Origin of the sequence: Methanolobus bombayensis (assembly GCF_017873415.1) — an archaeon.
GTDB classification, from domain to species: Archaea; Halobacteriota; Methanosarcinia; order Methanosarcinales; family Methanosarcinaceae; genus Methanolobus; species Methanolobus bombayensis.
In genome coordinates this window covers 115343-173013 of the sequence record NZ_JAGGKD010000004.1, presented here as the reverse complement: position 1 = coordinate 173013, position 57671 = coordinate 115343, and the positions used below count along the sequence as shown (strand labels likewise).

Here is a 57671-nt window from a genome sequence, read left to right as displayed (position 1 = left end):
ACGTCAGACTTGATACAAATGGACACGCTGCACTCATGAATCCCGAAATGAATGTCGTAGAGAAGTTGAAGGCATCCGGGCTTGATTCTGTTTCAGTTAGTCTGAATGCAGAATCTGAAGAAAAATATAACAAACTTTGCAAACCCAGGTATGAAGGAGCATACAAGGCAGTCCTTGATTTTGCAAAAGAAGCAGTAAAAACAGGAATTAAGACCCGTATGACAGTTGTTGGTCAGGAAGGAATTGACATCGACAGGTGTAAAAAAATAGCAACTGACATCGGTGCCACATTCAAGGTAAGATAAATTCACAAAATAAGCGAGTCTGTTCAGAAATACTTGAACAGATCATCCCTCTTTTCATTATGTAACCTCTGCCTGATAAGTGATTTCAGAGCTTTCAGGTCACCTTTCTTTGCACTTATCGGAGCAACAGTATCGATCCACTGTTTCCATGGTGGCAGCATGTTCAGCTTATCACATATATAATCCAGGGTCGCATCTATCTCTTTATTCTTGATCTTATCAGTTTTGTTCACGGCCAGAATTATATCAAAACCCAGTTCCTGGAAAAGCTCAAACATCTCAATATCTATTGGGATTTCGCCACGATCTTCCCAGCGCTGTATGATATCAATAAAAGAAGCTCCATCAATGACAAGAACAGCAATATTGACCCTGTCAGTATTTTTCTCGATGTATCGCACGATCTGATCTTTCACAATATCCTGCTTGCGATCCTTCACACCGCTCATGAAACCAAATCCAGGCAGATCGGTAAGAAGCAGATCGGAATATCTTATATGAGTGGGCTTAAGTGTCACACCAGGACGCTTTCCAACTTTAACATTCTTTCCTGTAAGCTGTTTTATGATGGAGGACTTTCCTACATTGGATCTTCCGGAAAAAAGTATCTCAAAATTAATACCCTCAAGGTCATCATTCTTTTTTGCCATTTATATCGCCGTTTTTATATCTCGTTAAATTTTGCAACCCTGTGTTTCTGAACCCCTATAGCCTTATCGAGCTCTCTGAGGAACGCATTAAATGAATCTTTCGGAATTCTCGCACCGGCTGCAGCAGCATGTCCGCCACCACTTCCACCAAACAAAGGAGCTATTCTGCGCAATAAGAGGTTCAGGTCTACAGATTCAGAATTTCTGGAACGCAGACTCATATCATAAGCATTTCTCTTGTGCCTGAACTCGGCAGATATGCCCACATCCCGCTGCCCGTATGAAGCAGCATATATTGCAGATTTTGACATATAACCATTGGGATCCACCACATAAGCCAGATTATTAAGAGCTTTAACTTCATGTTTTACGTGTATCCGGAGTTTTTCTTCAAGAGAAGCACCTTCTTTTGCATACTTGAGCACATTGGGTATCTCTGTAGGAATCTTATCATGGGACAAAGGCACAATGAGCTTTCTTTTAAAATCATAGTTCCTTCCTGAATAGATAAGGGCCTGAATAAGTGTACCTGCCTGGAAAAATAAACTTCTCTTATCCCAGTCACGAAGCCATTCCTTCACAGACGGACTGCTGTCATAATAATCACCAATTGCGCCATATATCGCTACTCTGCGCATATCTCTGCTTAATCTATCCTCAAGTACCTTGTATGTGAGCTCTGATGCACAGATACCCCGATCGTGATGTAACCAGTTTGCAGTAACACACCTGTCCGGCAAAGGATGATGATCAATGTATGTCAGATCAGCAACTGATGCAATCTCATCAAGTCTTTTAAACAGATCCATGCAGTGCTTTTCATCAATAGCAATATCACTTATGATCACATTCCTGTAACCATCTGCAATGTTCAGGTCATCAATGACCCCTACTGGAGACGTAAAGTATACATCAGCCTCAGGATAAGCACTTTTTGCAATGGCTCCTGCACATACTCCGTCCGAATCCCCGTGAGTCAGGATAAGGGTCGATTTGTCCTCATGTTTTCTGGATTTTGTCATGGAAACATTCCTGGTTTAATAATAGAAAAATCTCATTGGACTATTCTCAAAAAGAGAATGACATCATAGTATTTTTTCTTTGGTATTATTCAGGAATTCAGTTATCCTATCCAGAATATCATACAGGACCTGTAATTTGCCATGGTCCTCTTCAGTTTCAGCGAAATTCTGAGAACTTTGTTCCGGGCTTGCATCGCTTTGAACTGTTTCTTCAATATGAGTTTCGTCAGTTATCTCTTTATTTCCGGAACTGGAAGCCACGACAACATCAGGATCAATAACCTGAAGAATGGATCTTTTTGAATATGCAGTTCCCGAATACTCATTCGAATCGACAAATTTGGCCGTTGCTGAAGGAATGACTATGTCACCTACTTTATCCATACGCACAGAATATTCGACCAAAAATGTATTATCCGGATGTAAAACAAGACTGCCACCCATTACACCGGAAATTACTTTTCCACCTATAGGGGGTTGATCGGAAAGACTCACATAAGCTGCTCTGTCACCTTCGTTTACCACTTCAACAGATATATTTACATTATTATTCAAGCTGACATTATCCGAACTTAGTGTCTTAGTAACTACTATATAAGGACCATGAACAACAAGAGTTGAAGAATTCATTTCTTTAGAATAAGTCTTCTCTCCCAGGTTCATTTCAATCTGAGTTCCATTAATCTCATAAGTGCCTGGTTTTAAAGCTTTAACCGAGTACTCCAGAGTCCTTATATTATTTGGCTTAAAAGAATAATTCCAGACACCATCAGAATCCGGATCAAAAACAATTCCATCCGGCATCTCTGTTTCAATCATTAAAGATCCCGGAGAATCTCCCATCAGATATCTCATTTCAAGACTATAATAAGCCCTTTCCCCCATGTAAACCTCATCGCTGAAATCTTCATCAAATTCAAATGTAGCGTCCATTCTTGTTATTGTTTTAGGGATAGATTCGGTAGAATTAGAAATTGCCACACTAAGAACAGTATAAGGTGAAGCAATATCATTGCCAGTTACGATTTCAAGAGCAGTAATATTAAGCCTGTCATCAAAAGCAGTGTTATTGGAAAGACCTCCTGTATTGTTACTCAGTATAGCTCCCCATGAATCGTCATACATACTTGTTATAGTAAGCATTACATAGTCATTTTCATCATCACTCGGTCCGGCAGATGAAAAATCCTCTGCTTTGATCAGATAGCCACTGTGATTGACCTCATCTCCCCAATATAGTGTATACTCTTCAGCCTCCAGCCATTCAACATCATCTGACTGTGCACTTGCAACAATACAGAGAGAGAATAACAGCACAGTCAGTCCTATTAAAAGGAACAATTGCTGTTTCATATAATTATGACCTTTCTCTACGTTTTGATACAAGGTAAACTGCAAACAGGGCAAGTATCATAAAGCTGGCTTCAAATCCAGGTTGAACTCTGGTATCATCTTCCTGATAAATGTAGTCTTCACTGTTGCTAACTGAACTGCTTTGCTGAGCATTTGACGACGAAGAACTTGAAGAAGAAGAGGAAGAACTTTCTGTAGTTTCTTCTGAAGGATCGATAACTGTGATTACAGGACTATTAGAGATTCTTTCACCCTTGTATTCTTCAAAATCAATGAATGTAGCAGTTGTTTCAGGAACTCTAAGATCCTCTGTACTTTCAACTTTGATTTTATATGAATAAGTATAACTTTTTCCGTGTACTGCAACATCATGGAAACTCAGATCACCGCTTACATAGCTTGCAGCCTCAGGCATTGTTTCTGTTGTGGTTACACTGGCATCCTTGGTTCCCTGATTTTTCACAGTAACCTTAACAGTAGCTTCATCATCGGGGTTTACTGACTCCGGACTTACAGTTTTAGTAAGAACAATATCCGGACCATCGATTTTAATTTTTGATTTGTCAGACTTAAAGGTATGGGTTTTTCCTTCCGGATCAGTGAAAGTAGCAGTTGCAACAGGAATGTTATAGGTCCCGGTCTTTGTTGGTTTTAAAGTATATTCCATAATCTTTGCCTGTGTTTCTTTAGAACCAATAGACAGGGTTACTTCATTCTCAACATTATCCTGAATTTCAAGATCACTGGTCTGCGGGTTTTCCAGAGTCACAGAACTCAGGCCATATATACCATTATTCCAGACACTCACTGAAACATGCGCAGTTTCATCCATGTAGATCTCTTCAGTTACTGTTTTAGAGACAATTAGCTCTACCACTGGTTTAATGGTAATTGTCTTCTTTTCACTATCTTCATGGATCTCACCATTGATATCCTCTGATCTCGTAGTTACTGTAATATCAACATCAGTCTCATCCCAGTATTCAGGAATCTCAAGTTCGATCTCTATTTGATCAAGCACTTCATCCTCTTCAATGGATGTAAAATGATATGAGTCCTTACCATCAATAAGCTCCATGCCATCGGTATCAACTTCCACAGTAAGGTCTTCTGCTTCTGCATCACCTTCATTGTCTATATCTATGGTTGCAACAATTGACTGGTAAGCCACAGTACGCGGATCATATTCATCATCTTCAGTCTTGATAGTAATTCCCATTTCAGGAATTCCTCTTTCATAAACCTCAATGGCAGCGGTCGGATTGTCCATATTTCCTGTCCATTCATCGAGATTCAGAGTTACTTTCTTAACATAGATACGAAGATCATCACCGTATTCTGTATCACGGAACTCAAAACCTTCACCGGCACGTGCAGGAGATTTCTTTTGGAGCTCACCGTCACGATAGATGCCTATACTAACAAAACCATCTTCATTGAAGTCTTCAACTTTTATTGTATAATCATCTAATTTAAGAGTGCCTCCCCATTTCAGAGTACCACTCTTGGAAGCGCTGTCAGTCCACTCTATGTCATCAAGTGTATATGCCATTACAGGTGAACTCAATAAAATAATGAATAGCAGACAGAAAAGTAGTTTGCGAATCATAAAAATCCCTTTTTGTTTTTTTTAGGCTATATTTTCGGATATAAAGGTTTAAATCCCCTGAGCTGTGATGGTCTGTCAATAACCTTTGTTCTGGAAGTAGATTCAGGCATGTTCATAAGAGACGGCTGCAAGATCATTCCTGCAATGGATTTATCCTTTACAAGTGAACTTCCGTATCCAGAATCAATATGCCCGTTATTAGGATGCAATACATTTGTATCATATGCTACCTTTGATTCCTGACGATCTTTTTCAGATTCTTTTTTAGAGAGACCGGCATGCATATCCCGTTCCTTGGCTTTGTGACCTTCGTCCTTGCCCAACGTATATTTTTCCTTGACCAATGTGGGAAATCCAGCAGCTCTGGCAAGATCTTCAAGCATGGAATAACGTTCGCTAACCCAGCCAAGCTCCGAATGCTTATGATAACCTACTTCAAAGCCAAGATCATAGGCATTTTTTGAAAGTTCATTAACCTCAGCATCAGTAAGCTGGGTTTTTTCTTCCTTTTTGGAAAAGAATCTTACCATCTGGATACACCATCATTCAAGAAGACCATTGATCACAAGTCCCTTGTCACCGAAATTTACTGCCCGCATGTTACAATCATGTTTTGTACCACGCATTTTGATGATCTGCAATGCACGGGTCATTGTTTTATCATAAAGGAAATTATGCATGAATACTACTCCATGTGCAGCGAACTGTTCTGTGGAATAAGCACTTGGATCGGTCATCTCGGATATAAGTATGGTTGTGCAGCCAAGTTTCTTAAGATTCCGTATGAAGCGACTCATTTCTTTTTCCTGCAACGAAAGATCCCTTGTAGTGAACCTTATTGCTGAGACGGAATCTATCACAAGCCTCTTTACATCATACTCTGAAACGTAAGCTGCAATCTCCTTGAAAACTATTGCAGGCGATGGAGCCTCATGTTCTCCTGCTGATGCTGAGACCTCATATTCCGGAGTTATGTACTCGCTCATTTCATCCATAAAACCGTATTCCATCCTCGGTCCGAGATCTGCAAAAAGCAGTTTTTTCATCTTGATAAGAGTGAGCACGTTCATGGAGTAATTGGACATGTCATCGATGATATTTTGCGGACTTTCAAGTAAGGTTACATAAAGTCCGGTTTCACCGAGAGCTGCGCCATGCGCCAGATACTGCACACAAAAAGTCGTTTTGCCACTGCCAGGTGGACCACTCACAAGATAAACACGATCTGAAAGCAGACCTCCCTGCACCAGCTCGTCAAAACCTTCTATTCCTGTCTTTATTCTCATGAACTATCCTCGAATAACCACTAATTGATCTATATATAATGCGTATTTATAATTATACTGTGCATCTATTTGAATGCTTCGATTGTATTCACATCTATAAAATAATAGTAAACATATAATTTTGTGCAACATTTGATTATTAATTTGCGATAGTTTAAAGTCAATTAGAATCAATCATTCTTTTATGCAACTAACAGACGTAATCAGTGTTCTGGAAGATATCGCTCCACCTGAACTGGCCGAAGATTTCGATATTGGAAGAGTGGGTCTTAATTTAAACCTTGAAAATGATGTTCAGAAAATTGCTGTGGCACTTGACCCCACAGAATATGTACTTAACAGAGCTGCCATGATTGAGGCGGACTTGCTTGTTACGCATCATACACTGATATTCCATGCTGTTCACTGCATTAGTAAAGAACTTGCAGACAGCCTGAAGATTGCACTGGATAATGAAATTTCACTGTACTCAATGCACACTAATTTTGATAAAGCAAAAGGCGGCATCAACGATGCACTTGCAAACAGACTGGGTCTTTCAGATATAAAGGAAATTCCAATTGGTCGTATTGGGAGTATAAGTCCGTGTTCAGTAGAGACTTTTGTAAACCATGTTTCAAAAAGTCTTGGAACACACATTCAGTTTGCAGGGAATGTAGATGAGATAAGAAAAGTAATGGTATTCGGAGGAAGCGGTTTCAGGTCAGAGTACATCGACACAGCCAGAAACTATGGCGCTGATGCCTATGTATCATCAGAATTGAAACATGACATTATCCGATCTTACAGTGACATGCTGCTTGTGGATGCAACACATTATGCCACCGAAAATCCGGGAATGCAGGATCTTTGCCCGGTGCTTGCTGAAAGACTTGGAATTGATGTGGAATTCATTGACCATGATCCACTGATAAAAACTATTTAATCTCCGTGATAGCATGCCGGAAAAAGAAAATAGAAATGCTGATGAGATCGATGAAGATGAACTGGATGAGCTCTTTGAGCAAAACATAAAAAAAAGACGGGAACCAAAGCACCGCGGATACGGAAATTACGAAAGAAGAAGAATATACAAAGGACCTTCCGTAAAAAAAGAATAGATAACATTCCTAAATATTCTTATTCTCTTCTGTCTATCACTTTTTTTCCGCATTTCTCAGGAACTATTGTCAATTCCCCACCTTCAAAATCCATTCTCAGGGGATCGGTTCCTGCTATACGATCTAAAGTTACTGCCACAGCAGCAACTTCCGAATGAGGTTGGTTGCCAACTGCAACATTCCAGTCCGCCATCTCATATATCTCAAAGGGAACCTTTTCAGCACCTACTACGATCATGAGCTTTTTGCATTCTTTAATTTCAGGAACTGCATCAGGAAGGTTGATTCCGTACATTGACAGATGACATACTTTTCCACCTTCTTCCTTCCATTTTCTGATCTCAGCTTTCCAGCTAACATCATTCTTAACATAGAAATCACCGCCAAAACGGTTGCAAACATCAGCAATGTTGCCTGAAAGCTTTTTATCATCTGATGCCAGAAGCATACCCTCGGCACCGAAGGCACGTGCTGTAAGACCAACATGGGTGGTAATCCTCTTATCCCGCTGCGGACGGTGTCCAAGCCTTAATATTACTATTTTATCAGGCATGTTTATCGTTTCAGAGTTCTGTTATATCAGCAACTTTCTCAAGAAGCATTCCTTCTACAACAATTGGAAGGTCTTCCCTTGCGTTTTTGATGGCATCTGCAAGTTTATCTTCCTTTTCAGCGTAGATAGTAAGTACAGGCTGACCTGCTTCAACTGCCTCACCGCGCTTCTTGTGTATCCTTACACCTGCTCCCTTGTCATTGGGAGCACCTGCAAGCCTTGCGATCTGTACAATGCGCTTGTTGTGGAATTCAAGGACATAACCATTTGTAGGAGCTTTTAGTTCTGCTGTATACTGACCCACCTTAATGTCCCTGTAAGTTACAGTAGGGTCTCCACCCTGTATCTCGATGATCTCTTTTAGTTTAGCAAATGCCTTACCATTCTTCAAGGTTTCTATAGCAAGACTGTGACCCTGACCCTTTGCAGCAACTCCACCCATCTCAAGGAGCATACCTGCAAGCACTGCACTCTTTTCAATAAGACTGTTCGGACCTTCCATTGTTTCAAGAACTTTCAGTGCCTCAATAACCTCAAGTGCAGGACCAATTGTTCTTCCTACAGGGGAAGCACCGTATGTCAGTGCACAATCAACATCCATTCCAAGGCGATCCCCAAGATTGATAAGATCCCTTGCAAGCTTTCTTCCGGTCTTTACATCAGGTATTTTTGTACCAGCGCCGGTAGGAATGTCCATAACAACCTTCTGGGCACCGACTGCACCTTTTTTTGCCATGATCGAAGCCAGAAGCTGACAGTGCGGATCAATTGAAAGCGGATACTCGATCCTGATAAGTTTGTCATCCGCAGGTGCGATGTTAGTTGCACCACCCCAGACGATCACACCGCCGACCTTTTCGGTCATTTCCTTAATCTGCTGTGCGGTGAATTCTACCGGAGCCAGAATTTCCATGAGATCTGCTGTCCCGCCTGCCCCTGTTATTGCACGGGAACTTGTCTTAGGAATAAGTAAACCATTGGCTGCAACAATAGGAACTATCAGAAGAGATATCTTGTTTCCCGGGACTCCGCCAATTGAGTGTTTGTCCATGATAGGTGTTGTGGCGAACTCTATGCGTTCACCTGTATCGATCATAGCCTTGGTGAGCCATTCAGTTTCGTCCTCGGTCATGTCTTTAATGTAAGTAGCAGTGAGGAAAGCAGCCAGTTCAATATCATTCAGATTTTCTTCTACGATATCCTTTACAAGTTCGTATATCTCGTCCCTATCCAGACTTTTGCCGTCCATAACCTTTCTGATAATACGTGCAGATTTAGGTTTCTCAGCAGGTTCAACGTCAACGGTTTCTGTCCATTCTTTCTGAAGTTGTTCATGAACTTCATGATACAGCCCAATCATTCCGGGAGCTATCATATCCTCTGTGAAATCAACAATAGCTGTCAGGACCTTATGATCCTTGATCCTTACCCTATCGCCTTCATTTACTCCCATTTCCTTGGCATCGATGGTATTCAGTACTACCTTATATTTGCCGACCTTGATATCAATAGGCTGAACTTTTAGCTGCATTATTTCACCTTTTATAATATAACAGGGAAATACCCGAAGGAATAAATAGCTTTATGGTTAGCCGGAAAAAATAAGGCCAGAATATCTGGGAAATGATGAAAATAAAGACAATACCAGATATTCCATATTGAAATGTTAAATGGATTTAATCTTCAACAGGATACGCTGCTTCGCACTTTGAAGTAAGAACGCTCTTTCCGGTCACTAAATTCTTTGTTGTGCAGGCCATCCATTTCCAGTGTAATACCAGATGTATAACTGAGAATGCAACCATCAGGAGTCCTATCAGCTCATGCATATGGAGTAATTCTCTGCTGTTAAATCCCAGAAAACTTGTTCCATGGTTTCCAAACATAAGGACAACTCCTGTAACGCTTACTATAAATGACTGTACTAATAGTGGGATGTCCACCATATAATTCAGCGTATTTCTCTTCATTTTTCGCTCCTTTTGTATGCTCAATCTTTTTGTTCTTATTGTTCTCTTTGTTTTCTGTTGTTTTTATTGTGGATAGTTACTGTGTACGATATGAAATTGTGATTGGAAAAAAGACCACATGTTATGATGGTGTACGATATGTATGGTGGTACATTGGTGGTTGGTGATGATGGTTGTTGGTAGTACGTTAACATGTGATCTTACAATTCCTGGATTCGCAAATTCAAATATAAACATACTTACAACTAAAAAGATGGAATAAAGCTTTAATTTTGATTTAAAAGAAAATAAAGTTTTGAAAATCATTTAAAGCTATATTAAATGACTTTTCCACTAACAGATAGCCCATAAAGTTTTATTTTGAAAATTGTACTCAAAAAAAGAGAATCTACCAGTTAATTTAAAACCAATAAAAAATTATAGTGTCCCATGAGCAATTTCATGCAAGCTGCAATAGATGAAGCACGTGAGGGGATGAAAGATAACCATGGCGGCCCTTTCGGCGCAATTATAGTCAAAGATGGAAAAGTAGTGTCCAGAGCTCACAATAAGGTATTAATTACCAATGATCCCACAGCACATGCTGAAGTTCTGGCAATCCGTCAGGCATCTGAGGTTCTGGAGAACTTCGACCTTTCCGATTGTGAGATATATACAAGTTCCCAGCCATGCCCCATGTGTCTTGCAGCCATCTACTGGGCACGAATAAAAAAGGTGTATTTTGGAACGAACAAAGAAGATGTTGCTGCAATAGGTTTTGATGACAGCCTTTTCTACAAATTTATCAGAGAAGAGGATGAGAATGCACTGGAGATGCTGAATATTGACAGAAAGGAGTGTCTTGAACTTCTCAGGGAATGGGACGAAAAGAGCGATAAAAAAATGTATTAACCCACATCACTCTTAGGAACATCTTAATTTCATCTACATTATATATAGTATGAATTGAAGATAATAAAATAATTACCAAAATACGCCAAATGCAAGTTTGCTAAAATCATACACAGAGGGGAAACGTGGATATTAATCAATTAACACCGGCAATTATCTCATTACTGGTAACCCTCTCATTGATACTTATCTTTAATTTCCTGTTTCATAAAAAGAACCTCTTTTCCAGGGAAAGGATAATTCAGCAGATCATCTATGTATTAATACTGGTAACCGGACTCTTACTTACCATATTCACATTACCAATCGATGTTGAAGAAAAGAACATTGTCCTGACATTCGTAAGTATCGTTATTGGTGCCATAATCACTTTCTCCTCCACCACATTTGTATCAAATGCAATGGCAGGCATAATGCTTCGTCTGATTAATCCTTTCAGGGTAGGAGATTTTATCAAAATCGACGGAACCTTTGGCAGAATCACAGAGATCTACTTCCTGCACACCCAGGTCCAGTCTATTGACCGTGACCTCATAACAATTCCTAATCTGGCTCTTGTCTCAAAACCCCTGAAAACCATAAGGTCATCAGGCACTATTGTTACTACAAGCGTTTCACTGGGATACAATATACCCAGAAAAGATATCGAGAAAAGTCTTCTTCAGGCTGCTGAGATAACAGGACTTGAAACTCCTTTTGTGCATATTGAAAAACTGGGAGATTTTTCAATAAGCTACAAAGTCGGAGGGCTTCTGAAGGATATTGACAGGATCATAACTACAAGATCCGATTTTAAGAAGAACGTAATCGATAATCTCCATAACTCAGACATAGAGATTGTCTCACCCACATATATGAACCAGAGAGTGTTCAGCGAAGATTATGTGTGCATGCCGCCAAAAGAAGATAACAGGAAAGCTTCAAAAGAAAAAGAACCTGAAGTCAGAACTGAAGATATAATATTTGATAAAGCCATAATGGCCCAGATGCTTGACAGGATATATACAATAGCTGATAAGCTTTCTGTCCGCAGAAAGGACATGGAAGATAAGATAAAAGATATTCCTGATGAGGAGAAGAGGGATGAACTAAAAGAGCAGATAGGCATGCTTGCCAGGATCGAAGAAGACATCAGCCCGGAAATACAGGCACTTAAAGACCTGCCTGACATAACCTCCCTGCCGGACGACAAAGATGATGAATATATAGAAAAACTTGTCACTGCTGAGAAGGATATAACGCTTCTTGACAACAGGCATGAGGACCTGGAGAAGAAAATATTTAAAGCCCTTGAACAAGAATGATGAAAAGATTTTCTTAGATTACAGTCATTGAGGAACAGAATGAGAATTGGTGTACTCGGGCTTAAAGGCTCATATTCAGAAAAGGCTGCAAAGCAGTGGATTGCCAGAAATGTACTGGAAGACGATAATAAGCTAAAACATTGCTCTGACATCCAGGATGTTTTTACCCTGCTGGAAAACAAAGAATGTGATATTGGTGTAGTGCCTCTGGAAAATTCGATCGAAGGGTCTGTAGGTGTTACTTTAGACTTGCTTCTGGAAAAAGATGTAAACATCATCGGTGAGACAATCGTAACAATAGAGCATTGCCTTCTTTCAAGAGGAAAGAAAGAAGAGATCAAAGTGATACTCTCACATCCACAGGGTCTTGGACAATGCCGTAACTTCCTGAAAAAGACTTTCCCGCTTGCAGAGCTGAGAACCACAGGAAGCACATCCCATGCTGCAAAGCTTGCAACGGAATTCGAGGAGATGGCTGCAATAGCTTCCCCGGAGACTGCAAATGTCTACAATCTGGATATTCTCATGCCTGATATTCAGGACAGAAAACATAATCATACACGTTTTGTTGTTATCACAGGTTCTAAGACTACAGAAAGCATAATCAAATCCCTGAGACAGGAAGATACATGCAGTCCTTACAAAACATCACTGATAGTTTATCTTGACCGTGACCGTCCTGGTGCACTTTATTCAATACTCGGAGAATTTGCAGAAAACAATATCAACCTTACAAGAATCGAATCAAGACCATCAAAGAAAGTATTGGGAGATTATGTTTTCTACATTGACCTTGAAGGTAACATAAGCGATGATATTATAAAAGATGCAATATATAACATAGGGTCAAGCGTAGGCATGCTGAAAATGCTTGGTTCGTATCCTGGATTCGATTCCAGTTGTGAATCCAATTAGAGATGATACAGGTCATTGGGAATTACCTTTCAGGAAAAGCGGTGCAATTATGGGTATGGACATCAGGAGTTTTGTTAAAAAACAGGAATCTGCACTGAAGAGATATCGCAGGTTATACAAAGTTCTGGATTTTCTCGGAACTGCTATTATTGTGTATTTACTTTTATTCTATTTCCGCGTTGATCAGATATTTCCATATCTAAGTAACTTTGAAGTCAGAGCCGGAACATCTTATGATATTCTTGGAACAAGCATTGCATTTGAAACTGTTGCATTGTCTTTAATAGCAGCTTTCTTCTCATTCATAATAACACTACTGCGTCATCGCAGAGATGATAGAACAAAGGCTATTCCCCTTATTGAGAAAAAGAATCCGCAATTGCAGGAAAGACTTAGTACTGCATATGATAATGCCCACGAGGATAACCTGATTGTTAAAGATCTTGTCAATTCGGTTTCTTCAAAGATCGCACTTATAGCATCATCAGCCCTGCTTATAAAAAGTAAACTTGTCATTGGAATTGTACTAATTCTGATATCCAGTACAGCAACAGTCTATGTTGTTGACCATGATGTACGCACCACTTTTTTCAATCAGGGAGAACTGGGCGATCTGGTAGATGACATACCAGGAATAGGAAATGGGGATGGTGGGGCAGGTGACGATGTCTTTGTTTTCGATGACGAAGGAAATGAAGATGATGCCGGATCAGGCACAGAGAACCTTACAGGAGAAACTGCATTAATTGTTGAAGATGGAAAAGAGGTTGATCTCACATTACCTGCAGGTTCAGGACTTGGTTTTGCAGAAGGAGATGAATCAGAAGAATCAGATACTGACTTTGATCAGTCATCACCTTATGAGAGAAGTATAATTTCATCCCAGACCTATAATGAGGAACTGCCTGAAGGCTATGAGACTATCATCAAGGAATACTTTGAGACAATGGCTGAAGCATAATCTATTCACATTGAAAATTTTACTTAAATTCCATTAATATATCATTAAATTCACAGGACAAAGACAAAGGAGATAACAGATGGCTAGTGAGATGAACTCAAGGGACCTGTCGCAAACATACAAAATGGCTGGCGATATGTTCGCAAGCCTTTTCAATGAGATAGGAAAAGTAGTTGTAGGCCAGAAAGATACAGTGGAACAGATCGTGGTCGCAATTCTCTGTAACGGACATGCACTTATAGAGAGTAACCCCGGTCTTGGAAAAACCCTTACAATTTCTACTATATCTCAGGCAATGGACCTGAATTTCAGCAGGATACAGTGTACACCTGATCTTATGCCTGCAGACATCACAGGAACCCAGATCATTGAGGAAACCGGCGGACACAAGGAATTCAAGTTCGAACCCGGACCGATTTTTGCAAACATTGTGCTTGCTGATGAAATAAACCGTGCGTCACCAAAGACACAATCTTCCCTGCTGGAAGCAATGCAGGAAAAACAGATCACTGTGGGAAATGATACTTACATACTTGAGCAGCCTTTTTTTATACTGGCAACCCAGAACCCGATAGAAATGGAAGGAACATTCCCGCTTCCTGAAGCTCAGCTTGACAGGTTCCTGCTCAAGATCCTTGTGGATTACCCGAGCTACGAAGACGAGATCGAGATCGTGAACCGCTATACAAAATCCATATCCCCAAGCGTCAATAAGGTTGTGAACAAGAACACACTCTTGGACCTTCAAAGACTCACAAGAGACGTGCCTGTTGCAGATGATATCAGGAACAGGGCAATCAAGATCGTTATGTTCACACGTATCAGCAGTGAGTTTATCGAATACGGTGCATCACCAAGAGCATCTATTGGTCTTATTCTTGCTGCAAAGGCAAGGGCACTTATTATGGGACGCAATTATGTAAGCGCAGAGGATATTGATGCTATGGCATATCCGATACTCAGACACCGGCTTGTGCTTACCTTTGAAGCTGAAAGAAGGGGTGTGAGCACCGACCAGGTTATCAAGAGCATACTTGAGAAGATAAAGTAAGGCAGTTTTGCCGTTAACCTACAAGGGCACTTGCAATGAGCGACAAGAGACATAATATAGATGTTGAGTTCTTCAGGCAGCTTGACCGCTTTACCTTCATGGTAAGAAAAAGAGTATCAACTGCATATGCAGGTAGCAGGCGTTCAATCCACAGTGGAAAAGGTCTGGACACAGTAGGCTACCGTGAGTATTACCATGGAGATGAGATAAAGTCCATTGACTGGAAAGCGTATGCAAGGTCTGAGAAACTCTATATCAGGCAGTTCGAGGAGGATAAATCCCTGACCACCCATATTTTGCTGGATTCCAGCAAGAGTATGGATTATACCGGAGGAGATGAGCCCAGTAAATTTGAATATGCCACTATGCTTGCCGCTGGCTTTGCATATCTTGTAACCAAGGACAACGATAAGTTTGCCATATCAACTTTTTCTGAGAATGTGGAATTCTCAAAGCCCAGAAGGGGAAGGAAATACCTGTTAAGAACTATCGAAAGGCTGGAAACAACCCCTATTGGTGGCAGGACCGATATCAACGAATGTACTATACAATATGGAAAAGCCATACATTCACGCTCACTTGTAATACTTATCTCTGATTTCCTGCAGAACCCTGAAGATATAGATTCAGCCATCTATCGTTTTTCAGATCATGATCTGATACTTGTACAGGTGCTTGACAGAAGCGAAAGCTCCCTTGAAATTCACGGACACAGCAGACTTATTGATCTTGAATCAGGAGAGAAACTTGACACTTATATCAGCGAAGATCTTAAAAGTGAATACCAGAAGAAACTCACCGACCATGTGAACCATATTGGAGACACGTGCAGCAGAGTCGGTGCAGAATTCTACACTTTTACCACTGATATCCCTATCTTCGATGCTTTCTTCCACACTATCAGCCGGAGGAAATGGTAATGCCTTTTGATAATCCGCTGGCATTGGGAGCACTGGCAAGTGTTATTCCGCTTATACTATTGTACCTGCTAAGACCGAAACCGCTTCAGGTACAGATTCCATCCCTGATGTTCCTCATGGATATAAAGGAAGAGAAAAAACGGTTCTATACATCCATTTCCAAACTTGTAAAGGACCCATTGTTCTTTATTCAGTTATTTATACTAATACTCCTTGCACTTGCTGCTGCCTCTCCTTATTTTGAGAGTCAGGAAGCCCTCAGTGGAGACCATACAGTTATTATCATAGACGGTTCGGCAAGTATGCAGACTGACAATCGGTTCGGTGAGGCAATATCAAAAGCAGAGGATTATGTAAGTAAAACCAACACAGTCATTCTTGCAGAGAGCACGCCTGTAACGATTATTGAAGAAGCAGGTTCACAGGCAACCTATGATGCACTGGACTCTATGGAAGCAAAAGCAACGGTTGCAGACCTGTCCAGTTCTATTTCAGCAGCTATGAGAATACTTACGGACCAGGGTGGAAATATAGTTGTGGTCTCTGATTTTGCAAGCTGGGACGGTGACGACCCGGTTAATTCCATGAAGCTTGCAGAATCATACGGACTTAATGTTCAGTTCCTCCTTGTTGGCAGGGAAGCCGATAACACAGGAATCATACAAGGGACCATTGAAGTTGAAGATGGAAGTTACACTTATAACGGGGTTATCAAGAACTATAGGAGCAGCAGGCAGATAGTGGATGTTGAGATCGAAAACCTGGACAGTGGGAAGACAAGCTCCACGTCACTCACGATACCTGCGAGATCAACAAAGCAGCTTCGTCTTACAAACCTTGGAACCGGAATCACAGAAGTCAGGATTCTTGATGATGACAGTCTGGAGGCTGACAACACTGCCTATATTTCAATTCCGAAAATCTCAGACAGGCAACTGCTCTTTGTGACCGATGAGGATACACTTCCTTCTAAAGTTGCACTTTCACTTATACCCACAATTAACGTAAAACAACTTGAAGGCGTACCGGATGACCTTACAGATTACAGTTTCGTGGTGATCGCCAATAAGGAAAGAGCACTGGCAAGCAACGAAATATCATCTCTTAGCAGTTATCTCAATAACGGCGGAAAAGCTGTATTTATTGCAGGTGAATCTCTGTCCTCTGAAAATGCAAAGACAGAACTTATTGAACTTCTTCCTGTAAAGCCGATATTAGTAGAGGATACTGATGGAGTTACCCTTGAAGTCGTTCAGGATACAAGACTCAGTGAGGACATCAAGTATGATGAAGTGGCAATGTACAGATTCCTTAATGTGACTCCAAGGATAGAATCTACAACACTTGTTGCAACAGAAGATAACACACCCATGCTGGTCTATGGACCTGTTGGAGACGGGACCTCGGTTTATTTGGGAATAAATGACATTGCTGGCGAGGATGCATGGAACAACTTCCATAATCTGCCGGAATATCCTGTCTTCTGGTCAAAGCTTGCCGGATGGCTTGGAGGTACCGGAAGTGTGCAGGATTATAATCTCAAGACAGGAACTGTTTCTGCACTTGCAAAAGAGCAGGAAATTCAAACCCCAAGTACAACGGATACAGTAAGCCGCGTACTCTACGATGAGGTCGGTGTTTACCAGGTAGCCGGAAAAGAGATAGCTGTGAACATCTACAACGACAAGGAATCTGATACTACACTTGAGGGTGATAATGTTATCGATCGTTCACAGGCTGATGACGAACCTGGTATTGTACGTGCAAGTTCGTATACCGCAAAGAATTACCTTGATACTTATATGATACTCATCGTGTTTGCACTGGTTGTACTGGAGCTGCTTATAATAAGAAAGAGAGGTGAGCTCTGATGGTAAGTTTTGAGAACCCGGAAATGTTCTGGCTGATAATACCCGTCCTTATTGCAGGACTTTATCTTCTGAAAAAGGGAACTAAAAAAGGGCTTATCATATCACGTATCATTGTTGCTATTTTACTGATCACTGCCCTGGCATCACCTTTCATACTGGTTGCAAGGGTGACTTCTGATGATAATCCGAATATTGTGATAATCTCCGATGAAACTGAAAGCATGGAAATATTCTCTAACGGTTCAGCATCTGACCTTTATGAAGCCCTGACTGCAAAGACACCGACATCACTGGTCCGTCTTACCGGAGACAGTACCGCAATTGGTGATGCCATTGTGCAGTATTCAACCGGCGATAACCAGATAGTGTTGGTTTCGGACGGAAACAGCAATACAGGAGAAGATGTGGAAAGTGCCCTGCAGTTTGCAAAGGAGATGGGTACTACTGTATACTATGTTCAGCCGGAAGTACAATACAACGACATAAGTGTTCAAATTGAAGGTGACAAGACAGTTGTACGCAACAATGAGAACCAGTTCAATATCGTTGTCACACAGGCAATGGAACAGGAGATAAGGTACACTTATGAATTGTACAGCGATGACACACTCATCAGTAGCCGTACCATTACACAGACAGAACGTACAAGGACAATACCAATAACACAGGTTCAATTCAATACTCTAGGAGCACATACACTGAGAGCTGAGATAACACCTTTAAGCTTTGATTATGATCCTATAAACAATGAATTCTACAAAGCTGTGTATGCAATCCCAAAACCAAAGATAAGGACCATTGGACTCGATACAAATTCACCTCTTGCAGACATTTTACTTAACCTCTATGATGTTTCAAGAACCGGAGAACTTGCCAATATTGATAGCCTCAAGGCAATAATTATCGATAATACTCATGCAAACACTTTCAGCGAAAGTGAAGTGGAAGAGATGAAAAGCTTCCTCAACGATGGAAAAGGTATTGTTGTAGTTGGTGGGGACAGTTCATACAACTTCGGAGACTATCTGAATTCATCCATTGAAGAGATACTTCCTATACGCTCTGAACCAACTGACTGGACAGGCGGGAGAAGCATTGTGCTTGTTCTGGATCTTTCAGGTAGTGTTGGCGGTTCTGATGTTGCTATCAACACAACAGGAAAACAGATCGATGAACAGAGAACTGAGATACTTTCAATGGCTAATAGTATAATTGACAATGAAGACCTGAGAGATTCAGATCTGGCAGTTGTTACTTTTACCGATAGCGTATATGATACATCAAAAGGATTCATAACTCTGTCCAACCAGAATGACAGAGAAAACTTAATGGATACTGTTTCATTGCTTATGCCACAGCTTACTGATAAATCACGTCTTGATGAGGCTCTTGTACTTGCTGAAGAAGAACTGAACCAGAAAGGAGGGAAATCCCTGGTAGTCATCATTTCAGACGGAGGTATTGGGTCTGATATATATGAGAACAGTGTGGGAACTGCATCCAGAATGCATGACAATGGAGTGGATTTCATATTCGTTCATAAATATTCAACTGCAAGTTTCCAAAAAGATGATAATGGAGATTATTACGCCGAGTTATTAATATCTGCAATTGGTCAGACCGATGGATACTATCGAACTGAAGAGGGAACTTTCAGTGTAGATATTGATTTTGGAACTGCTGATGAAGATGAACCTGATTTTGAAGAAGAGACAGATATGGGAGAATTCCCTCTTATAGAACTTAACTCCAGGCATTTCATCACAAAGAATATTGACATTGAAGGCAGTGTCACAGGTTATAACGATGTAACACCTAAAGCAGGGGCTGACAGACTCATTATAACAAGCACAGGTAAACCAATACTCACTACATGGAGATACGGACTGGGAAGAGTGGCCGCCATAACTACCGATAACGGATTAGGAAGTAACAATATGTGGGGTACGGAGCTGTATTCCGGCAACAATTCTAAACTGATATCCTCAACTGTTAACTGGGTCATTGGTAATCCAATTGAGGAAAGTGGAGCTGTTGTTGATGCACCTGACACATGGTATGGCACTCCAGTGACAATTGAACTTACCATGTACGATGAAGGCATCCCTACCTTGAAACTTGACGGTGATGAACTGGACCTTTCACTGACCGGAACTAATGTTTACGAAGCTGTTATCGAACCTGAACCTATAGGAATGCACTATCTTTCAGGTTATCCGGTTGCAGTGAACTATGCAGTTGAATACAGAAATATGGGAATAAATGAAGGAATGCCCGGCCTTATCACCGCAAATGGTGGCAGCATATATACTTCAGTAACTGAAGCAAGATCAGGTATATTCCAGGAGGCGCAGGAGAATTCTGAAAAACTGGTAAAGGACAGTGTCAGCCAGAAGATCTACTTCCTGCTTGCTGCCCTTATTATATTCCTTGGTGAAGTGACCGTTAGAAGATTTAAAGAGATAAAGGAAATGAAAGAGCAGGAAAAAGAAATGAAACTTAAAAGCTAAATTTCTGCTGGCATTTCTTTTTTCTTAAACCAACCTCAACCACCTAAACCGTAAGCTTCAAGGACATATCTTTTCAATATCTTAAACGGAGTGTATCTTATGAAAGTCAGCATTATAGGCGGAGCTACCGGCAGTGGCAAGACCACGCTAATTCTTAAACTTGCAAAACATCTCAATTTCCGGGGAGAGAAGATAGGTGTCATAGTTCAGGAAACAGGTGAAGTGGATTATGATGAAAGAACACTGAGTGAACTTGGAATAAAGACAAGAGAAGTAAACAGCGTTTGCATACCATGCTCCCTTGACACCGATATCAGGAGTAATCTCCTTACAATACAGGAAGAATTCGATCCGGACACGGTCTTCATTGAAACCGAGGAAACAGTGCTTCCTCACAAACTGAAAGCTGACCTTGAAAGGATGGAACTGGCGGATGTGGAACTTCTGCCTTCTGTTGTACTCGTAGATTCACTTGAATTTGAAACAGAAGACGACCAGCTTACAGAATATACCAGGAAACAGACATCTGGTGCAGAAATTGTTTGTGTGGGAAAAGTCTGGATGGATGCTGATGAACATTCCAATGCTGTCAGGAATCTAATTGAAAAACTTAATCCTGAAGCAAAGATAGTTGAATATCCGGAAAATGATGATGAAAGTTTCCCGGCCAAATTGTTGGGATGATAATGTGATTCTGATTATTCCGACATATAATAAGATCTGACAGGTATTTTTCCAGCTTATCAAATCTGCTGGTTTCTTTTTTGAATAGTTATTATGCATTCCAATGTGTCTCAAACAATTTACTTCTGCATTTTATCTGATTCCAATAAAATATAAATTGGAGAGATTTCGAAAATGAAGGGTAATTGAGTAGCATAAAACAGTAAAATAACTGATAGTAATAATTACAAGAATAATTATGCAAAATTATATATAACATTGCATCTATCACGAACTAGTGCAGGAACAAAGCACATTACAATATCCAGAGGAGATAAAATGAACAAAAAGAATTATGGACCAAACACCCTGGCACTGCATGCAGGTCAGGAACCTGATCCTGTAACAGGGTCACGTGCGGTACCGATCTACCAGACAGCATCGTACACTTTTAAGGATTCAGAACATGCAGCCAATCTTTTCGGACTGAAGGAATCCGGTAACATTTATACCAGGCTCATGAACCCTACCACTGATGTACTTGAGAAAAGAGTTGCTGCCATCGAAGGTGGCACCGGTGCGCTTGCAGTTTCCTCTGGAATGTCCGCCATCACTCTTGCAACACTGGGTTTGACCGGTCCGGGAGATGAGATCGTTGCAGCTGATAATCTCTATGGAGGAACATACCAGTTATTTAATAACACCTTCAAGAACTTTGCAAGAAAAGTGATTTTTGTGGATTCTACAAAGCCCGAAGAGTTCAGAAAAGTGATTACTGAAAAAACAAAGGCAATCTACACAGAGATAATAGGTAACCCGAAACTTGATGTGCCAAATCTTGAGGAAATTTCAAAAATAGCACATGAAGCAGGAATACCACTTATAGTTGACAATACGGTAGGTATCGGTATTGTAAGACCGATTGACCTTGGAGCTGATATTGTTGTACTTTCTGCAACCAAGTTCCTTGGAGGACACGGAACATCAATTGGTGGAATCATCGTTGATTCCGGAAAGTTCAACTGGGACAACGGAAAGTTCCCGGGACTCACAGAACCGGACCCAGGTTATCATGGGCTCAAATACTGGGAAACATTCGGTAATGTTCCTGAACTTGGCAACATCGCATTCATAATAAAGATGAGGGTACACCTGCTGCGTGATCTTGGACCGGCACTGAGTCCATTCAATTCATTCCTGCTCCTGCAGGGATTGGAAACACTCCCATTAAGGGTAGAAAGACACAGCAGTAATGCTCTTAAGGTTGCAGAGTTCCTGAATGAACACCCAGCTGTAGAATGGGTAAACTACCCGGGACTAAAGGACCATCCAAGTCATGAAATTGCAACTGAGTATCTGAAAGGAAAATACGGCGCAATTCTTGGCTTTGGAATCAAAGGCGGTCTTGAAGCGGGTAAAAAGTTCATTGATAGTGTTGAACTGCTATCACACCTTGCGAACATAGGTGATGCAAAGACACTTGTGATCCATCCGGCATCAACTACACATCAGCAGTTGAATTCTGAGGAAAGACAGGCAACAGGAGTTACAGATGACTTTATACGCATGTCTGTGGGACTGGAGGATGTGGAAGACCTGATAGCTGATATTGACCAGGCACTTAAAAGGTCTCAGGAACTATGAAGAAAGAATCTGTTGGAATAGTGGAGACTAAAGTCTTCAACCTGCCAGATGAACTGGTACTTGAAAGTGGAGATAAGCTCAGGGATGTACATGTTGCCTATGAAACATATGGTAAACTTAATCCTGAAAAAAGCAATGCTATCCTCATTTGCCATGCACTCACCGGTGATGCGCATGCAGCAGGTCTGCACAGTGGCGAAAGCAAAACCGGATGGTGGGATATACTGATAGGTCCCGGAAAGACCATAGATACTAACAGTTATTTCGTTATCTGTTCCAATGTACTGGGAGGATGCAAAGGCTCAACCGGACCATCATCAATAGACCCGGAAACCGGAAAGGAATATGGGACTTCTTTCCCTTTCATAACCATAAAAGACATGGTGAAAATTCAGAAAGAACTTGTGGACCACTTTGGCATAAATAAATTATTTGCTGTGATCGGTGGTTCCATGGGAGGAACCCAGGTTCTCCAGTGGTCAGTGACATATCCTGACAGCTTAAGCAAAGCCATAGTTATTGCAAGTACAGCTCGCTCTTCACCTCAGCAAATTGCATTCAATGAGGTTGCAAGGATGGCCATACTTTCCGATCCGGACTGGAATGGTGGTGACTATTATTCATGTTCAGCACCAATACACGGACTTGCACTGGCAAGAATGATCGGACATATAACATATCTCAGTGACGGAGCCATGCAGCAGAAATTCGGGAGAAAACTCCAGGATAAGAAGGATCTGGACTATAAACTTGATTTTGATTTCCAGGTCGAGAGCTATCTGCATTATCAGGGACTATCTTTCACAAAAAGATTTGATGCTAATTCCTATCTTTACATTACAAAAGCACTGGACTATTTTGACCTTGCAGTAAATGGTTCCCTGATAGAAGGGATGAAAAATGCAAGTGCGAAGTTCCTGATAATAGCTGTGAGTTCTGACTGGCTTTATCCACCTTATCAGTCAAAAGAAGTAGTTTCCGCATTGAGTGCCAATGAGATTGATGTAACTTACAGGGAGATCGAATCTAATTACGGACACGATGCTTTTCTGCTGGAATCAGGACAATTAGGTTACATTATCGGTAACTTCCTTTCCCATACAATAGTTTCTGATATCATGAAGCGAGAGATACAAACTATCAGTAACGGATTAAGTATTGAAGAAACGGCACAGGTGATGTTTGAGACAGGGATCACGCACCTGCCAGTTGTGGATGATGAAAATACCATCACAGGAATTGTGACCTCCTGGGATATTTCAAAAGCTGTTGCATTGAAATGCAGCTCACTTGACAGGATAATGACCAGGAAAGTAATATCAGTAAAAGGAAGCGAGAATATTGAAAGTGCTGCGAAGAAAATGGAACAGCACAATATTTCTGCTCTCCCAGTAGTTGATGATTCAAACAAGATCATAGGAATAGTCGGCAGCGAAGAGATCAACCGCCTTATTGGAAGTTCCGGATGATTTCTTTTTTTAGCTGAGCAGTACTTCTGTTTTTATACAGTATTTGACAGTTCATGGAACTCTTTATATATAACTGCTGCTTTAATGCAGTACTGTTGATAAATGGAGGTTTCACATGGTTGACTTTGCCTGTAAGGAGTTTGAGATCGAAGCTGTAATAAAATGCGGACTGAACCTGACAAAAGCCGAACTACAGATATTGAAATATTTCCTGCAATACGGGCAGGACTGGCTTACTACAGAAAAGATAGCTGAAGAGCTCGAACTTAATCTTTCAACTGTGCAGCGAAGTGTGAAGAAACTCTACGAAAGAAAGATACTCATCCGTTCCCAGAACAACATGGACGGTGGAGGATATTTCTTTGTATACAAGGTCCGAAGCAAGAAGGACATTCATGAACTTATCATGGAGATCGTCAATAGCTGGGTCAAGAGAGTGGACAGTGAATTGCAGTCATGGGCAGACGAGAACCAGTAATACTCCGAAAAATTGTGCTGAAAACTACAAAAATTCATAATTACAAAAAAAGAAAGGGTGAAATTGTGCTAAAAATTACTCCATACCTTGGAATCCTTGTCGTTATAGTATCAATCGCAGGACTGTGGTTCCCACTTCTGGGATATTTCCTGCTGCTTGTGTTTGCAACACTGCTTATAACAAGCGTTTTCCGTGGCAGATGGTTCTGTGGTAACCTTTGTCCCAGAGGAAGTTTCAATGACTTCTGGGTCGGGAAAATCACGAGAGGAAAGAAAATACCAAAAATACTCAGAAGTTACTGGATCAGAGTTCCTCTGTTCCTTTTCATGATGGGATTTATGGGCTACAGACTCCTCAGCACACAGGGACTTGTTAACCAGATAGGCATGGTCTTTGTTATCATGTGTCTGGCAACAAGTACAATTGCATTGCTTGCCGGAGCCACAGTCAGCCCCCGTACATGGTGTACATTCTGCCCCATGGGAACAGTACAGAACCTTATAGGTGGAAGCAAGTACCAGCTCCATACAGATGAGTCAAAGTGTATTGACTGTAACAAATGTGAGAAGAGCTGCCCCATGCAACTTGATGTCCATACAAACAGCGACAAGCCAGACTGCATCAAGTGCGGAAGATGTATTACAGCATGCCCAACCAAAGCACTGTCATTTAAAGCCTGAATATCTCTCCTGAGAATTCAGGCTCTACCTCCTATTTTTCATTTCGATTTTTCGTTTTAGTGAAAAAAACGATTCTTAATCAAAAAACAAAGTAACAATCCGCAGAAGGTGGCACATTCCAATGCTTATGTACAGAAGATTATTCCAAAGACATATTACTAATAGATAACATGCAGAAGTTCAGGAATAAAGTACAAGATATTTGCACATTATTTTGTATATTTTGATGGGAAAACGCCGGCTTCGCCGGACCCTTCGGGTTCATTCAAGTTATTCTATTTAGCATTTCTATTCTTTACTGTTCTTCGCTGTCCTTACAGATACAGAACTCACAAAATGAGATGCCGGTTTCTGTTTGTTTATTCTTTACCGGACAATAATAAAATGTGTCATCCTCAGTTATCTTCAGACCACCTGGAAAAACCATTCCCACAGGATGAAGTGGTTTTTTGACAATGAAGGTCAGGTAGATGTGAACGATAGTAATGAAGCGGTTCATTGCATCGCTTTTCCGGTCATTAGTATTGTTTTTCTCATTTATACTGGAAAGAGCTGCTTCATATTCAGCAGGGTCGATTTCCTGTATTACAATTTCATCTGATCTGCAGTTTTTGAGTTTCAGAAAACTTTCATAGAGGAACACAAAATAATCAGCAGAATAGATTGTTTTGTAAGGCTCAGGGACATGTTCCACAGCTTCCATGGCATAAGCTCTTGCAAGACTAATGTCTGCATTGCTGATTTCCCTGCTATCTTTTTGCAGCTTTACAAGAAGTTCTGAAGTATTCATTCTTATATTAAACAGTAATAACCATGTGTTAACCTTTTTTACTAACAAGACATAAAAGAACTCTTAGCTAATTCTTTTTATATATTTGGCAAAAACAATCAAAGTAACAGAGAATCAATATGTATCCCGGAAGAAAAAGGCGTGACTATAACGACATTGAATCCATCCTGAACTACAGGAAGGATATAATATTCAAGGAACATGCCACCAAACTTGACATCTTTCAGGATTCCATAGAATTATTGTTTTACCTTACAAAAGTCCTGAATGCCGGATTTCTTGATGAGGTCAAAAAAACGGGGAAACGTCCTGAAGGTCCAGAAACTATTATACCTGTAATGTTTGAACGAAATAATCATAACTTGCTTGCAGCCTACAAATTAGCATGTATCGGCCTTAACAATCCTGCATATCTTAATCTGAGAACTGTTTTTGAAGGAATTACCCAGATGTACCTGCTTCAATTTACAGATCGTGAAGCGTACATTTATTATAAGCAGCAGTTAGGCACAGTTACAACCGAAGAAGAAAAAGAGTTGAAGAACAAGCATCATTGGCTAAGACCATCAAGAATACGAGAGCTTTTATACGCCGGTGAAAAGAAGAAACATGTTGATGATTTTTACATTCTTATATCCAATGCAGCCCATCCCGGAATAAAAAGAGCAATGGGAGATTTTGATTACCGGGAAGAAGTAACCGTTGACGTACTATCCATTTCGCTGGCTTTATCGGCTGCCAGTCTTATGAGTATCAAGAATATTTATTCTGCCATAATCGGTGCGGAAGAAGCGGAGGAGATCGATGATTTGCTGAACAGGGTGGCGCAGGAATTGGATGGGCAGGTTCTGGATATTAGTCCGAATCATCCGGGTTTGAAAAAAGATAAAATATCTTAGTAAACTGATGATAAGTAATATAAAATACTAATTTAAATTAAATTGTAGAGGGGGAGTTTACAAATGAAAATGAGCTTACAAGCTTTATGCAGGATTATGCTGCTGGTTACTACTTTTATGTTACTTAGCCACACAGCCGCAGCATACACTACAATTGACAGTGGAGACACGGTTGTCATTGATGAGGTAATTGATGACGATGTAATCGTTGCCGGAGGAAATGTCATAATTGATGGAACCATCAATGGTGATGTAATTGTGGCCGGTGGCACGGTTGAAGTGAACGGAAATATTGAAGAAGACCTGATCGTAGCAGCCGGAGACGTAGAAATAAACGGGATGATTGGCGATGACCTGAGGGTTGCATCAGGAACAGTAACAATCAACGGGGAAGTTCTGGATGATGTAATAGTATTTTCCGGTGATACTGTACTTGCTGATACAGGAAGTATTGGTGGAGATCTTTCAGCCGCTTCAGGCGAAATCACTATTTTGGGAGAAGTTGCTGGAAATGTAGAAGCGTCCGGAGAGGAGATCAATATTGAAGGCACTATTGGCGGAGATGCAGACCTGAATGCAGAAGAAATAAACATATCACCTGAAGCTTCCATAGCTGGCAATCTTGAATACATAAGCAAAACTGAAACAAAGATAGAGGAAGGGACTGTTGGAAATAATGTTCATTACTACGAAGCAGAATATCATGAGGATGAGGGAACGGTATCATCTGTTTTAAGCGGACTTATTTCCTATCTTGCCCTTGTTCTTATAGGTCTTATAGGACTGGCAATATGGCCTGAATATCTTGAAAAAATTGCTGCTAAAACCCCTGAATCTCCAGGAAAGGCATTTCTTACAGGGTTACTGGTGTTGATAGTGGCATTAATAGTTGCTTTCCTGCTTTTTGTTACTGTCATAGGAATTCCACTGGGGCTGATCCTGCTGATTGCTCTGGTAGTAATGTTTTACGTTGCAAGGGTTTTTGCATCCTTATGGATAGGACGGCATCTGCTGGATAGAATGGGTAAAAGTTCAAGAACAATGAATGAAATGGCATTCGGCCTTCTGGTATTAGTTCTTGTCAGTTCAATCCCTGTTATTGGTAGCCTTGTATATATGGTTGCAACGCTTATACCAATTGGTAACATCTATATGACAGCAAGGAACTGATTTTTCAGTTCTTATTTTAACTTTTTTAATCAATATTATATAAACATTTAATAAGCATGAATGCATACTAGATGCCGGATATTTTAGATAAAAATAAGAAACGAGAGATTTAAACCAAATATTTCTTTGACTGTATGCTAAGGGACAAATTAGTGTACATTTTAGACACGGATCAAATAACATTGTTAATCAGGATTATGAATTTTTTTCACGGAGCTGTTATTTAAATGAGTGAAAAACAGGATTATGATGCAAGCAATATTCAGGTACTTGAAGGACTGGAGGCAGTTCGCAAACGTCCGAGCATGTACATCGGAAGTATCGATGGCAGAGGACTTCACCATTTAGTATATGAAGTAGTGGACAACAGTATTGACGAAGCACTGGCCGGATATTGTACACAGATAGATGTATCAATAAACCACGACGGAACCATCACAGTCCAGGATAATGGACGAGGTATACCGGTTGGAATGCACCCGAAGTACAACAAATCTGCACTTGAGGTAGTAATGACCATTCTCCATGCAGGAGGTAAATTCAACAAGGACACCTATAAAGTTTCAGGTGGCCTGCATGGTGTTGGTGTGTCTGTTGTGAATGCTCTGTCAGAGTGGATGGAGGTTGAGGTACAGCGTGATGAAAAAATATACTACCAGCGTTACGAACGTGGTGTTCCAACAGATGAACTGCTGGAAATTGGAGAAACTTCCACCACAGGTACAAAGGTTACTTTCATGCCGGATGCCAGGATATTTGAAACAACAAAGTTTGTGTATGAAACACTTGCAACAAGGCTTCGTGAACTTGCATTCCTGAATAAAGGAATTAAAATAAGCATATCAGATGACCGTGAAGAAGAAAAGATCGAGGATGTATTTGAGTATGAAGGCGGAATTATTTCTTTTGTGGAACACCTGAACCACAATAAGAACTCACTCCATGAGCCACCTATATACTTTGAAAGAACAAAGGATGATGCTGTTGTTGAGATATCAATGCAGTACACAGACAGTTATGCAGAAGCTGTTTTCTCTTTTGTCAACAACATAAATACCCATGAAGGTGGTACACATCTTGTGGGATTTAAGGCGGCGCTTACAAGAGTTGCTAATGATTACATAAAAAAGAACAATCTGTCAAAGGGCGATACAAAGCTCTCAGGTGACGATATACGTGAAGGTCTGACAGCAATAATCAGTGTTAAGATCACAGAACCACAGTTCGAGGGACAGACCAAGACAAAACTTGGTAACAGTGAAGTTAAGGGTATTGTTGAATCAATGGTGTCAGAAGGTCTTTCCGAATATATGGAAGAGAACCCGAAAGTTGCCACATCAATCCTTCAGAAAGCACTGGATGCACAACGTGCAAGGGAAGCAGCAAAGAAGGCCAGGGAGCTCACACGCAGAAAAAGTGCCCTTGATGTCAGTACACTTCCCGGAAAACTGGCTGATTGTTCCGAGAAGGATCCTTCAGCAAGCGAGCTGTATCTTGTGGAGGGTGAATCTGCAGGAGGTTCCGCAAAACAGGGAAGGGACAGGAAATTCCAGGCTATTCTGCCACTCAGAGGTAAGATCCTCAACGTTGAAAAGGCACGCCTTGCAAAGATCCTTAAGAACAATGAGATACTTGCATTTATTACAGCCATGGGTACAGGCATAGGTGATGATTATGATATCGAAAAAGCACGATACCACAAAGTAATCATCATGACTGATGCCGATGTAGATGGAGCACATATCAGGACTCTCATACTTACACTCTTTTTCAGGTACATGACACCTATGATAGATGCAGGTTATGTTTATATTGCGCAGCCTCCGCTCTACAAGGTGAAAAAAGGCAAAGCCGAATACTATGTTTATTCTGACCGTGAGCTGGCAGCAAAACTGGAAGAGATAGGCGATAAAAACGTTGGCATACAGCGTTACAAGGGTCTTGGTGAAATGAACCCTGAACAGCTCTGGGAAACAACCATGAACCCCGAGACAAGAACATTGCTTCAGGTCACAATGGAAGATGCAATTGCTGCCGACGAAATGTTCACGATCCTTATGGGAGATGATGTAGCGCCCCGTAAACAATTCATTACAACCCACGCGAAAGACGTGGCAAACCTGGATGTCTGAGGTGAAGAAAAATGGCAGATAATATTGATAATAATGGTCATGAAGAGGACCAGAACAATCCTCAACAGGAACTTCCTTTCGATACCCAGCCAACTGATACAGGTGAGAAGATATACCCGATTCTCATTGAAGAGGAAATGAAGAACTCATTCATGGATTACGCCATGAGTGTAATTGTAAGCCGTGCTCTTCCGGATGCAAAGGACGGACTAAAACCCGTTCACCGGAGAATTCTCTATGCCATGAAAGAAGCGGGAATAACCTATGATAAAGCTTACAAAAAGTCTGCCCGTGTAGTGGGAGACGTTCTTGGTAAGTATCACCCTCACGGAGATACTGCTGTTTATGATTCCCTTGTGAGGATGGTACAGGATTTTTCCCTGAGATATCCGTTCATAGACGGACAGGGAAATTTTGGTTCAATTGATGGCGACTCTGCTGCTGCCATGCGTTACACTGAGGTACGCATGGATAAGATATGCGACGAGATGCTCATCGATATCGATAAGGAAACCATTGCAACACGTCCTAATTATGACGGTTCCCTGGAAGAGCCGGTTGTACTTCCTGCAAAATTACCAAACCTGCTTATCAACGGTTCAACTGGTATTGCAGTAGGAATGGCAACCAACATGGCACCTCACAATCTTACTGAGGTCATCAATGCAGCCATGATGATGATCGAGAACCCTGATGTAACGATCCCGGAACTTATGACCGCAATCAAGGGACCTGATTTCCCCACAGGCGGAGTCATAATGGGCAAACAGGGTATAAAATCTGCATATGAGACCGGACGTGGAAGAGTTCAGGTCAGGGCTGTTGCCGAAATAGAAGAGATGAAAAAAGACAAGTACCGAATAATTGTCTCCGAGTTACCATATCAGGTAAACAAGGCAAAACTCATTGAGGATATTGCAGGTCTTGTCAGGGATAAGAAAATCACCGGTGTTTCCGACCTTCGTGATGAGTCTGACCGTGAAGGTATCAGGGTTGTTGTGGAACTTACACGTGGAACGAATGCAAATGTAGTTCTCAACCAGTTGTACAAACACACACAGATGCAGACAACTTTTGGCATTATTAACCTTGCACTTGTGGATGATGTTCCAAAAGAATTAGATCTGAAACAGATACTTCGCATTTATCTTGATCATCGTATTGATGTTATCCTTAAACGTACACAGTTCATGCTGAAAAAAGCTGAGGACAGGGCTCATATACTCAAAGGTCTGAAGATTGCCCTTGATCATCTGGACGAGGTTATTTCACTAATCCGCTCTTCTGCAAATGTGGAAGAAGCAAGGGAAGGACTCATTTCAAAATTCGGACTTGACGAGATACAGGCAAAGGCTATTCTTGACATGCGCCTTCAGAAGCTCACTGGTCTTGAAAGACAGAAGATCGATGATGAATATGAGGAACTTCTCAGGCAGATAGCTGATTATAAGGAAATAATTGCCAGTGATGAAAGGAAATATGCTATAATCAGGGATGAACTAACTGATATTAGAGAACGCTTTGGTGACGAGCGCAGAACATCTATCAAGTCTTCTGCGGAAGAACTTGAAACCGAGGATCTTATTCCTGAAGCAGAGATGGTTGTAACCATAACAAACAGTGGATACATAAAGAGACTTCCTGTTGATACATATTCCAAGCAGCACAGAGGTGGAAAAGGTGTCATAGGAATGGATACCAAAGACGAGGATTTCGTTGTGAATATCTTTGTTGCATCCACTCACGATTACATCATGTTCTTTACAAACCAAGGACGTGTTCACTGGCGTAAGGTCTACGAGATTCCGGAAGGCAGCAGGCAATCCCGTGGTAAAGCCATTGTGAACCTTCTTGAACTTGGTGAAGGTGAGCTGGTAACTGCTATGATACCTGTTAGCGAGTTCAAGGAAGATGAATTCCTGTTCATGGCAACCCGTACAGGTACTGTTAAGAAGAGTCAGCTTTCTGATTTCAGCAACCCACGCAGGAAGGGAATTATTGCCATAAGCCTTGTCGAAGGTGATGAACTTGTCAACGTTGCACTTACAGATGGTTCCAGAGAAATGGTAATGGTATCACAACATGGAAAAGCTATCAGATTCGCTGAAGAAGAGGTCCGCGCCATGGGAAGAACAGCCAAAGGTGTTCGTGGAATGAACCTTGAAGAAGGTGACATGGTAGTAAGTCTTGATGTTGTTGATGATAATACCGCACTTCTCACAATAACAGAGAATGGGTTTGGTAAGAGAACAGAATTTGACGAATACAGGACCATGCATAGAGGCGGACGTGGTGTTATTACCATTATTACAAGTCTGCGTAACGGACCTGTCATCAATGTAAAAGCAGTTCATGAGGATGACGATGTCATGCTTACAAGCTCAGAAGGCATAATCATCAGAATACCCGTGAAAGATGTGCGTATCCAGGGCAGGAACACACAGGGTGTTAAGATCATGAATGTGCGTGCCAGCGACAAAGTCGTAGGAGTAGCAAGGATAAAAGCTGAAGAAAAGTAAATGTAAATGCTTTTAAGCATTAACTATATCTAGTAGGCTGAACAGGTAGGCATTAAATCAGGAACTAAACAATAACTATATTTAACTAATTCAGGATGATATTATGGAACTTGAGAAATTAAGACACGGTACTGAGCTTATTAAGCGCGGCTTTGCAAAGATGCAGAAGGGCGGCGTTATTATGGATGTCGTTAACCCGGAGCAGGCAAAGATAGCTGAAGAAGCTGGTGCTGTTGCAGTTATGGCACTTCAGGCTGTTCCTGCAGACATCAGAAAAGAGGGTGGAGTTGCCAGGATGGCAGACCCTAAGATCATTTCAGAGATCATTGAAAGTGTGACTATCCCTGTAATGGGTAAAGCACGTATCGGCCACTTTGTGGAAGCTGAGATCCTTGAGGCTCTTGGAGTTGACATGGTGGACGAGTCCGAAGTACTCACACCTGCAGACCACAAGTACCACATTGATAAGACAGAGTTCACTGTTCCTTTCGTGTGTGGTGCAAGAAACCTTGGTGAAGCACTCCGCAGAATCAATGAAGGTGCTGCAATGATCCGTACAAAGGGCGAAGCAGGAACCGGAGATGTCAGTGAGGCTGTCAAGCACATGAAACAGATCATGGGCGAGGTCCGTGCACTTAAAGGCAAGTCCAGGGAAGAACTTATTGCAGTTGCCCGTGAGATCGAAGCACCTATTGAGCTTGTACTTGAAACTGCAGAGATGCAGCGTATTCCTGTTGTGAACTTTGCAGCAGGGGGTGTCGCAACACCTGCCGATGCAGCTCTTATGATGCGCATGGGTGCTGACGGTGTTTTTGTCGGTTCAGGAATCTTTAAGTCAGAGAACCCTGAGAAGATGGCCAAGGCAATCGTTGAAGCTGTAAACAACTATGATAACCCACAGGTGCTTGCAGAAGTATCCAAGGGTATTGGCGCAGGAATGAAAGGTATCAGCGTTGATTCTATTCCTGAAGGAGATATCCTTCAGACCCGCGGATGGTAATCCCATCCCAATTCCTATTTATTATAATTATTATTGTTTTGATTTGTTTTACTTACATTACTAACTTTACATACTAACTAAAACGTGATCATATGAAATTAGGTGTTATTGCTATTCAGGGAGATGTTTCCGAACACGTCGATGCTCTTGAAAAAGCGTTAAAGCAGCGTGGAGAGAAATGTGAAGTTGTTACCATTAAACACAGGGGAATCGTTCCTGAATGTGATGCACTTGTACTTCCGGGCGGAGAAAGCACAACCCTTGGAAAACTCCTGATTCGTGAAGGTATCGCCGATGAGATAAAAGACATGAACGCAGCAGGCAAACCAATCATGGGAACCTGTGCCGGCCTTATTCTTCTGGCAACTGCCGGAGACGAGCAGGTAGCCAAAACACACCAGCACCTTTTAGGACTCATGGACACCAGAGTCAACCGAAATGCCTTCGGAAGACAGCGTGATTCCTTTGAATACGAACTTGAACTCCCGTTCCTCGAAACACCATACAATGCAGTGTTCATCAGAGCACCGGGAATCGTTGAAGCAGGAGAAGACGTAAAAGTCCTTGCTGAAATCGACGATATGATCGTGGCTGCTGAGCAAGGAAATGTTCTGGCAATGGCATTCCATCCTGAGCTTACTGAGGATCTGAGGGTTCACCAGTATTTTTTGGATAAGCTGTTTTGAAGTTTATATTACTGATTTGGTTTTAATCTGGATGCCAGAAATGAGTTGATTCGATATACAACTCTAATTGGCAACTATTTTATTAAATAATCTATAGACTATAATAGAGATTTTAATATTTTTTGACATTCTAGTATGCATTCATTTCCAAAACAAACTATAAAAAATAGAAAACTATAAACTGAATAAAAGCTCACGTTTAAGCAAATGGGAAAAATAATTGATTGTGATCCTGCTGCTTACCCACTAACTAGTACTTCGGAAATGGAAGCAAATGCTATTTTTAGAGCCATTATACCCACTAAATATGTAAAAGTTTATCTTAATGAAATGGACAAAGTTCCAAATTATGATGGCTACTTAGAAATAACAAATGACAATCAAGTACCTTTTGGCAAAATAGAAGTTCAAATGAAAAAATTATCAGAAAGAAACTTAGATAATCCTAAATATCAATGTGATTTAAAATTTCTTTCATATTGTGAAAATAGCATACTGCCTGTTTTTTTGATTGTAGTTGATACAACTAACAATCTTGCTTATTGGAAATGGATTGATCTAGATTTTCTTCGTCAATTGACTCCTTCAATTGAAGCCAAATCCATAAATATAAACATTCCTAAAGAAAATATAATTATAGAAGGAAATCATGAATATTTGACAAAATGGATAGAAATAATAAAAGATTATCAGAAGAGAGTAAGTGATTATAATGATCTTCAAAGAACTCATGAATTGCTTGTTGCAAATTCAGAACCGTTATTAAATTCTGAGAACGAAGAATTTAAGAATATACATGTTTTTTTGGATAGGCTGAATTTTCAATATGATACCTATCTAAATACCATTAAAAAAATACATTATCCTAATTGCTGGAAATTAGGACTTGCTTACAAAGGTTATGAGGACCATTCTATTATTTATCTATTGTATCCAATAAACATTAATAAAAATGATTTGCAAATTAGAAAATTCTCTGCTGATTTTGCAAATAAATTAGATGAAAATGGTTTAAGTTCTACTATGTCAATGCTTTGTATTGAAAACCCAATTCGTTCAAGACCAAAAGAATATGCAGATGAATTGGTAATAAAGAAAACAAAAGAGCTAATTAGGAATAAAGCATTGGATTTAAACCATTTGTATTTAGCCGAAGAATTGTTTTTCTCTTTCGTGGACAGATATCATAAATATTTAGGATTAGAAATAAAAGATGAGTATGAAATTGATGAAATAAATTTTGGCTTGTCAAGTTATTTCCCTCTTTTTATCGAGGAATCTGCAAAGAAAATAGATTTAGATATGAGTTCAAACCCAGTTATTGATATTGATTTGTTAATTAGTCAATTGAATAACGAGGCTCTACAGCAAATTGAAACTAATGTCAAAACGAGAATTGCTGAGGAACAGTATTCTGATGTTCCGTTTTTTGTAACTAATCGAACCTATTCAATGAGAAGATTATATGGAATAGTGGATTACATTAGAGGTCTTGAAAGAAAAACAATTCAAAGAATTTATGCTCCCGCTGACTTTTCACGATTAAAGGAAAAGGATAATGACATCTGGAATGCGTATTCAGCAGAAGATATTCATACAAATGTAGAACTATTGTATAAACAGTCTATTGAAATTTATAACTCCATATTAGGAGATTTATTCCCATTGTTAGTTCAATCAATGCGTTTATTTAAAAATTATGATCGACTTATTGTAGTAATTGATAGAAAAAAAAGTTCTACTAGCAGACCTACTGTTACTAGTTATTATCTTCAAAATGAAAATATTGATGAACAACTTGTCGACGTATTTCTACAAGAACAAGATGAGAATCCATTTAAGTCCTTAAAAGAAGCACGGGAAATGAAAGATAACACAATCATTGATGGACAAAAATATAAAATTTTAACATTTTCGCATGGATTTGTTCCCTATATATTCGAACCTCTTCCAATGTATAATTATATTTGTGATTTATTAATTCAAAAAGTGGATGAAATCGATTTTGATTCCGACTTGTCACTATAATTTTCTACCAACACCCTAACAGTCCTATATCCATGATTCAGCGTCTTCCCTTCTCTTATTAAATCCTTTTCTTAAACGTACTCCTGTCCCCTTTTTCAGAACTACATATTCCTCAATTCAGAATAAAATACCCAATACACCAATTCCTCCATCTTTCACCACATCACTAATGAAAAAGCTTAAGCTTGATTAAAGAGTACAATTACTATACTTTTTATTTTGAAATGCAGAGGTATTAGCAATGGTAAAATTAACAGATGCAATGAAAGAAGAATTTGCAAAGATGAAGATCTTCCCATTTGCAACAGCATCAAAAGATGGTGTTCCAAATGTAATTCCAATAGGTATGTGCATGCTTCAGGAAGATTCAGAAACACTCTGGATCGTGGACAACTATTTCCTCAAGACAAAAGAGAACATCATGGAAAATCCAAAGGGTGCTATCTATGTGTGGGGACCGGAGATCAAAGGATGCTTCCAGATAAAAGGTGACATTGAAGTCATTGACAGCGGAGAAGAATATGAGGCAATGCGCAAGATCGTAAAAGGAATAGGTGAACGTTTCCCTGCAAAGTTGCTCATGAAAATGACAATTACAGATGTCTTCGAGTGCAAGAGCGGAGAAGACGCCGGAAAGAAGTTACTCTAAGTAACTTCCATTTTTTATTTTTCACTGACTTTTTTGATATTTCCATTTTCAGTGTTCTATTATCATATAATATGAGTAGCTGAAGCCTTGAAGGTCAGATAGACCCAGGAACCAACATAAAGACCCATATCATCATAGGCTCTTTTTGTAAGCACTACCCTGAAAGGTATTCCCGAATCAATAACCAGATTAACAGTTGACTTCATTCTGGTAATTTCAGTAAGAACACCGCTGAATGAATTCTGGGCACTTGAATCAATCGGATCTTTTGATATCAGAATATCCTCCGGCCTGATAGAAACACTGACATTCCCTGATTTCAGCGTGCTTGAAATTATGGTTAGTCCGTTAGCCCATATCTCTGACAGATTATCCCTGATAACTGATGTTCCATGGAAAAGATTCTCAACACCTACAAAATCAGCAACAAAAGCTGAATTCGGCTTCCTGAAAACTTCATCTGGCGTACCGATCTGATGAATTTTACCGCCATGCATGATGGCTATTCTGTCAGCAAGGGCGAAGGCCTCTTCAAAACTATGAGTTACATGGATAGTGGTTGTTTTCTTTAATTGGTGTACTCTCAGGAGCTCCTGCCTCAGACGACTCTTTGTTCCTGAATCAAGAGCAGACAGCGGCTCATCCAGTAAGAGAAGGTCAGGTTCTGTGATTATTGCCCGTGCAATTGCAGTTCTTTGCTTTTCCCCGCCACTCAATGTTGATGAATGACGGTCAAGCAGATGAGCTATTCCCAGAAGTTCTGCCGTTCTTTCAACCTTATCCGCAATTTCCAATTTCTCAAAACCCTTATACTTAAGCCCGAATCCTATATTATCCCGAATGTTCATGTTGGGAAAAAGCATGAAATCCTGATAGACAACACTGATGTTCCTGTCTTTTGGAAGAAGCTCAGTCACATCATGATTGTTGATCATTATAGAACCCAGATCCGGCTTGTATATACCTGCAATCGATTCCAGAAGTATCGTCTTACCGGAACCTGTGGGGCCAAGTATGCAGAAATACTCCCCTTCTTTTACACACAGGTTTATGCTTTCAAGCTCAAACTCACCGAGCTCAATTGAAAGATCACTTACTTCTATCATATTCACTGTTCAGCAAACTCCATTGAATACATTGCCTAATAGAGTTTTGCCACTCCTCCCTTGCGTTCGAATAGATAGAGTGTGATCCCTGAAATAAGTATCAATATGGTGGCAGCCGCAATTGCAAGGTCAAGTTCACCTGAAGACATATTCAGGTAAAGAGCAATTGGCAATGTTTCTGTCTTCATTCTTGTAGCTCCTGCAAGCATCAACACTGCACCGAACTCTCCCATCCCTCTTGACCAGGTTATAACCGAGCCGGCAATCATCCCATTCTTTGAAAGAGGAAGAGTTGTCCTGATAAAGGCATGGAAAGGTGTGCAACCAAGTGTCTGTGCCACATGCTCGTACCTTGGGTTTATGCTTTCAAAGGTTGAACGCATGATCCTGAGCATCAGGGAGATATTCACTGCAAACTGCGCCATGATTATCCCGGGAACTGTGAATACGAACTTAAGACCTGCATCTGCCAGAAAACTTCCAACACTGGTCGTACCGAATATAAGTAGCAATCCAAGTCCTGCAACTATTGGTGGTAATGCCATTGGAAGATCAAGAACTGTGTTGATAATTGCCTTTCCATGAAAATCATATCTTGCAAGTGAATATGAAACCGGAACAGCGACTAAAATACACATAAAGGTTGAAATTACAGATGTCAGCAAGCTGAGACGAATTGCAAATTGTATCTCCGGAGAAATTATGTTTGTGCTAAGACTTACCGGATCTGTGTGAGTGATAATCTGAAATATCAGACTGAAAATAAAAAGAGTAAGCAGGAACATCAGAAAAAGATTTGCGTACTTGAATCCGTTTCTTTGCATTGACTCACCTGCTTTGTTTTTAGTGATTTTAATGTTTTTGTTTTTTTGAAATTTGTGATTTTTTCATTATTCCATCAGAGTCAGTTCGCTTCTAAATAGGCATACTTCTCATCAGGATAAAGTGTGAATCCATATTCCTCAAAGACAGTGCGACCTTCATCTGAAACCACAAAGTCTACAAATTCAGCGGCCATTTCCGAATTTTCAGATGTTGTGAGAGTTGCTATCGGAACTATCTTTATGATATTATCGTATTCTGCAATCTCCACAATATTCACATCTTCGTTTTCCCTTGCAAGATCTTCCCATACTATCGAAGCATCTGCCTGACCGAGTGTGATGTAAGTAACTAGCTCATTGACTGTTGCGCCTTTTGCAACAACGTTCTCTTCGGTTTGATTGTATATGCTTTTCTTGGTGAGCATCTTTTCACAAAGTACACCAATAGCCGCTGCTTGTGGATCTCCCAGAACAATACTTACATCATCGTTTGCAAGGTCATCAAGACTATCGATATTCTCCGGGTTATCCACAGGAGTAATAATTACTGGAACGTGATATGCAACCTTGCTGATATTATCGACAAATCCCTTTTCGGCTGCTACTTCAAAGTAGTAGGTAGCACCTGGCATGTAGACGTCACCTTCACCTGTGAGTTCCATCTGGGTCAGGAGTGTATTGGAACCGGCATAGTTGTACTGTACAGGAACGCCATATTCCTCTTCGAAAAGAACTCCAATTTCGTCCATTGGCTTTCGCATTCCGGCACCGCAGTATACCAGAAGTGGTTCTTCGCTTGGTTGTTCATCTAAACCGCCTGAATCGGAAACCATTGTATCCTGCGCACTTATGGAATCACTTGTTGAATCGATGCAACCCAGGAACAGAACACAGGAAATCAATAACGAGAATACTATAGCATTTTTTTTGTTAACCATCCAATCCTCTCCATTAAAGTAAGTACCAGAATGTATGTTATACTCTTTTGAGTATAACATCATTCAAAGTAGCAATGTTGGAGTGTTATGTACAATCAAACATAACGACCTTTTCTTAGAGCACCTCTTATAAATAACTTACTAGCAAACATTTCTTTCAAGTCAAAGCCTATTAACCAGAATTTAGAATTCCGGAATCAATTATCTTCCAGCAAAGATTTCTTGAAAGACCTGATTTTCCCTTGATCAAAAAGTCCTTCTACTTCTTCACACATTGAAAGTATACGTTCCATATCAGAAACCTCAGGATCGCCATGGAAATAATCATCAAGGGAGCAGATATCGAATATCTCATCAAGTGACCTTATTTCCTTATTGAGCTCTTCCGGTACTTGCATGAACATTTCAACAGTATCCATCAAACATGTATAGTTGTGATTGTAGGGTTCCATATCATAAAGATAGCACAGAGCCACAAGATAACGCTCCAGGGCCAGTGAAGCCACATTGAAGACCACACTATGGTCCTGTCCCTGTTTAAGGAATAATTTTGCCCTGCGAAGGTATGCTTTGGAGTCACTGTATTCCTTTTCAAAATCATCAAATCTCGATCTCTTCTCCATAAGTTGAAGTCTCATCAATAGCCTCCTGTTCAGGACATTTCTAATTCTAGTTGCAAATCTTTATCAACATTATATTTGCGCTGATTAGGAAATCTAATTCCGTATCATAGTATTTATTATTTACGACTAGGTTTTAACTCATTATCTATTTAAATTCAAAAAGTGATAAAAAATATATTGCAAATATATAAGATGTACCTACTAATATATTTATAATCACAATTCATAAGATATTTAGTATTAATGCAAAGGTGGTTCAACTGAAATTAGGGCCTCTTAATGACATTGCAAGATCCATCACATATACACTTCAAAATGAAGCAGGTGGAAGAACTGGAATATTTTTTCAGTTCTACGTATTCCTCTGGGTCGTGCTTACTACGTTTTTCATAGTGACCCGCATACTTTCAGTTACAAGCAGGCCAGATCCGGTTTATCTTGCCAGTGCTCCACTGTATGTTGTTCTTCTATACCTGCCATTATACATATTCTGGATCTATGAAAAGAAAATAGGTATCGAAAGAAGAAGAATAAGAGAACTGTATGTTGTGGATTCCGTAAATGTTGAATACAAGTTTGCAGATTCAGTTGAGCTCGGATTTAAAAACCCGCTTTACCTGAGAATAAACAACCCTACTGCCAAACGAATCGAAAACATCTGGATACGAGCTGTTTTTCCTACAACAGTACTTTGCAGCAAGCCTGTGCTCAGTCTTGGCTCACTTGAACCCGGTTCATCTGTTTGTGCAAATATCTCATTTGTACCTCTGATAACAGGTGATGTCTCAATGGGTTATTATGACCTGTATCTTGAGGTTGATAAGCATAAACACCAGAAACCACCTTTCTTTTTTGAGAATATAAAAGTCAGGCATAGTTATCTTCAGCTTAATGTTGATGTCAGGGGACAGTTCAGATTCGCACATGAAAACCGGCTTTCAATCAAAATGACAAACAAGTCAAAAATCGAATTAGGAGATTTGCATGCCAAATGCTCATTTATAAATGACCTGAACTATGATACTGCTTTTTCCGAAACAAAAAATGTAGCTCCGGACTCAGCTTTCAATACGGAATATCGCATAACTCCAACTAAAGGAGGGGACATATCCCTAGGAAGTTTTGAGGTCTTTTTCAGCATTGCAGGAAACAATTGTAAAATTGGGCCGATTCCTTTCGGAAAATATTATGTCCGGATACCTGAGGTCAATGTCAGGATCAAGGTACCGGACTCATTGCATATCGAGGTTGGAAATACCATAGGTATATATGTAGACAACAGATCCGACGAAGTAATCAAAAATGTATGCTTTAATAGCTGTTTTTCATCTTTTATAGAATGCCATGAACCAAATGTCTGCATCAAGGAAATACAGGCTCATTCTTCAGGTTTTACGTCTCTTGTTGTAAAGCCCGTCAATCACGGGAAAATAGATTTCGGGAACTTGAATTTTTCCTTTGAAGTAAACGATATAATCTGCCAGCAGGAGCCATTTGATCTGGGAATTCATAAGGTAGTATGACAAACAAGTCTCTGTTCATTCAAGTTTCTGACCGCAGTTTACACAGAACTTTTCATTGTTCCCGGTTTCACGGCCGCACTGAGGACACTTTCTTTTTCCATTACCAATATTCGAACGCTGAATAACACTATCCTGTATCGTAGTATTGCTTATGTTGTACTGGGTTACAGAATCATCAACAAAGAGCTTTATATCAGTTCTCTTTTCGATCTCTTCAAGGATCTTATGATAAAAGCCGGTAAGTCCTTCCTCTTTTTCAGCCCAGGCTTTAACGATAAGTCTGGATTTACGCTTACCTACAACTTCAATATAGGCTGCATACTTCATGCCGGCAACACCTTCTGCATAGAATCTTGCCACACCTGTGAAAAGTTGCTGCGTAGATGTGATCTCCGGTGTTATCATATACATGTTCATATCTTTCAGGATACGGGTGGAAATATCAAAGAGATTCTCGGCAGGGATTTCCAGATCCTTTGTATCTTCTTCCGCAATCATCATTGAACTTACACTCATTCTCCACGCATTTTCATCGATCTCTTTTACCTTAAGTACAGGACAAACGATATTTACCATCTTGTTACTCAGATCCATTTGAACGTGTTTTTTACGATTGTAATCATAATACCTGATGTTACCTGCGAATATACAATCCCCGCATTCACCTGTAGGTCTTATGGAAAATGTCACCGCTTTACCTTCACCAGGCTGTAACATTGAAATATTCTTCTGGCTATCTTTTATGCGAAAGACATCAGGAACAAAAAGACTGATGGTTATGTCACCCATGGGTTCATCTGATGTGTTTTCCACCTTTATCTTGTAAAGTATGTTAGCTCCTTTGTACTGAATAGCCGACTTAATAACAACCGGTTTGTTTTTAGAAGATTTAGCAAGATCAGCTGCTGCAGGGTTTGTAGTTTCAGAATTTATCGTCGAAGAATCTGATCTTTTTTCCTTTGAAAATTCAGCAAGATTAAAACTTTTATTTGCTTCATCTTCAGAGAAAGATTTCTTTTTATTTTTCTTTTTTGATAGTTTTCTTAGTACCAGAACAATTACAAATATAACTATCAGAGTGCCAAACATTTCATAAAATGCATCTTCATCAGATGTTGTGGAATAATCATAATCCGAATAATCATATCTATAATCTTCAGTGTAATCAGTATAGTCATCGGAATCTCTGGTTATGACATCAGTTGAATCGTAGTCAACAGTATAGTCAGGATAAATGTAAATGTCCGAAATGACCACATAATCATAACCGTAGAAAGAATCATAATAAACATCATCAATCCTGAATTGCAGAGTAAGATAGTCATCACGGTAACTAAAATAATCACCTTCTGCATAGTACTGGTCCTGAACCAGAGTATCATAATATGAAACTGCTATCCCCACAGTATGATCATATGTGTCAATATCAACTATATTCAGGTAATATCCATCCTGAACCTCAATAATCTCATCCTCAGCAAATATCAATTCATCATCTGATGCGGAAACCACTCCGATACTAAAACTAATAATACTAAAGAGGAAAAAAAGAATTAACGGAATTCTGAGAGATTTTTGTACCAACATTCCAACCTACCTTGCAACTAATCCCTTTTACGTTTTTATTCCAAATGATATTAATCTTCGCTTAGAATATAAAAAGCAAATTTAACAGAAACCATCAGGCATCTGTTAATCGTTTACCACACTGGCTACAAAAGCTTGCTTCAGAAGGTACTGTTGACCCGCATCCCGGACATTTTCTTACAGTAGAGGATACCTTGCCCTGTGCAGCCCCCATCATACCGGCATCCAGCTCCTGCCTGCGGTAAGAATCCTCACGCTCCCTGTCCTCTACTTCCATCATGAAACGGACCTTATCTTCCTTTGCTGCAGTTTCACTGTGCTTGACCTTTGCAAGTGCTTCGAGCTGTTCAGGTGACATCCTGCCATATTCCCGGCCTTCACTTACGGTCTTTGCAACATCTGAACCTCCTGTCTCGGTGATGTGTTTTAGATATTCCATATCACGGCCATGCTCGCGATCCTTCATATCCTGCTCAACCTCAAGTTCAGCACGCATACCCCTGGCCTTTGAAAATTTCAGTTCTTCTTTCAGACGTATAGCATCCCTTGCTTCCTTCATATCAGCTTCAGACTGTAGCCTTTCTGCATCCAGGTCGGATTTGATATCCTTTAAATACTGGTCACGCTGGAAATCTTTTTCTGTTGCAACAGTTGCCTGTTCTGCACGCATCCCTGCAACTTCCTCCCTTCCCCTGCGCTCAAGATCACCTTCAACTGAAAGAGTGTCAAGTTCAGCAAGTTCTTCCCTGGTTTGGAAGTCATTGGTAGCCTGCATTACCTCACCATAGGATCCCAGGTTCCACTGTACGGTATATTTCAGCATCTCCAGTCCCCACATAGAAAGAGTTGACTTAAGGCGTATTTCAAGTTCATTCTCAATGTTCAGGCGGAGATTCCTGTTCCCATACAATTGTTCTATGTCCTCCTGCCTTAATTCCGGTTCAAGAACAAGTGTCAGTACCTCACTTTCAAGACGCCTGTATATGTCTTGGATGGAAAGTGCCCTGATTCCTTTTTTATCAGGAGTGGAATAGGCATATAACATCTGGAAGAAACGTTTGGGATCCTGTATTCTGAATCTCAGAAGACCTTTGCAGGAAACTTTCTGGTTGTCACGGGTCCACAGCTCCGGTTGTTCCCATTCCAGATCCTTTGGGGATGTATCCATCAAGGCAACATCAACATCTTTCCCAATGGTTCCGGGTTTTAATAGTCCTCCGACCTTCAGTTTACCGCTGTCAACTATTTTGTCAACTTCCCCGTTCCTGACCATGGCAGCTTTTTCGTTTGGAGAGAGTATAACAGCTTTACTGAAAAATCCTCCAACCTCTTTTTTAGGAACTACCCTGGCAATATCGTCTGCTTCTCTTTTCCACTTAAATACCATTTATTGCCACCTTTTTTTAAATAATACTTATATTGATTATATGAGTAAATATTATATATATCGTTTTCCATTGTATACATAGGCATACTAATATGCTAAGGTAATAACTATGGCAAATTCTTACCCTATAAGTGCAAGAATATCAGAAGACAGCAAAGTATATCTGGACACACTGGTAGAAATGGGAATAGCAATTAACAGATCTGAAGCTGTTAAGCTTTGTGTCAGATATGCAAAGCAAAAGAAAATGGAGGAGGAATTATAAGTGGGATTGACTAATCCATTCAAGAAGGTATCACCTGAAGAGCTTAAAACAAAACTGACTATTTCAGAACAGAGACTGTCTACACGTGAAAAAGAACTGATCAAAAAACAGAACCAATCAAGAGAGCAGGCAAAAGAAGCTCTTGCCAAGGGGAACGACAGGGAATTCAGGGTTGCCTCAAGAAGATATTCATTGGTTGAAGGCCAGGTCAACACCATCAGCAACATGGTTGAAATGGCACAGTCCATGACAGATGTTATCGAAATGCAAACAGGACTTAAAGAAGTTGTGGAAATCGGCCAGGATCTGGGCAAGTGGCAGAAACAACTTGGCTTTGATACTTCTAAACTGGAGGGAGCTGTAACTAACATAAGAACCTCCATGGAGAAAGTGAACACCGCAACAAACATGATGACCGCTTCCATGGATGCGGCAATGGGCGGTGGCACAGAACTTAACGAAATGCAGGATTCATTAAGATCAGAACTCCTTGCCGAACTGTCAAGCGAGGAACCTGCAAAGGACGAACTCTCCAAGAAGATAGAATCAGAGATGGCAGATACCGAATAACGGTACCTCCCATTTGATAATCTCCAGGGTTGATAAGGGGTGCCTATTTGAACTCAGCTGTTACTTTTGCCGCTCAGGCACGTGGCTATGCTAAAGCTGCAAAGGATCTAGAGGACAGGGGCGAGAAGGAAAGAGCCAGGGAGCTTTACCTGAAAGCTGCTAAACTCTATAATGATGCTTCTGGCATGGCTGGCGATGAGATAGACCGCAATACACAACGTGATCTTGCAGAGCATCTTTTTTCCAAAGCACAATCACTCAAAGGCTCAACAGTTATGTCTTCAGGTGGCCAGTTTGATGGTAAAAAAAGTAGGACAAATAGTGATGATTCGTCACTTTCAAAGAATGATGTTTTTCTGAAAGAGGTACCTGATATTGGTTTTTCAGAAATAGGTGGCCTTGAAGACGTTAAAGAAGAGATTCGCAAAGCTATAATTTATCCATTTACCCACAAAGAACTCTATCAGATGTATGGTCAGAAAGCCGGAGAAGGGATTTTGCTTTACGGCCCGCCTGGCTGTGGAAAGACAATGATGGCAAAGGCTGCGGCAAAAGAGTGCGGTGCGGATTTCATCAGTGTTAAGACCAGCAGCATTGTTAGCAAATGGGTGGGTGCTTCTGAAAAAAATGTCAAACAGGTATTTGATATAGCAAGGAACGAAGAAAGGTCCATAATATTCTTTGATGAAATAGATTCCATTGCCTCACGGAGAAGTGAAAGCGAGGACTATGCGAAAAGAGTCGTCAACGAACTGCTGGCACAAATGGATGGTGTAGATACTGCATCGGATAACCTTCTTGTTCTGGCAGCTACCAATGAACCCTGGGCAATTGACCCAGCATTAAGACGTCCTGGACGTTTCAGCAAACTTGTATTTGTTCCAGAGCCTGATCTCGATGCAAGGGAAGCAATACTTAAAATCCACCTAAAGAAACGTCCGATTGATGAAGATATTGATATCAAACATCTTGCAGAATTAACGAGATCATATTCCGGGGCTGATCTTGCAGCCATATGCAAAGAGGCAGCCGACATACCTCTTGGAGAGGCACTAAAAGGTGGTGAAACCCGCAAGATAGAACTCAGGGATTTTGAGACTGTTCTGGAGAAACGTAAGCCGTCCATAGTAAGCTGGTATATCGAAGCCAGATCCGCCATTCAGAAAAGTGGTGAAGAAGAAGTATTTGCAGAGATACTGAATAAGTGATACCGATGTCATTGAAACTTTCATATTTTGACCCCAGGAACAACCTGCTCATTGGAGTCTACATCGGTTTCCTTTTGGGCCTCACAAGAGGATTCCCAAATGCTATAGGCGGTGCCATAATAGGTTTGATACTTGCTTTTGTTACAGCTTATATTGTTCAGGGATCCTTGAACAAGAAAATAGAAAAAGAAAACTATTATGGAGCAGATTCCATCATTTCTAATGCCTTTTTTCTGGGATTGGTCATAGCAATAGTCGGAGCTATTATTTTTTCTTCAGTTAAACCTGCACCCCTCATTTCAATTCTCGTTTGTACAATTGTGGCCTTGCGTTCAGGATCAAAGGTCAGAAAGATATTGCTGAAAAAGAATGCTGATAAAGAAAGGGAAATACAGCAAAGACTCCAGATCGAACAGGAAGCAAGTGATTCAGTGCAGGTGCTCATTGAGGTGCAACAACCACTTAGAACTGAGACAGAAAATCCTGTAAAAATAACTATTGTAAATCCATCTGATCTGGAAGTAAGAGATATTTCCATTATAGCCAAATGCAACCGTCTTGTCCGTTGTGACGAACCTGATGTGACCATAGATGTAGTCCCCCCTGGTTCATCTGGATATACCGCTATTTTTGTTTATCCGAGGATGCCAGACCACATCGATATTGGGAAACTGTACGTTGCATACCTTATAAATGACAATTACTATGAAAAAGAACCCCTTGACATTGGAACATATGAAACTGTCACTGGTCAGCAAACTCCTGTCATAAATACTCAAAACGTTACAAGCCCTCTCCAAATTGAAAGGGAAACAGAATTCTACCAGGGCTTTGTACGCCTGAAAATGTCGTTGAACAACCCCTCATCTCTGGTTATAAATGATGTGACACTGGAATTCGATTTTGACGAACATCTCTTCAGGATAGACAGATTCGAACCATCATATTCCATCAAGAACAACAGACTCATGCTTGGAAATATACAGGGTCAAAACTCGAGATCTGTGGCAGTCTATTTTGATCCCCTGCTATGCTCAAAGTCCTCGGAAATAAAATGCAGGATATTCTACAAGGATGCACAGGGAAAACTTTTGAGCACCGAAATGAGACCTAAGAAGATTGAAGTTACCTGTCCTATACTGGAAACAACTTCTTCCACAAATATAAACACAGGAATGCTCAGGGAACTTGTCGAATCACTTCCTTTCAGAGACAGCAAAGTTTACAGAATTAATTCTGAAATGGATGCTGCAAACCTTATGAAAATATGTAGAGAGATGATACAGAAACATGATATCAGACACATAAGGACTTTAAAAACAAAGGATGGAAAAAACTATGAAACGTGGTATTATGGAAAAACAAAGGTAAACGGTTATGATATTGTTCTTAAGATCACGATTTCTGAAGATACTGAAAGCATTGAGATTTTCGGAGCAACACAGACAGGTGGCTCTCTGGTTGGAATGCTTTCAGAATTTGGTAGGGATATCTTCACAGAGATAAATAGCAAAAAATCCACAGAGAATGAACAGGCTGAGCTGAAGCAGATAGTAAATGTCAACATCAGAGACTCTATCATCCAAAGAAGTAATCTTCTCAACTCATGTGACCCTAATGGAAATTGCAGTGAAGACGTACTTATTGAGGATAATATAATACAGAGAAATGAGTCCAGAGTAAACTTCTGCCCTTCATGCGGTGCAAAGATAGTTTCAGGAGCTAATTTCTGTAGTGAATGTGGCACAAAGATAATGTGATCATTGGAAATTAAATGATAAAATGCGGGAATGATTTAAGATGGAAATATTAAAAGACCCGGAAGAAATTGAAAGAGCTAACCGGCAAACAATAATCAAAGACCTGGATGATATTTACAATTCTGTTGATAAACTAATCCATAAAACCTATCTTAAAAAAGAGACCGAACTTAACTTTCAGCTTCGTAATATTAAAACAGATATATCCCAGTTACTTTCCGACATGAAAAGCAAAAATCTAGATGCTTTTTCCGGTAAGAAGGGAACATTGAATGAGTTTTACCAACATGAGAATAAGTTGCTGGAAGAATCAACAACATTAAGAGAGACTTTTTCATCCCTTATATCTTCAGATTCTATAGACGTATTCATGCTTGAAAACATTCTTGACAGTTTCAAAAAAGGTTTCAATAACCGTATCACAGTTGACCTGGACATCATGAAGGAATTTAAACTAAAACAAATGGAAGTAAGTAGTGCAGAGCGCGTAATGTCAGGTGAAAAAAAGATACCGGTGAAAAAAGAATCAAAGAAAACAGAAAATGGAACCATCAGTCTAACTTATGGCAGGACAGGAGATATAAATAGATCAGCACCTGCAATGGTAAGAGCGCCTGAACATAAAAAGTCTGTTGAAGAACAAAATCAGGATAATACGAAAAAAGACATTGATACTGAGACACTTGGAAAAATTTATAATTATATGAATATCCTGGAAAATAAATACTCAACTCAAAAACCTGAAATCTCATTTGACGGAGAATACATTGGTGACAAGAAATGGAAAGTAGAGATTTCCGATAAATTCATTTCAGGAACAATAATACGAAAAATGGTGCTTCCTGTGATAACATTTGAGACATTCTGGAAACCATTTGTTGATCTGAGAGCCATTATGCAATTTGTCCAGAATAAAGCAAATTCAGCTCCTGCAGGGCAATATAAGAGTCTTTGCATTTTAAATATAAAATGGAACAGCGATATAAAAGAATGGGCAAAAAACTATGTCCATCCACGTCTGGTTATTTATCTTTGTGAACTGGAAACAGAGGAAATAACATACAATACGGGTTTGAAAAATGCAGACATATTGAAGATCTGGCATAACCAGAAGGATTATGTTTACCTTGAAGAACAAATAGAAGAACTTGTCCTGCAGGATGAACCTTTCAACGAATCTGATGTTGTTCAAATCACGGGACTTAACTCAGATGGTGCAAAGAAATTCCTTGCATCAATGGTAGCTGAAAACAAGATAATAGACGTAGGTTTTGGAAAATCCCGGTATACAGGATTAAAAAATAAATAAAAAAAGATATCAGAGAGTGAGTAACTCACTCTTCTGCTACTTCTGTTGCTTCATCCCCGGCTGGCTCTTCATCGCCGCCAAGGATCTTTTCTATAGCATCACTGCCATATTCTGCAACAACAGTGTTTATCTGAACGATGTCAGGTGCAACTTCCTTTCCGCGCATCATTTTTCTGCGGCGTACACCCTTTGCTACAGGTGAATATCCTGTTCCGTTTGCAACAAGGACCTTCTGCCTCCTTGGTCCTGGAAGGTCTGGTCTCATGACCATTCCACTCTTGTCGCTTCCGCCGGTTATCTTCAGTGTGTAGCCTGGTAAACCAACAGCTACTCCATCAACGGTTTCTCCGATTGATTTTCCCATGAACTTGTTAGCTTCAGCGCCAGTAACATCGAACTGGTATGATTTTGTCTTAGGGTCTGCGACCACTACTTTGAAATCTGCCATATATTTTCCTCCTTATTGTTTTATTGTTCCTTTTTGTTGTGATTTGTCTAATGAATCATGCATCCTTTTACTTTGCCCAGAAAGCATTACCCTTTCTTTTCATTGCAAGGAATGCATCCAGTGTTTCTAATTCATCTGCCGTCATTGTGTCGTAAATTTCATGTTCCATTTTCTTTGCATCCCTTTCGGGAATATTCACAAAGAGTATATCCTCTTCTTTAATTTGCCTTCCAACTGTAGGACCTTCAATGGCCATTGCAACTTCCATGCCTACATTTGCCTTAGAAATATTTTCTCCGCGCATCTGAAGACCTTTGACCTTACCTACAACCTCACCTTCGGTAGTAGTAATGTCAACACCGGTTCTGACCACACCACCAATTATTTTCACGCCTACTACAGCTGGTTTGCTCTGGCGGAAAATACAGTCTGGCATAATCTGGAATCTTCCGGGTTTGGTTATGGTATCGGATATCTCTTTCTCTGAAAGCTCTTTCTGCTTCTTTACCCAGTCCTTATAATCATCGATCAAACGATATATCACGTTGTTCATGAAAAGTTTTACTTCTGTGGACTGGACTTTTTCCTTTGCATCCGGAAGGACTTTCACACTAAAGCCTACTATGACAGAAAAGAAGGGATCCTCAATAGCTGAAACTTCAACGATATCCCTGTTACTGATATCACCAACATCCGCCTTTCTAATAGGTATCTCTTCTTTCTGGAGTTCATTTACAAGAGCTTCAAGAGAACCGATTGTATCAGCTTTTATTGTAATACCAACTGTATCGGTATCTATCTGAACATCCTCTATCTCATTTTTGATCTCTTCTGTGACAGCGTCAATTGTCTCAGGATTTACAACCCTTACAGGAGAACCTGCAAGTGCACCTTCCAGATTGGGAGCTGATATCTTAATACCAATTGCAGCAGTGGCTTCGTTCACCTGCTGGAATTTTTCCTCGGCTTTAATCTCAGAAAGAGGGCGTGGTTTTAGCAATGCCCTGATCTTTGTCTGGATTGGGTCTCCAAGACTTCCCACAACAATTGTGTCACCTTTTTTGATAGTACCGTCATAAAGGATTGTGTCAATTGTGGTTCCAAGACCTTTTTCTTCCTTAACCTCAAGGACAGTACCGATTCCAGGTGCATTTGCATCATAGTGCAGGTTGCCTTCAAGGAATCTCTGGGCAAGCCCCAGAAGAATCATAAGCACATCAGCGATACCTTCACCTGTTGCTGCACTTATTGGAATAATACCGATATTACGCTGGAAATCATTTACCCTGTCATATCTTTCAGAGTTAAAACCAATGTTGTAAAGTTCACCGACAACCTCATAGAACTTGTTATCAAGATCGGACTTTACACTTTCACTCTGCTTGTTATATGTAGCAAGGAATGGAGAGCCCTTATTGGGTTCCCATCCATGGATCCTGTCGATCTTGTTTGCAACAACAACAAAAGGAGTCTTGAATCTCTTGAGAATCTGGAGACTCTCAATTGTCTGGGGCATAAATCCTTCATTAATATCAACAATAACAATAGCGAGATCTGCAAGTGCACCGCCCCTGCTTCTAAGGGAAGTGAATGCATGATGTCCGGGTGTGTCAATAAACAAAAGTCCCGGCACGATGAACTTGTCTTTTAGTGAAGGATCTCCACATTTGTTCACAATGTTCTCTATGGGAACCTCAGTTGCACCTATGTGCTGGGTAATGGCACCTGCTTCCCCATCGGCAACGGCACTTCCCCTTATCCTGTCAAGTAAAGTAGTCTTACCGTGGTCAACATGTCCCATTACAGAAACAATTGGCGTACGTAGATTTTCATTTACAGCCATGTGTAAACCCCTTCAAAGATTATACTGATAGTTGAGAGAAATTAAAGTAAAGGATAATTTAGGATATTTGGCGTTGTGCAAATATCCCGGAACTTTACTATTTACTCGTAAAGGCAGACCTCATCGATCTTTGTATAATTAACTATCTCAGGATCATCGAAGTGGATAGCAATCTCACGCTGTGCGGATTCTGCTGAATCTGATGCATGGACAACGTTTCTGCCTGTTTCCACTGCTAAGTCTCCCCTGATTGTTCCTGGGAGTGCGTCAACAGGGTTTGTTGCACCATTTACTGCACGCATGATAGCAATAGAGTTCTTTCCTTCAACAACCATAGAAACGGATGGACCAGATGTCACATATTCAATAAGTGAAGCAAAGAAAGGTCTTTCGACATGTTCCTTGTAGTGTTCTTTTGCATTCTCTTCACTCATGACACCGAGCCTCATGGCTGCGATCTTAAGACCACGCTTCTCTATTCTTGAGATAACCTCACCCATAAGTCCGCGCTGCACTGCGTCGGGCTTTATCATAATATAAGTCTGTTCCATTTAGAACACCCGATTATGCCTTCTTCAAGTAAACTCTTCCCTGCTCGGTCCAGACGGTACGCCTTGGTAATCTTCCAAGGTTGAAGTTGTTTTCGCATTTGGATGAACAGAAATAGTATGTAGAACCATCCTTTTTTACGAAAAGCTTACCCGTTCCCGGTTCAAGGAATTCACCGCAAAATGAACATTTTCTCTGTTCCATTTCAAGTCACCTCATCTGGTAGTCAGTTTCTTGGCTTCTCTGGAAGTCTCGATCAACATAAGAATGTCACCGATCCTTACAGGACCAACACAATTACGGGTGATTATACGGCCTTTATCGCGCCCTTCAAGCACGCGGCACTGTATCTGGCTGGCTTCACCATGCATACCGGTGTTACCGATAACATCGATGACTTCAGCCGCATAGCCTGTATCTTCATCTGCCATAGCGATACCTCACGTATCAGGATTATTTAAGTGCACTTACTTTCTGTGCAATGTCGTCAACAAGTTCTCCGCCCTTGCCTGCATCGACTATAGCGACTGCAGAGCAAGCAACACCAATTCCACAGGCTGCACCAAGCTCTTTCTGCTCTTTTACATAGATGTATGCTGCATTCTTCTCTTCACAGAGAGGTGCAATGTGTGCGATGACTTCAGCAGGATCGACATCCTCTGCAATTACTGCAAGCTTTGTGGTGCCTCTCTCAATAGCTTTTGTCACTTCATTGATTCCTTTCTTTAATTTGCCTGTGTCTCTTGCAAGTTCTACACTCTCAAGTGCTTTGTTAGCGAGTTCTTCTGGAACGTCAAATTTTGCTGCCATATTATTTTCTCCTTCGAAACCATGTTGTATACTCATGGTTTTTCATCATTCATTGGGTGCCGGAAACCGGCTAATTTGGCCAATTACAATTGTAACAATGTTTTCAATAAATTAACTGACACAAAGTTAAATGCCAAAGTAATGGCTGTGAATTACTGCATTCAGTTATATAGTTATTTTATAGAATGCGCAATTGGAGTCATAAAATAACCTGTTCAGGTATAAACCTTGTGGCAGGAAAAAAGAAAAGATGAGATCAGAAAGATACCACATATCTTTACCGACCTTAGTTTGCTTAATGATTCAATAATACTTTTCCATTGCGAGGTTATAGAAATTGGAAGTATTGGCTGTAATAACAACCTTTGCTATTCTTCCTTCATCCCTGATATCAACATTGTACATGAGGTTCCTGTCAGAACTGTTGTCTGCAAGAATGGATATTGTATCAAGTGTAGTGTCAAGCGGATTAAGGAAGACCTCAGTCCTGGAATAGTTACCATCGCCCATGTTCCTGAATTCTAGATAGTGCTGATCAGCAATCATGTCCTCAGAACTCAACATCTGATATTCTGCACCTGGTTCGACATAAGAGAGTATTTCCGAATATTCAGTAGAGACATTTGCTGTTCCTGAAGAAACATCAATTACTTTTTCAAGACTGCTTGAAGTACCAAGAAGAGTTGGGGTTCCAATAACATTATAAAGTTCTCCGCCTCTGGAAAGCATCTGATAACCATTATAAGTGTCTGCTACCATATATTCAAAGTTGATAACTTCCGGGTTGAGTAAATGTGCCTCAAAAGCAAAGCCATCATTATTTGAAGCTGAATACCTCTTAACGATCAATGTATTGTATACCGAATACAGATCAGTAATATTTGGTGCAAATACCTGAAGCGGTGTATTGTATATTCGCGCATAATCTACATAAGCCGCATTTGTCACGCCTTCAGGAGTAACTGTAAGTCCATCTGAAATGGAATCTATTTCAGCACTAAAATGAGTACCGTCAATAACTTCAAAACCAGGGGCGTCCTGTGCATCTGTTGTTGTATCTTCTCCAGTGTTAGAATTATCTCCATTACCACTGAAGAATAATGGTAATATTGACATTACCATTATAAAAGCCAGAAACAAACCAATTATTTTCACATATTTTTGTTCCATTCATTCTCCTCAGATAAGTTATTATTTTAAAATAGAAATTGCTCAGATTGCATTTTCTCCAATCTTTGCTATTGTGGCATCTATATCAGCTTTAAGTTCATCCGGTATTCCCTGAATGCCAACATCCAGGAAACCTCTTACGATCATACCTACTGCATCTTCTTCAGTAAGACCTCTTGCCATCAGGTATTCGATCTGCTCACGTGCAATTCTTCCCACGGCAGCCTCATGTGACAGTTCAATATCCTCAACATTTGCTTCAAGTATAGGAATAGCTCTCTGCATTCCACCACCAAGCACAAGTCCATGGCATTCAAGGTGTCCTTTTGCATTATCTGCGTTACCGATCATTTCACCGCGGGCAATTGCATCTCCACCAGTTGTAATTGTTCTTGATATGAGCTCTGCCTTAGTATCCTCGGCATTAAAGATCACCTTGCTTCCAAGATCAAGCTCTGAGCCAGGATGTGCAACAGCAATTGTGTTAAGCCTTGCAAATGCACCCTTTCCCTCAAGGATGACAGTAGGATAAGATTGAACTGATTTCACAGGTTTCAGAGTCACATAATTGCTTATGTATGAACCGCCTTCTTCAACATGGACAACAGTCCTTGGCCTGACACCTATTTCCTCACCCCAGTTATGTATCATTGTGAAATTAAGGGTAGCTCCCTTTTTCACGTACATTTCTGAAATACCGAGGTGAAGGCCCTTGTCAACACCATGCTTTGTAGAACAACCTGTAATAACATCAAGTTCTGCTCCTTCTTCAACAATTACAATATTATGAACAGTCTGGGAAACCTGCTTTGAACCAATGAGCAAACATGTCTGGACAGGCATCTTTGATTTCTTGCCGGCAGGTGCCCTGATGAAATATCCGTTTGCATCCTGCAGGTAGCTCATTGCAGTATATTTGTCTTTATCGGGTTCGACAAGTTTCCAGGAATAATCTTTAACCCATTCATGAACCTTCATTGCATCTCGAAGGGACATAAGTTCCACGACATCCTGATCACGTAGTGATGAATGTGTAACAGCGTTATTCAACATAAGGAAACTGCCAGCCCTGTTATCTTCAGATGGAGTGAATCCTACATTCAGGAGAGTTCTCTGATCTTCTTCACTGAGTTCTTCAAGATCATCAGCCTGCTCTGCTTCCTCAGATGCAAGTCCATACTCGTTAAGATCGAAATCCTCACCATATGAGGCATTCTTCTTAAGAGCTGCTTCTGCCTTCTTTCTCATATCTTCATCAGCTTGCATTTGATACACTCCTCATATCCCTGTTCCTTAATCTCAGTCAGCATTTCACGTGGGTTTCCTGAGCACATAACCGTACCATTACACAGGATATACCCTCTGTCAGCCTCTATATAGTCAAGTACCTGCCCTGTATGTGTGATCACCAGTGCAGACTTTCCATGTTTACACCTGTCACCTGCACACTTGCAATCTTTCTGCAAAAGATGTTTTATAGTATTTCCAAGCTGTTCAATACTTACAAGATCAACTCCGGATTCAGGTTCATCAAGAAGAATGAAATCCGGATTCTGCGCTGAAAGCTGTAAAAGTTCTGATCTCTTGATCTCTCCACCGGAAAAACCTACATTAACATCCCTTTCAAAGAACCTTACCATATCAAGGGTTTCTGCAAGCTCTTCTGCGTCTTTGATATCTTTAGAAATTACATTTAAAAGATCGTGAAGTTTGACACCGTTCATGTTCGGAGGCCTTTGAGTCATAATACCTATGCCCATCTGCGCCCTTTCATAGACCGACATATTTGTGATATCTTCACCTTTGAAGATTATTTCTCCTTCTACTACATTATAGCCGCTAAATCCCATCAGTGTCATGAGTAATGCGGATTTACCTGCTCCGTTTGGCCCGAAAAGAACGTTAGTATAACCGGCTTCTACATCAAGGTCAACGCCTTTCAATATTCTTCGGCCGCCGATTTCAACTGTTAGGTTATTGATCTCCAGCATAATATGGCCTCCTTTTTGATATTATATGTCCATGAAATCATGGTTTCATGGGAATCTTGCTGTAATATACGGGTTATCGCTTAAAAACCTATTGAAATTTGAAGAAATAACAATTAGAAATAATGCAAGATTTCGATATCATGCCAGAGATATAAATTTTATAGTGACTTGCTAATGAACAGGGTTCATAAACCTAGTTCCTTAGCAATTTCCTGAAATTCCTTACCTTTGTCCGTTGTAACATACATGTTCCCCTTCTGTTCGATCAGACCGTTTTCCTTTAAAAGGGAAAGATACCTGTTCACTACTTCAAAATTCAGGTTTGCACGGTACACTATATGTGTTTTTTTTGCCCCCTCTAATGCAGCCCTTAAGATCTCCACACTTATGGCTGTTTTGCTTCTTCTTATATTATCACATCCAAACATGATTAATTTTTAAACATGAACTTTTTACCGTGTTTCTAAAAGAATTGTTTTATCGAATTTCGAATCATTTCTGATCAATTTGTTATACCACGGATTATATCACCTCATTTTGTCTTTCAAAGTTATTCCTCTATCAAACATTTTGGTTCTTGACTATTTTTTCTATCCATAGCAGCATGAACATCACTATGAGAAAGATAAATGTTATCTGCCAGAGGTAGTAGTGAAAGTAACTGAACATTGAAGGATAGAGA

General features: G+C 40.3%; 57 protein-coding genes (2 of these 57 running past the window's edge). 30 read left to right on the top strand and 27 right to left on the bottom strand.

Going from position 1 to position 57671, the window contains the following annotated elements:
* A protein-coding gene (locus J2746_RS06465) for a TatD family nuclease-associated radical SAM protein (RefSeq protein WP_342451808.1) crosses the window boundary here: on the top strand, positions 1-305 show its final stretch. Its footprint begins 313 nt before the window's first position; the window shows 305 of its 618 coding nt (coding positions 314-618); its start codon lies beyond the left edge, outside the window; it ends in the stop codon at positions 303-305.
* Positions 306-328: 23 nt separating this feature from the next.
* Here the strand turns inward: J2746_RS06465 and engB are convergent, their stop codons facing one another.
* The 6 genes from engB to J2746_RS06435 form a co-directional block, all read right to left on the bottom strand.
* Entirely contained in the window at positions 329-955 is a 627-nt protein-coding gene (engB, locus tag J2746_RS06460) for a GTP-binding protein EngB (protein ID WP_209617988.1), read from the bottom strand.
* A gap of 14 nt (positions 956-969) precedes the next feature.
* Positions 970-1977, bottom strand: a complete 1008-nt coding sequence (locus tag J2746_RS06455) for a DHHA1 domain-containing protein (protein WP_209617986.1) — start codon at positions 1975-1977, stop codon at positions 970-972.
* Between the two features lie 63 nt (positions 1978-2040).
* A complete protein-coding gene (locus J2746_RS06450; protein WP_209617984.1) occupies positions 2041-3330 on the bottom strand; it encodes a hypothetical protein in 1290 nt (429 codons plus the stop codon).
* A 4-nt stretch (positions 3331-3334) separates the two neighbouring features.
* Positions 3335-4882, bottom strand: a complete 1548-nt coding sequence (locus J2746_RS06445) for a BatD family protein (RefSeq protein WP_209617981.1) — start codon at positions 4880-4882, stop codon at positions 3335-3337.
* Positions 4883-4965: 83 nt separating this feature from the next.
* The gene (locus tag J2746_RS06440) at positions 4966-5469 is read right to left on the bottom strand and encodes a hypothetical protein (protein WP_209617978.1); all 504 of its coding nucleotides are present in this window, start codon (positions 5467-5469) and stop codon (positions 4966-4968) included.
* Positions 5470-5481: 12 nt separating this feature from the next.
* Positions 5482-6225 carry an RAD55 family ATPase gene (locus tag J2746_RS06435; protein ID WP_209617975.1) on the bottom strand — a complete coding sequence of 248 codons (744 nt, stop codon included), beginning with the start codon at positions 6223-6225 and terminating at the stop codon, positions 5482-5484.
* Between the two features lie 184 nt (positions 6226-6409).
* Between J2746_RS06435 and J2746_RS06430 the strand changes: the two genes are divergently transcribed.
* Positions 6410-7150, top strand: a complete 741-nt coding sequence (locus J2746_RS06430; RefSeq protein ID WP_209617973.1) for a Nif3-like dinuclear metal center hexameric protein — start codon at positions 6410-6412, stop codon at positions 7148-7150.
* A 13-nt stretch (positions 7151-7163) separates the two neighbouring features.
* Positions 7164-7325 (top strand): hypothetical protein, encoded by a 162-nt coding sequence (locus tag J2746_RS06425; RefSeq protein WP_209617971.1) that lies wholly within the window; start codon positions 7164-7166, stop codon positions 7323-7325.
* 19 nt (positions 7326-7344) lie between these two features.
* Here the strand turns inward: J2746_RS06425 and J2746_RS06420 are convergent, their stop codons facing one another.
* From J2746_RS06420 to J2746_RS06410, 3 genes are all read right to left on the bottom strand, one after another.
* A complete protein-coding gene (locus tag J2746_RS06420; protein ID WP_209617969.1) occupies positions 7345-7878 on the bottom strand; it encodes a tRNA (cytidine(56)-2'-O)-methyltransferase in 534 nt (177 codons plus the stop codon).
* Between the two features lie 10 nt (positions 7879-7888).
* Positions 7889-9409 (bottom strand): AMP phosphorylase, encoded by a 1521-nt coding sequence (locus J2746_RS06415; RefSeq protein ID WP_209617967.1) that lies wholly within the window; start codon positions 9407-9409, stop codon positions 7889-7891.
* A gap of 145 nt (positions 9410-9554) precedes the next feature.
* Positions 9555-9848, bottom strand: a complete 294-nt coding sequence (locus tag J2746_RS06410; protein ID WP_209617965.1) for a DUF4405 domain-containing protein — start codon at positions 9846-9848, stop codon at positions 9555-9557.
* Between the two features lie 429 nt (positions 9849-10277).
* On the opposite strand from J2746_RS06410, the gene J2746_RS06405 reads away from it, so the two are divergent.
* From J2746_RS06405 to J2746_RS06345, 13 genes are all read left to right on the top strand, one after another.
* Positions 10278-10739 carry a nucleoside deaminase gene (locus J2746_RS06405; protein WP_209617963.1) on the top strand — a complete coding sequence of 154 codons (462 nt, stop codon included), beginning with the start codon at positions 10278-10280 and terminating at the stop codon, positions 10737-10739.
* 125 nt (positions 10740-10864) lie between these two features.
* Complete coding sequence (locus tag J2746_RS06400) at positions 10865-12043, top strand: mechanosensitive ion channel family protein (RefSeq protein ID WP_209617961.1); 1179 nt, start codon at positions 10865-10867, stop codon at positions 12041-12043.
* Positions 12044-12082: 39 nt separating this feature from the next.
* Entirely contained in the window at positions 12083-12958 is an 876-nt protein-coding gene (gene pheA / locus J2746_RS06395) for a prephenate dehydratase (RefSeq protein ID WP_209617959.1), read from the top strand.
* Positions 12945-13919 (top strand): DUF7502 family protein, encoded by a 975-nt coding sequence (locus tag J2746_RS06390; protein WP_209617956.1) that lies wholly within the window; start codon positions 12945-12947, stop codon positions 13917-13919. The genes pheA and J2746_RS06390 overlap by 14 nt, the downstream gene beginning before the upstream one ends.
* Positions 13920-13998: 79 nt before the next feature.
* Positions 13999-14970, top strand: coding sequence for an AAA family ATPase (locus J2746_RS06385; RefSeq protein ID WP_209617953.1), 972 nt, complete (start codon positions 13999-14001; stop codon positions 14968-14970).
* A 35-nt stretch (positions 14971-15005) separates the two neighbouring features.
* Positions 15006-15890, top strand: coding sequence for a DUF58 domain-containing protein (locus J2746_RS06380; RefSeq protein WP_209617951.1), 885 nt, complete (start codon positions 15006-15008; stop codon positions 15888-15890).
* Positions 15890-17761 carry a vWA domain-containing protein gene (locus J2746_RS06375; RefSeq protein ID WP_209617948.1) on the top strand — a complete coding sequence of 624 codons (1872 nt, stop codon included), beginning with the start codon at positions 15890-15892 and terminating at the stop codon, positions 17759-17761. The genes J2746_RS06380 and J2746_RS06375 overlap by 1 nt, the downstream gene beginning before the upstream one ends.
* Complete coding sequence (locus tag J2746_RS06370) at positions 17761-20271, top strand: VWA domain-containing protein (RefSeq protein ID WP_209617946.1); 2511 nt, start codon at positions 17761-17763, stop codon at positions 20269-20271. Before J2746_RS06375 ends, J2746_RS06370 begins: the two co-directional genes overlap by 1 nt.
* 99 nt (positions 20272-20370) lie before the next feature.
* Entirely contained in the window at positions 20371-20955 is a 585-nt protein-coding gene (locus J2746_RS06365; RefSeq protein ID WP_209617930.1) for a GTP-binding protein, read from the top strand.
* Between the two features lie 318 nt (positions 20956-21273).
* The gene (locus J2746_RS06360; protein WP_209617927.1) at positions 21274-22578 is read left to right on the top strand and encodes an O-acetylhomoserine aminocarboxypropyltransferase/cysteine synthase family protein; all 1305 of its coding nucleotides are present in this window, start codon (positions 21274-21276) and stop codon (positions 22576-22578) included.
* Positions 22575-24047: a homoserine O-acetyltransferase MetX gene (metX, locus tag J2746_RS06355; RefSeq protein ID WP_209617924.1), complete on the top strand. Its 1473-nt coding sequence runs from the start codon at positions 22575-22577 to the stop codon at positions 24045-24047. Before J2746_RS06360 ends, metX begins: the two co-directional genes overlap by 4 nt.
* A 115-nt stretch (positions 24048-24162) precedes the next feature.
* A complete protein-coding gene (locus tag J2746_RS06350) occupies positions 24163-24525 on the top strand; it encodes an HTH domain-containing protein (protein ID WP_209617922.1) in 363 nt (120 codons plus the stop codon).
* A gap of 65 nt (positions 24526-24590) precedes the next feature.
* Positions 24591-25205, top strand: coding sequence for a 4Fe-4S binding protein (locus tag J2746_RS06345; RefSeq protein WP_209617920.1), 615 nt, complete (start codon positions 24591-24593; stop codon positions 25203-25205).
* 295 nt (positions 25206-25500) lie between these two features.
* On the opposite strand, the gene J2746_RS06340 is transcribed toward J2746_RS06345, so the two are convergent.
* Positions 25501-25995, bottom strand: a complete 495-nt coding sequence (locus J2746_RS06340) for a DUF2115 domain-containing protein (protein ID WP_209617917.1) — start codon at positions 25993-25995, stop codon at positions 25501-25503.
* Positions 25996-26114: 119 nt separating this feature from the next.
* On the opposite strand from J2746_RS06340, the gene J2746_RS06335 reads away from it, so the two are divergent.
* The 8 genes from J2746_RS06335 to J2746_RS06300 all read left to right on the top strand — a co-directional run bounded on the left by J2746_RS06335 (position 26115) and on the right by J2746_RS06300 (position 37078).
* Entirely contained in the window at positions 26115-26894 is a 780-nt protein-coding gene (locus tag J2746_RS06335; RefSeq protein ID WP_209617914.1) for a hypothetical protein, read from the top strand.
* A 63-nt stretch (positions 26895-26957) separates the two neighbouring features.
* Positions 26958-28064: a DUF8173 domain-containing protein gene (locus J2746_RS06330; protein WP_209617911.1), complete on the top strand. Its 1107-nt coding sequence runs from the start codon at positions 26958-26960 to the stop codon at positions 28062-28064.
* Between the two features lie 227 nt (positions 28065-28291).
* Positions 28292-30196 (top strand): DNA topoisomerase (ATP-hydrolyzing) subunit B, encoded by a 1905-nt coding sequence (gene gyrB, locus J2746_RS06325; RefSeq protein ID WP_209617909.1) that lies wholly within the window; start codon positions 28292-28294, stop codon positions 30194-30196.
* 11 nt (positions 30197-30207) lie between these two features.
* On the top strand, positions 30208-32715 hold the full coding sequence (gene gyrA / locus J2746_RS06320) for a DNA gyrase subunit A (RefSeq protein ID WP_209617907.1): 2508 nt from the start codon (positions 30208-30210) through the stop codon (positions 32713-32715).
* A 103-nt stretch (positions 32716-32818) separates the two neighbouring features.
* Positions 32819-33715: a pyridoxal 5'-phosphate synthase lyase subunit PdxS gene (pdxS, locus tag J2746_RS06315; protein WP_209617905.1), complete on the top strand. Its 897-nt coding sequence runs from the start codon at positions 32819-32821 to the stop codon at positions 33713-33715.
* Between the two features lie 92 nt (positions 33716-33807).
* Positions 33808-34401: a pyridoxal 5'-phosphate synthase glutaminase subunit PdxT gene (gene pdxT, locus J2746_RS06310; RefSeq protein ID WP_209617903.1), complete on the top strand. Its 594-nt coding sequence runs from the start codon at positions 33808-33810 to the stop codon at positions 34399-34401.
* 207 nt (positions 34402-34608) lie between these two features.
* Positions 34609-36429: a DUF4365 domain-containing protein gene (locus J2746_RS06305; RefSeq protein ID WP_209617902.1), complete on the top strand. Its 1821-nt coding sequence runs from the start codon at positions 34609-34611 to the stop codon at positions 36427-36429.
* Between the two features lie 241 nt (positions 36430-36670).
* Complete coding sequence (locus tag J2746_RS06300; RefSeq protein WP_209617901.1) at positions 36671-37078, top strand: pyridoxamine 5'-phosphate oxidase family protein; 408 nt, start codon at positions 36671-36673, stop codon at positions 37076-37078.
* Between the two features lie 62 nt (positions 37079-37140).
* On the opposite strand, the gene J2746_RS06295 is transcribed toward J2746_RS06300, so the two are convergent.
* The 4 genes from J2746_RS06295 to J2746_RS06280 all read right to left on the bottom strand — a co-directional run bounded on the left by J2746_RS06295 (position 37141) and on the right by J2746_RS06280 (position 40584).
* On the bottom strand, positions 37141-38184 hold the full coding sequence (locus tag J2746_RS06295; RefSeq protein ID WP_209617900.1) for an ATP-binding cassette domain-containing protein: 1044 nt from the start codon (positions 38182-38184) through the stop codon (positions 37141-37143).
* Between the two features lie 35 nt (positions 38185-38219).
* Complete coding sequence (locus J2746_RS06290; protein ID WP_245250019.1) at positions 38220-39008, bottom strand: ABC transporter permease; 789 nt, start codon at positions 39006-39008, stop codon at positions 38220-38222.
* 80 nt (positions 39009-39088) lie between these two features.
* A complete protein-coding gene (modA, locus tag J2746_RS06285) occupies positions 39089-39946 on the bottom strand; it encodes a molybdate ABC transporter substrate-binding protein (RefSeq protein WP_209617899.1) in 858 nt (285 codons plus the stop codon).
* Positions 39947-40143: 197 nt separating this feature from the next.
* A complete protein-coding gene (locus tag J2746_RS06280; protein ID WP_209617897.1) occupies positions 40144-40584 on the bottom strand; it encodes a HEPN domain-containing protein in 441 nt (146 codons plus the stop codon).
* Positions 40585-40820: 236 nt separating this feature from the next.
* Between J2746_RS06280 and J2746_RS06275 the strand changes: the two genes are divergently transcribed.
* The gene (locus tag J2746_RS06275) at positions 40821-42092 is read left to right on the top strand and encodes a hypothetical protein (RefSeq protein WP_209617894.1); all 1272 of its coding nucleotides are present in this window, start codon (positions 40821-40823) and stop codon (positions 42090-42092) included.
* A gap of 15 nt (positions 42093-42107) precedes the next feature.
* Here the strand turns inward: J2746_RS06275 and J2746_RS06270 are convergent, their stop codons facing one another.
* Both J2746_RS06270 and J2746_RS06265 read right to left on the bottom strand, forming a co-directional pair.
* On the bottom strand, positions 42108-43679 hold the full coding sequence (locus J2746_RS06270) for a zinc ribbon domain-containing protein (RefSeq protein WP_209617892.1): 1572 nt from the start codon (positions 43677-43679) through the stop codon (positions 42108-42110).
* A gap of 94 nt (positions 43680-43773) precedes the next feature.
* Positions 43774-45066: an SPFH domain-containing protein gene (locus tag J2746_RS06265; protein WP_209617889.1), complete on the bottom strand. Its 1293-nt coding sequence runs from the start codon at positions 45064-45066 to the stop codon at positions 43774-43776.
* Between the two features lie 109 nt (positions 45067-45175).
* Between J2746_RS06265 and J2746_RS06260 the strand changes: the two genes are divergently transcribed.
* Genes J2746_RS06260 through J2746_RS06240 form a run of 5 tightly spaced genes read left to right on the top strand, consistent with a single transcriptional unit; the run spans position 45176 to position 50178 of the window.
* Positions 45176-45331 carry a hypothetical protein gene (locus J2746_RS06260; RefSeq protein ID WP_209617887.1) on the top strand — a complete coding sequence of 52 codons (156 nt, stop codon included), beginning with the start codon at positions 45176-45178 and terminating at the stop codon, positions 45329-45331.
* Positions 45332-45901 (top strand): hypothetical protein, encoded by a 570-nt coding sequence (locus tag J2746_RS06255; RefSeq protein WP_209617884.1) that lies wholly within the window; start codon positions 45332-45334, stop codon positions 45899-45901.
* A 47-nt stretch (positions 45902-45948) separates the two neighbouring features.
* Positions 45949-47109 (top strand): AAA family ATPase, encoded by a 1161-nt coding sequence (locus tag J2746_RS06250; protein ID WP_209617879.1) that lies wholly within the window; start codon positions 45949-45951, stop codon positions 47107-47109.
* 5 nt (positions 47110-47114) lie between these two features.
* Positions 47115-48869 carry a zinc ribbon domain-containing protein gene (locus tag J2746_RS06245; RefSeq protein WP_209617876.1) on the top strand — a complete coding sequence of 585 codons (1755 nt, stop codon included), beginning with the start codon at positions 47115-47117 and terminating at the stop codon, positions 48867-48869.
* A 40-nt stretch (positions 48870-48909) separates the two neighbouring features.
* Positions 48910-50178: a hypothetical protein gene (locus tag J2746_RS06240; protein ID WP_209617873.1), complete on the top strand. Its 1269-nt coding sequence runs from the start codon at positions 48910-48912 to the stop codon at positions 50176-50178.
* Between the two features lie 25 nt (positions 50179-50203).
* On the opposite strand, the gene J2746_RS06235 is transcribed toward J2746_RS06240, so the two are convergent.
* From J2746_RS06235 to artB, 11 genes are all read right to left on the bottom strand, one after another.
* Positions 50204-50626, bottom strand: coding sequence for a 30S ribosomal protein S6e (locus J2746_RS06235; RefSeq protein WP_209617870.1), 423 nt, complete (start codon positions 50624-50626; stop codon positions 50204-50206).
* A gap of 67 nt (positions 50627-50693) precedes the next feature.
* Positions 50694-52469, bottom strand: a complete 1776-nt coding sequence (gene infB / locus J2746_RS06230) for a translation initiation factor IF-2 (RefSeq protein WP_209617867.1) — start codon at positions 52467-52469, stop codon at positions 50694-50696.
* Between the two features lie 101 nt (positions 52470-52570).
* Positions 52571-53020 (bottom strand): nucleoside-diphosphate kinase, encoded by a 450-nt coding sequence (gene ndk, locus J2746_RS06225; protein ID WP_209617864.1) that lies wholly within the window; start codon positions 53018-53020, stop codon positions 52571-52573.
* Between the two features lie 13 nt (positions 53021-53033).
* A complete protein-coding gene (locus tag J2746_RS06220; RefSeq protein ID WP_209617860.1) occupies positions 53034-53222 on the bottom strand; it encodes a 50S ribosomal protein L24e in 189 nt (62 codons plus the stop codon).
* Between the two features lie 11 nt (positions 53223-53233).
* Positions 53234-53449, bottom strand: coding sequence for a 30S ribosomal protein S28e (locus J2746_RS06215; protein WP_023846305.1), 216 nt, complete (start codon positions 53447-53449; stop codon positions 53234-53236).
* A gap of 22 nt (positions 53450-53471) precedes the next feature.
* On the bottom strand, positions 53472-53828 hold the full coding sequence (gene rpl7ae, locus J2746_RS06210) for a 50S ribosomal protein L7Ae (RefSeq protein ID WP_209617857.1): 357 nt from the start codon (positions 53826-53828) through the stop codon (positions 53472-53474).
* Between the two features lie 303 nt (positions 53829-54131).
* Positions 54132-54998 carry a hypothetical protein gene (locus J2746_RS06205; RefSeq protein WP_209617854.1) on the bottom strand — a complete coding sequence of 289 codons (867 nt, stop codon included), beginning with the start codon at positions 54996-54998 and terminating at the stop codon, positions 54132-54134.
* Between the two features lie 42 nt (positions 54999-55040).
* Complete coding sequence (locus J2746_RS06200; RefSeq protein WP_209617851.1) at positions 55041-56264, bottom strand: SufB/SufD family protein; 1224 nt, start codon at positions 56262-56264, stop codon at positions 55041-55043.
* Complete coding sequence (locus tag J2746_RS06195; RefSeq protein ID WP_209617850.1) at positions 56243-56989, bottom strand: ABC transporter ATP-binding protein; 747 nt, start codon at positions 56987-56989, stop codon at positions 56243-56245. Before J2746_RS06195 ends, J2746_RS06200 begins: the two co-directional genes overlap by 22 nt.
* Positions 56990-57174: 185 nt before the next feature.
* On the bottom strand, positions 57175-57417 hold the full coding sequence (gene sso10a / locus J2746_RS06190; RefSeq protein ID WP_209617847.1) for an Sso10a family chromatin protein: 243 nt from the start codon (positions 57415-57417) through the stop codon (positions 57175-57177).
* A 133-nt stretch (positions 57418-57550) separates the two neighbouring features.
* Positions 57551-57671 carry the 3' portion of an archaeosortase B gene (gene artB / locus J2746_RS06185; RefSeq protein WP_209617844.1) on the bottom strand. Its footprint extends 473 nt past the window's final position, so 121 of the gene's 594 nt are visible here — the last part of the coding sequence; its start codon lies off the right edge, out of view; the stop codon is at positions 57551-57553.

What these genes read in the sequence shown, in the direction of transcription:
- J2746_RS06350 (WP_209617922.1), top strand. Translation starts at nt 24,163, where the DNA reads ATGGTTGACTTTGCCTGTAAGGAGTTTGAGATCGAAGCTGTAATAAAA.
- J2746_RS06365 (WP_209617930.1), top strand. Translation starts at nt 20,371, where the DNA reads ATGAAAGTCAGCATTATAGGCGGAGCTACCGGCAGTGGCAAGACCACG.
- J2746_RS06195 (WP_209617850.1), bottom strand. Translation starts at nt 56,989, where the DNA reads ATGCTGGAGATCAATAACCTAACAGTTGAAATCGGCGGCCGAAGAATA.
- J2746_RS06235 (WP_209617870.1), bottom strand. Translation starts at nt 50,626, where the DNA reads ATGGCAGATTTCAAAGTAGTGGTCGCAGACCCTAAGACAAAATCATAC.
- J2746_RS06240 (WP_209617873.1), top strand. Translation starts at nt 48,910, where the DNA reads ATGGAAATATTAAAAGACCCGGAAGAAATTGAAAGAGCTAACCGGCAA.
- J2746_RS06435 (WP_209617975.1), bottom strand. Translation starts at nt 6,225, where the DNA reads ATGAGAATAAAGACAGGAATAGAAGGTTTTGACGAGCTGGTGCAGGGA.
- J2746_RS06200 (WP_209617851.1), bottom strand. Translation starts at nt 56,264, where the DNA reads ATGCAAGCTGATGAAGATATGAGAAAGAAGGCAGAAGCAGCTCTTAAG.
- ndk (WP_209617864.1), bottom strand. Translation starts at nt 53,020, where the DNA reads ATGGAACAGACTTATATTATGATAAAGCCCGACGCAGTGCAGCGCGGA.
- J2746_RS06375 (WP_209617948.1), top strand. Translation starts at nt 15,890, where the DNA reads ATGCCTTTTGATAATCCGCTGGCATTGGGAGCACTGGCAAGTGTTATT.
- J2746_RS06220 (WP_209617860.1), bottom strand. Translation starts at nt 53,222, where the DNA reads ATGGAACAGAGAAAATGTTCATTTTGCGGTGAATTCCTTGAACCGGGA.
- metX (WP_209617924.1), top strand. Translation starts at nt 22,575, where the DNA reads ATGAAGAAAGAATCTGTTGGAATAGTGGAGACTAAAGTCTTCAACCTG.
- modA (WP_209617899.1), bottom strand. Translation starts at nt 39,946, where the DNA reads ATGGTTAACAAAAAAAATGCTATAGTATTCTCGTTATTGATTTCCTGT.
- J2746_RS06290 (WP_245250019.1), bottom strand. Translation starts at nt 39,008, where the DNA reads ATGCAAAGAAACGGATTCAAGTACGCAAATCTTTTTCTGATGTTCCTG.
- J2746_RS06440 (WP_209617978.1), bottom strand. Translation starts at nt 5,469, where the DNA reads ATGGTAAGATTCTTTTCCAAAAAGGAAGAAAAAACCCAGCTTACTGAT.
- J2746_RS06385 (WP_209617953.1), top strand. Translation starts at nt 13,999, where the DNA reads ATGGCTAGTGAGATGAACTCAAGGGACCTGTCGCAAACATACAAAATG.
- J2746_RS06410 (WP_209617965.1), bottom strand. Translation starts at nt 9,848, where the DNA reads ATGAAGAGAAATACGCTGAATTATATGGTGGACATCCCACTATTAGTA.
- J2746_RS06245 (WP_209617876.1), top strand. Translation starts at nt 47,115, where the DNA reads ATGTCATTGAAACTTTCATATTTTGACCCCAGGAACAACCTGCTCATT.
- pheA (WP_209617959.1), top strand. Translation starts at nt 12,083, where the DNA reads ATGAGAATTGGTGTACTCGGGCTTAAAGGCTCATATTCAGAAAAGGCT.
- J2746_RS06450 (WP_209617984.1), bottom strand. Translation starts at nt 3,330, where the DNA reads ATGAAACAGCAATTGTTCCTTTTAATAGGACTGACTGTGCTGTTATTC.
- J2746_RS06335 (WP_209617914.1), top strand. Translation starts at nt 26,115, where the DNA reads ATGTATCCCGGAAGAAAAAGGCGTGACTATAACGACATTGAATCCATC.
- J2746_RS06340 (WP_209617917.1), bottom strand. Translation starts at nt 25,995, where the DNA reads ATGAATACTTCAGAACTTCTTGTAAAGCTGCAAAAAGATAGCAGGGAA.
- J2746_RS06430 (WP_209617973.1), top strand. Translation starts at nt 6,410, where the DNA reads ATGCAACTAACAGACGTAATCAGTGTTCTGGAAGATATCGCTCCACCT.
- J2746_RS06370 (WP_209617946.1), top strand. Translation starts at nt 17,761, where the DNA reads ATGGTAAGTTTTGAGAACCCGGAAATGTTCTGGCTGATAATACCCGTC.
- J2746_RS06380 (WP_209617951.1), top strand. Translation starts at nt 15,006, where the DNA reads ATGAGCGACAAGAGACATAATATAGATGTTGAGTTCTTCAGGCAGCTT.
- J2746_RS06420 (WP_209617969.1), bottom strand. Translation starts at nt 7,878, where the DNA reads ATGCCTGATAAAATAGTAATATTAAGGCTTGGACACCGTCCGCAGCGG.
- J2746_RS06455 (WP_209617986.1), bottom strand. Translation starts at nt 1,977, where the DNA reads ATGACAAAATCCAGAAAACATGAGGACAAATCGACCCTTATCCTGACT.
- pdxS (WP_209617905.1), top strand. Translation starts at nt 32,819, where the DNA reads ATGGAACTTGAGAAATTAAGACACGGTACTGAGCTTATTAAGCGCGGC.
- J2746_RS06415 (WP_209617967.1), bottom strand. Translation starts at nt 9,409, where the DNA reads ATGCAGCTAAAAGTTCAGCCTATTGATATCAAGGTCGGCAAATATAAG.
- J2746_RS06260 (WP_209617887.1), top strand. Translation starts at nt 45,176, where the DNA reads ATGGCAAATTCTTACCCTATAAGTGCAAGAATATCAGAAGACAGCAAA.
- infB (WP_209617867.1), bottom strand. Translation starts at nt 52,469, where the DNA reads ATGGCTGTAAATGAAAATCTACGTACGCCAATTGTTTCTGTAATGGGA.
- J2746_RS06445 (WP_209617981.1), bottom strand. Translation starts at nt 4,882, where the DNA reads ATGGCATATACACTTGATGACATAGAGTGGACTGACAGCGCTTCCAAG.
- J2746_RS06295 (WP_209617900.1), bottom strand. Translation starts at nt 38,184, where the DNA reads ATGATAGAAGTAAGTGATCTTTCAATTGAGCTCGGTGAGTTTGAGCTT.
- pdxT (WP_209617903.1), top strand. Translation starts at nt 33,808, where the DNA reads ATGAAATTAGGTGTTATTGCTATTCAGGGAGATGTTTCCGAACACGTC.
- J2746_RS06270 (WP_209617892.1), bottom strand. Translation starts at nt 43,679, where the DNA reads ATGTTGGTACAAAAATCTCTCAGAATTCCGTTAATTCTTTTTTTCCTC.
- J2746_RS06425 (WP_209617971.1), top strand. Translation starts at nt 7,164, where the DNA reads ATGCCGGAAAAAGAAAATAGAAATGCTGATGAGATCGATGAAGATGAA.
- J2746_RS06215 (WP_023846305.1), bottom strand. Translation starts at nt 53,449, where the DNA reads ATGGCAGATGAAGATACAGGCTATGCGGCTGAAGTCATCGATGTTATC.
- J2746_RS06305 (WP_209617902.1), top strand. Translation starts at nt 34,609, where the DNA reads ATGGGAAAAATAATTGATTGTGATCCTGCTGCTTACCCACTAACTAGT.
- J2746_RS06280 (WP_209617897.1), bottom strand. Translation starts at nt 40,584, where the DNA reads ATGAGACTTCAACTTATGGAGAAGAGATCGAGATTTGATGATTTTGAA.
- J2746_RS06265 (WP_209617889.1), bottom strand. Translation starts at nt 45,066, where the DNA reads ATGGTATTTAAGTGGAAAAGAGAAGCAGACGATATTGCCAGGGTAGTT.
- sso10a (WP_209617847.1), bottom strand. Translation starts at nt 57,417, where the DNA reads ATGTTTGGATGTGATAATATAAGAAGAAGCAAAACAGCCATAAGTGTG.
- gyrA (WP_209617907.1), top strand. Translation starts at nt 30,208, where the DNA reads ATGGCAGATAATATTGATAATAATGGTCATGAAGAGGACCAGAACAAT.
- J2746_RS06205 (WP_209617854.1), bottom strand. Translation starts at nt 54,998, where the DNA reads ATGGAACAAAAATATGTGAAAATAATTGGTTTGTTTCTGGCTTTTATA.
- rpl7ae (WP_209617857.1), bottom strand. Translation starts at nt 53,828, where the DNA reads ATGGCAGCAAAATTTGACGTTCCAGAAGAACTCGCTAACAAAGCACTT.
- engB (WP_209617988.1), bottom strand. Translation starts at nt 955, where the DNA reads ATGGCAAAAAAGAATGATGACCTTGAGGGTATTAATTTTGAGATACTT.
- gyrB (WP_209617909.1), top strand. Translation starts at nt 28,292, where the DNA reads ATGAGTGAAAAACAGGATTATGATGCAAGCAATATTCAGGTACTTGAA.
- J2746_RS06360 (WP_209617927.1), top strand. Translation starts at nt 21,274, where the DNA reads ATGAACAAAAAGAATTATGGACCAAACACCCTGGCACTGCATGCAGGT.
- J2746_RS06330 (WP_209617911.1), top strand. Translation starts at nt 26,958, where the DNA reads ATGAAAATGAGCTTACAAGCTTTATGCAGGATTATGCTGCTGGTTACT.
- J2746_RS06405 (WP_209617963.1), top strand. Translation starts at nt 10,278, where the DNA reads ATGAGCAATTTCATGCAAGCTGCAATAGATGAAGCACGTGAGGGGATG.
- J2746_RS06300 (WP_209617901.1), top strand. Translation starts at nt 36,671, where the DNA reads ATGGTAAAATTAACAGATGCAATGAAAGAAGAATTTGCAAAGATGAAG.